The sequence below is a fragment of the Sphingomonas sp. ERG5 genome, assembly GCF_000803065.1.
GTDB lineage: Bacteria > Pseudomonadota > Alphaproteobacteria > Sphingomonadales > Sphingomonadaceae > Sphingomonas.
Map to the genome: position 1 here is coordinate 1 of NZ_JSXI01000014.1, position 46,431 is coordinate 46,431.

At 63.6% G+C, this 46,431-nt stretch carries 43 protein-coding genes and 1 tRNA gene; 22 read left to right on the plus strand and 22 right to left on the minus strand.

The window, feature by feature from the left end:
* Positions 1 to 296: 296 nt before the first annotated feature.
* Together OO12_RS03700 and OO12_RS03705 are read right to left on the minus strand one after the other, a co-directional pair.
* Positions 297 to 968, minus strand: a complete 672-nt coding sequence (locus OO12_RS03700) for an RBBP9/YdeN family alpha/beta hydrolase (RefSeq protein ID WP_034157305.1) — start codon at positions 966 to 968, stop codon at positions 297 to 299.
* A gap of 209 nt (positions 969 to 1,177) precedes the next feature.
* Positions 1,178 to 1,612: a PaaI family thioesterase gene (locus tag OO12_RS03705; protein WP_052215516.1), complete on the minus strand. Its 435-nt coding sequence runs from the start codon at positions 1,610 to 1,612 to the stop codon at positions 1,178 to 1,180.
* Between the two features lie 42 nt (positions 1,613 to 1,654).
* Here OO12_RS03705 and OO12_RS03710 point away from each other — a divergent pair, with 42 nt between their 5' ends.
* Positions 1,655 to 2,026 (plus strand): winged helix-turn-helix transcriptional regulator, encoded by a 372-nt coding sequence (locus tag OO12_RS03710; RefSeq protein WP_235364672.1) that lies wholly within the window; start codon positions 1,655 to 1,657, stop codon positions 2,024 to 2,026.
* A gap of 43 nt (positions 2,027 to 2,069) precedes the next feature.
* Here the strand turns inward: OO12_RS03710 and OO12_RS03715 are convergent, their stop codons facing one another.
* Complete coding sequence (locus OO12_RS03715) at positions 2,070 to 2,582, minus strand: hypothetical protein (RefSeq protein ID WP_034157306.1); 513 nt, start codon at positions 2,580 to 2,582, stop codon at positions 2,070 to 2,072.
* Positions 2,583 to 2,733: 151 nt separating this feature from the next.
* On the opposite strand from OO12_RS03715, the gene OO12_RS03720 reads away from it, so the two are divergent.
* The 6 genes from OO12_RS03720 to OO12_RS03745 all read left to right on the plus strand — a co-directional run bounded on the left by OO12_RS03720 (position 2,734) and on the right by OO12_RS03745 (position 7,876).
* Positions 2,734 to 3,468: a TlyA family RNA methyltransferase gene (locus OO12_RS03720; RefSeq protein ID WP_034157307.1), complete on the plus strand. Its 735-nt coding sequence runs from the start codon at positions 2,734 to 2,736 to the stop codon at positions 3,466 to 3,468.
* 154 nt (positions 3,469 to 3,622) lie between these two features.
* Positions 3,623 to 4,177 carry a TspO/MBR family protein gene (locus OO12_RS03725; protein ID WP_052215517.1) on the plus strand — a complete coding sequence of 185 codons (555 nt, stop codon included), beginning with the start codon at positions 3,623 to 3,625 and terminating at the stop codon, positions 4,175 to 4,177.
* A gap of 27 nt (positions 4,178 to 4,204) precedes the next feature.
* Positions 4,205 to 4,483: an accessory factor UbiK family protein gene (locus tag OO12_RS03730; protein ID WP_034157308.1), complete on the plus strand. Its 279-nt coding sequence runs from the start codon at positions 4,205 to 4,207 to the stop codon at positions 4,481 to 4,483.
* Between the two features lie 109 nt (positions 4,484 to 4,592).
* Entirely contained in the window at positions 4,593 to 5,093 is a 501-nt protein-coding gene (locus OO12_RS03735; protein ID WP_034157309.1) for a YbjN domain-containing protein, read from the plus strand.
* On the plus strand, positions 5,090 to 5,890 hold the full coding sequence (gene proC / locus OO12_RS03740) for a pyrroline-5-carboxylate reductase (RefSeq protein ID WP_034157310.1): 801 nt from the start codon (positions 5,090 to 5,092) through the stop codon (positions 5,888 to 5,890). The genes OO12_RS03735 and proC overlap by 4 nt, the downstream gene beginning before the upstream one ends.
* A 186-nt stretch (positions 5,891 to 6,076) precedes the next feature.
* The gene (locus OO12_RS03745) at positions 6,077 to 7,876 is read left to right on the plus strand and encodes a di-heme-cytochrome C peroxidase (RefSeq protein ID WP_052215523.1); all 1,800 of its coding nucleotides are present in this window, start codon (positions 6,077 to 6,079) and stop codon (positions 7,874 to 7,876) included.
* An 86-nt stretch (positions 7,877 to 7,962) separates the two neighbouring features.
* Here the strand turns inward: OO12_RS03745 and OO12_RS03750 are convergent, their stop codons facing one another.
* Complete coding sequence (locus tag OO12_RS03750) at positions 7,963 to 8,451, minus strand: MarR family transcriptional regulator (protein ID WP_034157341.1); 489 nt, start codon at positions 8,449 to 8,451, stop codon at positions 7,963 to 7,965.
* Positions 8,452 to 8,540: 89 nt separating this feature from the next.
* Here OO12_RS03750 and OO12_RS03755 point away from each other — a divergent pair, with 89 nt between their 5' ends.
* Positions 8,541 to 9,638, plus strand: coding sequence for a branched-chain amino acid aminotransferase (locus OO12_RS03755; RefSeq protein ID WP_034157311.1), 1,098 nt, complete (start codon positions 8,541 to 8,543; stop codon positions 9,636 to 9,638).
* Positions 9,639 to 9,706: 68 nt separating this feature from the next.
* A tRNA-Gln gene (locus tag OO12_RS03760) sits at positions 9,707 to 9,781 on the plus strand.
* A 41-nt stretch (positions 9,782 to 9,822) separates the two neighbouring features.
* Here the strand turns inward: OO12_RS03760 and OO12_RS03765 are convergent.
* The 6 genes from OO12_RS03765 to OO12_RS03790 form a co-directional block, all read right to left on the minus strand.
* Positions 9,823 to 11,328: an amidase gene (locus OO12_RS03765; RefSeq protein WP_200887375.1), complete on the minus strand. Its 1,506-nt coding sequence runs from the start codon at positions 11,326 to 11,328 to the stop codon at positions 9,823 to 9,825.
* Between the two features lie 331 nt (positions 11,329 to 11,659).
* A complete protein-coding gene (locus tag OO12_RS03770; RefSeq protein WP_034157312.1) occupies positions 11,660 to 13,210 on the minus strand; it encodes an AMP-binding protein in 1,551 nt (516 codons plus the stop codon).
* Positions 13,211 to 13,222: 12 nt separating this feature from the next.
* A complete protein-coding gene (locus OO12_RS03775) occupies positions 13,223 to 14,344 on the minus strand; it encodes a DUF5938 domain-containing protein (protein ID WP_034157313.1) in 1,122 nt (373 codons plus the stop codon).
* Positions 14,345 to 14,378: 34 nt separating this feature from the next.
* Positions 14,379 to 15,182, minus strand: a complete 804-nt coding sequence (locus tag OO12_RS03780; RefSeq protein ID WP_034157314.1) for an SDR family NAD(P)-dependent oxidoreductase — start codon at positions 15,180 to 15,182, stop codon at positions 14,379 to 14,381.
* A gap of 24 nt (positions 15,183 to 15,206) precedes the next feature.
* Positions 15,207 to 15,977, minus strand: a complete 771-nt coding sequence (locus OO12_RS03785; protein WP_034157315.1) for a glucose 1-dehydrogenase — start codon at positions 15,975 to 15,977, stop codon at positions 15,207 to 15,209.
* Positions 15,978 to 16,044: 67 nt separating this feature from the next.
* Entirely contained in the window at positions 16,045 to 18,669 is a 2,625-nt protein-coding gene (locus OO12_RS03790; RefSeq protein WP_235364673.1) for a TonB-dependent receptor, read from the minus strand.
* Between the two features lie 181 nt (positions 18,670 to 18,850).
* Between OO12_RS03790 and OO12_RS03795 the strand changes: the two genes are divergently transcribed.
* Positions 18,851 to 21,616, plus strand: coding sequence for a LuxR C-terminal-related transcriptional regulator (locus tag OO12_RS03795; protein ID WP_034157316.1), 2,766 nt, complete (start codon positions 18,851 to 18,853; stop codon positions 21,614 to 21,616).
* 312 nt (positions 21,617 to 21,928) lie between these two features.
* On the opposite strand, the gene OO12_RS03800 is transcribed toward OO12_RS03795, so the two are convergent.
* Positions 21,929 to 22,501, minus strand: coding sequence for a DUF1697 domain-containing protein (locus tag OO12_RS03800; RefSeq protein ID WP_034157317.1), 573 nt, complete (start codon positions 22,499 to 22,501; stop codon positions 21,929 to 21,931).
* Between the two features lie 224 nt (positions 22,502 to 22,725).
* Here OO12_RS03800 and OO12_RS03805 point away from each other — a divergent pair, with 224 nt between their 5' ends.
* Both OO12_RS03805 and OO12_RS03810 read left to right on the plus strand, forming a co-directional pair.
* Positions 22,726 to 24,819 carry a tetratricopeptide repeat protein gene (locus OO12_RS03805; protein ID WP_152616261.1) on the plus strand — a complete coding sequence of 698 codons (2,094 nt, stop codon included), beginning with the start codon at positions 22,726 to 22,728 and terminating at the stop codon, positions 24,817 to 24,819.
* A 3-nt stretch (positions 24,820 to 24,822) separates the two neighbouring features.
* Positions 24,823 to 25,542, plus strand: coding sequence for a DUF3142 domain-containing protein (locus OO12_RS03810; RefSeq protein WP_034157318.1), 720 nt, complete (start codon positions 24,823 to 24,825; stop codon positions 25,540 to 25,542).
* Positions 25,543 to 25,570: 28 nt separating this feature from the next.
* Here OO12_RS03810 and OO12_RS03815 read toward each other — a convergent pair whose 3' ends face one another.
* From OO12_RS03815 to acnA, 3 genes are read right to left on the minus strand one after another with little or no spacing between them, the layout of a single operon-like run.
* Positions 25,571 to 26,728, minus strand: coding sequence for an isovaleryl-CoA dehydrogenase (locus tag OO12_RS03815; protein WP_034157319.1), 1,158 nt, complete (start codon positions 26,726 to 26,728; stop codon positions 25,571 to 25,573).
* A complete protein-coding gene (locus OO12_RS03820) occupies positions 26,725 to 27,021 on the minus strand; it encodes a CBU_0592 family membrane protein (RefSeq protein WP_052215519.1) in 297 nt (98 codons plus the stop codon). The genes OO12_RS03815 and OO12_RS03820 overlap by 4 nt, the downstream gene beginning before the upstream one ends.
* Positions 27,018 to 29,690, minus strand: coding sequence for an aconitate hydratase AcnA (acnA, locus tag OO12_RS03825; protein ID WP_034157320.1), 2,673 nt, complete (start codon positions 29,688 to 29,690; stop codon positions 27,018 to 27,020). The genes OO12_RS03820 and acnA overlap by 4 nt, the downstream gene beginning before the upstream one ends.
* Before the next feature lie 269 nt (positions 29,691 to 29,959).
* Here acnA and OO12_RS03830 point away from each other — a divergent pair, with 269 nt between their 5' ends.
* The 4 genes from OO12_RS03830 to OO12_RS03845 all read left to right on the plus strand — a co-directional run bounded on the left by OO12_RS03830 (position 29,960) and on the right by OO12_RS03845 (position 32,108).
* Positions 29,960 to 30,502, plus strand: coding sequence for a superoxide dismutase family protein (locus OO12_RS03830; RefSeq protein WP_034157321.1), 543 nt, complete (start codon positions 29,960 to 29,962; stop codon positions 30,500 to 30,502).
* 79 nt (positions 30,503 to 30,581) lie between these two features.
* Positions 30,582 to 31,082: a DUF2975 domain-containing protein gene (locus OO12_RS03835; RefSeq protein ID WP_034157322.1), complete on the plus strand. Its 501-nt coding sequence runs from the start codon at positions 30,582 to 30,584 to the stop codon at positions 31,080 to 31,082.
* Positions 31,083 to 31,086: 4 nt separating this feature from the next.
* Positions 31,087 to 31,329 carry a helix-turn-helix domain-containing protein gene (locus OO12_RS03840; protein ID WP_034157323.1) on the plus strand — a complete coding sequence of 81 codons (243 nt, stop codon included), beginning with the start codon at positions 31,087 to 31,089 and terminating at the stop codon, positions 31,327 to 31,329.
* On the plus strand, positions 31,329 to 32,108 hold the full coding sequence (locus tag OO12_RS03845; protein WP_152616262.1) for a hypothetical protein: 780 nt from the start codon (positions 31,329 to 31,331) through the stop codon (positions 32,106 to 32,108). Before OO12_RS03840 ends, OO12_RS03845 begins: the two co-directional genes overlap by 1 nt.
* 40 nt (positions 32,109 to 32,148) lie before the next feature.
* Here the strand turns inward: OO12_RS03845 and thpR are convergent, their stop codons facing one another.
* Entirely contained in the window at positions 32,149 to 32,691 is a 543-nt protein-coding gene (gene thpR, locus OO12_RS03850) for an RNA 2',3'-cyclic phosphodiesterase (protein ID WP_034157325.1), read from the minus strand.
* Positions 32,692 to 32,810: 119 nt separating this feature from the next.
* On the opposite strand from thpR, the gene OO12_RS03855 reads away from it, so the two are divergent.
* The 4 genes from OO12_RS03855 (at position 32,811) to OO12_RS03870 (ending at position 35,660) form a co-directional block, all read left to right on the plus strand.
* Complete coding sequence (locus tag OO12_RS03855) at positions 32,811 to 33,545, plus strand: Bax inhibitor-1/YccA family protein (RefSeq protein WP_034157326.1); 735 nt, start codon at positions 32,811 to 32,813, stop codon at positions 33,543 to 33,545.
* Between the two features lie 171 nt (positions 33,546 to 33,716).
* Positions 33,717 to 34,523 (plus strand): transglutaminase-like domain-containing protein, encoded by an 807-nt coding sequence (locus tag OO12_RS03860; RefSeq protein ID WP_034157327.1) that lies wholly within the window; start codon positions 33,717 to 33,719, stop codon positions 34,521 to 34,523.
* Between the two features lie 37 nt (positions 34,524 to 34,560).
* Positions 34,561 to 34,884 carry a hypothetical protein gene (locus tag OO12_RS03865; protein WP_034157328.1) on the plus strand — a complete coding sequence of 108 codons (324 nt, stop codon included), beginning with the start codon at positions 34,561 to 34,563 and terminating at the stop codon, positions 34,882 to 34,884.
* A gap of 224 nt (positions 34,885 to 35,108) precedes the next feature.
* Positions 35,109 to 35,660, plus strand: a complete 552-nt coding sequence (locus tag OO12_RS03870; RefSeq protein WP_034157329.1) for a hypothetical protein — start codon at positions 35,109 to 35,111, stop codon at positions 35,658 to 35,660.
* A 43-nt stretch (positions 35,661 to 35,703) separates the two neighbouring features.
* Here OO12_RS03870 and OO12_RS03875 read toward each other — a convergent pair whose 3' ends face one another.
* The 4 genes from OO12_RS03875 to OO12_RS03890 all read right to left on the minus strand — a co-directional run bounded on the left by OO12_RS03875 (position 35,704) and on the right by OO12_RS03890 (position 38,199).
* Positions 35,704 to 35,910: a helix-turn-helix domain-containing protein gene (locus OO12_RS03875; protein WP_034157330.1), complete on the minus strand. Its 207-nt coding sequence runs from the start codon at positions 35,908 to 35,910 to the stop codon at positions 35,704 to 35,706.
* Positions 35,910 to 36,548: a DUF2975 domain-containing protein gene (locus tag OO12_RS03880; protein ID WP_034157331.1), complete on the minus strand. Its 639-nt coding sequence runs from the start codon at positions 36,546 to 36,548 to the stop codon at positions 35,910 to 35,912. The genes OO12_RS03875 and OO12_RS03880 overlap by 1 nt, the downstream gene beginning before the upstream one ends.
* 100 nt (positions 36,549 to 36,648) lie before the next feature.
* Positions 36,649 to 37,377 (minus strand): extensin-like domain-containing protein, encoded by a 729-nt coding sequence (locus tag OO12_RS03885; RefSeq protein WP_034157332.1) that lies wholly within the window; start codon positions 37,375 to 37,377, stop codon positions 36,649 to 36,651.
* Between the two features lie 60 nt (positions 37,378 to 37,437).
* Entirely contained in the window at positions 37,438 to 38,199 is a 762-nt protein-coding gene (locus tag OO12_RS03890) for an NUDIX hydrolase (protein WP_034157333.1), read from the minus strand.
* Between the two features lie 76 nt (positions 38,200 to 38,275).
* Between OO12_RS03890 and OO12_RS03895 the strand changes: the two genes are divergently transcribed.
* Together OO12_RS03895 and OO12_RS03900 are read left to right on the plus strand one after the other, a co-directional pair.
* Positions 38,276 to 39,601, plus strand: a complete 1,326-nt coding sequence (locus tag OO12_RS03895; RefSeq protein ID WP_034157334.1) for a M20/M25/M40 family metallo-hydrolase — start codon at positions 38,276 to 38,278, stop codon at positions 39,599 to 39,601.
* Positions 39,598 to 41,292, plus strand: coding sequence for an MFS transporter (locus OO12_RS03900; protein ID WP_034157335.1), 1,695 nt, complete (start codon positions 39,598 to 39,600; stop codon positions 41,290 to 41,292). Before OO12_RS03895 ends, OO12_RS03900 begins: the two co-directional genes overlap by 4 nt.
* 268 nt (positions 41,293 to 41,560) lie before the next feature.
* Here OO12_RS03900 and OO12_RS03905 read toward each other — a convergent pair whose 3' ends face one another.
* From OO12_RS03905 to OO12_RS03915, 3 genes are all read right to left on the minus strand, one after another.
* Positions 41,561 to 44,437 carry a M16 family metallopeptidase gene (locus tag OO12_RS03905; RefSeq protein ID WP_052215520.1) on the minus strand — a complete coding sequence of 959 codons (2,877 nt, stop codon included), beginning with the start codon at positions 44,435 to 44,437 and terminating at the stop codon, positions 41,561 to 41,563.
* Between the two features lie 80 nt (positions 44,438 to 44,517).
* Positions 44,518 to 44,856 (minus strand): hypothetical protein, encoded by a 339-nt coding sequence (locus OO12_RS03910; protein WP_160296732.1) that lies wholly within the window; start codon positions 44,854 to 44,856, stop codon positions 44,518 to 44,520.
* 22 nt (positions 44,857 to 44,878) lie between these two features.
* A partial coding sequence (locus tag OO12_RS03915; protein ID WP_034157347.1) for a DHA2 family efflux MFS transporter permease subunit occupies positions 44,879 to 46,431 on the minus strand: 1,553 nt, incomplete at its 5' end.

Here is a 46,431-nt window from a genome sequence, read left to right on the forward strand (position 1 = left end):
CGATGCCGGGCTCAAGATCCGCACCATGCGCCTGCCCGACATCTTCCAGGACCAGGACAAGCCCGATACCCAATATGCCGAAGCCGGCCTCGACGCCGACGCCATCGTCGATACCGTACTAAAGGCATTGCGCCATAACAGCAGCGCGGTCGTGGAGGGCGCGCGGGCTTAACGCCCTTTGGGAAATCGAACGCCCGCCACTCCGTTCGTGCTGAGCTTGTCGAAGCATCGTTCTTCTTTCCGACCGTGGAGAAGAATGGCCCTTTGACACGCTCAGAGCGAACGGCGGGAGGATTTCACCGGCCCAGATAATGTTCCTGCGCTGCATCGGTCGCGTTGATCGCCAGGATCGACCGCGCATCACCCGGCGCACGCGGCTTGCCCTTGCGGTCGCTGCCGGCGGCGATGACGCGTTCGAGCAATTCCTGCCCTTCGTTCCACCAGCCGATGCCGCTTGCTGCATTGAGATGGCCCTGCTCGCCGGCGTCGACGAAATGGCTGCCCCATGACACCGCCAGGCTGTGCGCGCGATCGATGTCGATCCAGGGATCGTCGCGGCTCGCCACGACGATTGATGGGAAGGGCAGGGGAGTGGTCGGCGTCGGGCCGAATGCCTTCAACTCGGCCTGCGCCTTGGAGCGGTCGGCATCGGCAGGCGCGACCAGCAACGCCCCGGCGACCGGCCAGCCATAGGGCTGGCGCGTCAGTTCCGCCCACCACGCAACTGCGAGGCAGCCCATGCTGTGCGCGGCGAGAATCACTGGGGCCTGGGCCTGGCGGATCGCCTGATCGAGCTTGGTCACCCAGGCGTTGCGGTGCGGTGTGTTCCACATGCCCAGTTCGACGCGCACCGTGTCGGGGCGCGAACTTTCCCATAAGGTCTGCCAGTGTGAGGGCCCCGAACCGCCCAGTCCCGGGACGGTCAATATGGTCGGTTGCGCAGGGTCGAACGGCGAAAAACTGCCCATCTTCTGTCTCCCGAAAACTGGTGAAACTGGCGAGAAGACGTGGCCAAGCTTTGCTCTAGGGGACGCCGCACGGCCACGCCTCCCTTCACGAAACTTATTCCTACTTAAATGATAGGCAATAGGTGTTGCGACGAAATGAGGACCCGCAGCGCCGGTCGGAAAATTACCGTTCGATCGGGCATGATCCGGGCCGTTTCATCGGCGCCCAATCAGCCCAGCGGGATGATCGTGGCCTGTGCGACGGCGGCAAGTACTGGCGGTGTGCCGTCCGACTCGGACCAGACATCGGCGCGCACGATCACTTGTCGCTTGCCCGCCTTGACCACGCTCCCCTTGGCGCGAAGGCGGCTGCCGGTGGCGGGCGAGAGGAAATTGATGCTGTATGATCCGGTCACGACATCGCCCGCGACCGAACTTGCCGCCCAGGCGCAGGCATTGTCCGCCATCAACCCGACGATCGCGCCATGCGCGAAGCCATGATGCTGAGTCATGTCCGGCCGCACGTCGAGCGTAAGTTCGGCTTCGCCCTGCCAGCAGGTGACGGGTTCGACCCCGAGAAAGTTGGTGAAGCCGGAGGCGGCCACCGCGACTCGCTTCATATAGGCGACGGCCTCGTCATTGTCGGCGAATGCGTGCGGGGGCATGGGTTACTCCAATAAGTCTGTAAAGCAGACTATATCCCTGCTATGCTGATCGGCGCAACCTTCATAGACATTGGCGACATGAAATCCTTTACCCCGTCCCGTTCTCCTTGCCCGATTGGGCGCGCGTCGCGGATCGTCGGCGACCGTTGGGCGCTGCTCATCCTGCGTGAGGCGTTTTTGGGGGCGGAGCGGTTCGAGCAATTTCTCGACCGGCTCGATATTTCGCGTGCCGCGCTGACCTCGCGGCTCGGCATCCTGGTCGCCGCCGGCATATTCGAGCGCGTGCCGCCGGAGGGCAAGCGCGCGGTCTATCGTTTGACTGAGGCAGGGCAGGCGCTGCGGCCGACCATCGAAGCATTGCGTGCGTGGGGCGACGCCTGGCTGTTCTCAGCGGAAGCTCAGGCGAGCCGCTGATCATGGCCGGGCCGGCCCATGATCAGCGGGGAACGGCGCCTTCTCAGCGCTTGCAGCCCCGTGCGCTTTGCAGGCCGCGCAGGAACCCGCGCCTCGCGACGCCGGCGCTGATCGCCGCCTGCAAGCGGCGTTCGGCTGGGCCTGCGCCGCTGACTTCGCGTACCAGGCCGCGGAACGGGATGAGCGAATTCACCACCGCGGCACCGCCCACCTTGGCGATGTTCTGCTTCTTGACCGTCTGCGGGCCGGTATAGTCGGGGCCGAGCACATCGGTGAGATCGTCGATCGAGGCTGCGATCTGCCGGCAGGTGCCGGCGCCGGCCATGCCATAGGGCGCGTTGCTCACTTCGACCAGCAGTGGCGGAATCTTGGTCTTTTCAATGCCGACGTCGCGCACCGGCTGCGAAGCGACTTCCTTCACGTCGGTCACCGTCGAGCTTTTGTCCTGCGGATCCTTGTCCTGGGCTTGAGCAGCGCCGAGGGGCGCGATCAGCAGCGCCAGCGTTGCGACAAAAGACCATGGGGTCGTTGCGCTGTTTCGGAGTGTTACTGCCATGGTGATACCTTTTGTTGCGGGCCGATGCGGCAAGCGTAACGATAACCGCTCCACACCCCGTCCGGTTCCGCCCGGCCTTCCCATTGTACCGATCGCGCCGTGCGTCGTCATCGCCGAACCGCTAAGAACGGCACGAATCGAGAAAGCAGGCATGCCCAAGACCCGTGTTGACCAATTGCTCGTGGATCGCGGCCTGGTCGAAAGCCGCACCCGCGCCCAGGCACTGATCATGGCCGGGCTGGTGTTCGCCGGTGAGCGCAAGATCGACAAGCCGGGGCAGGCGATTGCCGAGGACGTCGTGCTCGACGTGCGCGGGCGCGATCATCCCTGGGTATCGCGCGGTGGCATCAAGCTGGCGCACGGCCTCGATCATTTTGGCTGGGATGTGACCGGTACCGTGGCGATCGATGTCGGATCATCGACCGGCGGCTTTACCGATGTGCTGCTCCAGCGCGGCGCGGCGCGGGTCTATGCGGTCGATAGCGGCACCAACCAGCTTGCCTGGAAGCTGCGCCAGGACGACCGTGTTATCGTGCATGAACAGACCAGCGCGCGCATTCTGACGCCGGCGCATATTCCCGAACCGGTCGACCTGATCGTGTGCGATGCCAGCTTTATCGGCCTGGCCAAGGTGCTCGACGTGCCGCTCGGCTTTGCCGCGCGTGGCGCGCGATTGATGGCGCTGATCAAGCCGCAATTCGAGGCCGGCAGAGAAGAAGTCGGGAAAGGCGGCGTTGTGCGCGATGCTGCGATTCACCGTCGCGTCTGCGAAGAGGTGGCGGACTGGCTCGCGTCGCGCGGCTGGATTGTCGCTGGGGTCGTCGAAAGTCCCATTACCGGTCCCGAAGGCAATATCGAATTCCTGATCGCCGCTGTTCTTCAATAGGCCAAAGTCGCGGGCGTCCTGATTTCGTTCGCATCTGCGGAATTTAAGGCTCCGCTTCCGCTTGCGTTCTTATATACCTTGAACAAAGTGTCGCGGGACCGACGCACGCTTATCAACGTGCGCTGGTCGCGGCAGGACGGGAAGGGCGGCTGAGTTGAGGGAAATCGCATCGAAACAGCAACTGCGTCTGGCGTTTCTGCGCTGGGCGATGGTCACCGTGCCGTTCGTCCTGCTGCTGGGCTTCGCCTCTGCGCGACTGGCCCCCGTCGGCGCGGCGAATCGCTGGTATGCGGCGTTGGTCAAACCTGCCCAGACCCCGCCCGACTGGGCGTTTCCGGTCGCCTGGACGATCATCTATATCTTCATGGGCGTGGCGCTGGCGATGATCATCCATGCGCGCGGATCCAGGCTGCGCGGCACGGCGATCATCCTGTTCGCGCTGCAACTGGTGGTCAATCTGATCTGGAGCCCCTTATTCTTCGGCGCGCATCAGGTGTTCGCGGCGCTGATCGTGATCGCCCTGATGTTCGTCCTCGCGCTGGCCACGACGCTGCTGTTCGGGCGGATTCGCGCCGCTGCGGCATGGTTGTTCGTGCCTTATCTGGCGTGGCTGGTGTTCGCGGGGCTCTTGACCTTCGAGATCGATCGGTTGAACCCCAATGCGGAAACACTTGTGCCGTCGTCGAGCAGCACCCAAATCAGCCTTTGACGATTTTGATCCAGGAATAAGACACCCATGCAATCCGACAACAAGCTCTTCGATGATTTCGTGAAGTTCGTGAATGGCGCCGCCGGCACGCTGGCCGGGGTCGGCCGCGAAGCCGAAGCAGGCGCACGCTCGCGCGCCAAGGAATGGATCGGCGGGCTCGATTTCGTGTCGCGTGACGAATTCGAGGCAGTGAAGGCGATGGCCGCGGCCGCACGGGACGATGCCGATGCGTTGCGCGCACGGCTTGATGCACTTGAGGGCAAGAGCGCGGAGAAGCCCGCACGGAAGCCCAAGGCTGGAGCCTGATCATCTTTTCCACAGTTTTTTCGAAAGCCTTGCCGACCTCCGGCTTGCATGAGATCATCCACCCCGGCACCGCTGTGTTTATGAGCGATGCCGCCAGGGGTTTCGAGTGATGCTCGACGAAGCCGATTACGAACGCGACGATGCCGCGCCGATCGATATGCTGGAAAGCTATTTCTCGGCGCATGGCTGGGAGCATGAGCGCCTCGAGGATGAGGTGATCGCCAAGGTCAAGGGCAGCTGGACGCAATATGAGCTTCGTGCGCTGTGGCGCGACGAGGATAGCGTGCTGCAATTCCTTGCCTTTCCCGACATTCGCGTCACCGATGAACGTCGCGGGGCGATCTACGAAGCGATCGGGCTGATCAACGAACAGCTTTGGGTCGGGCATTTCGAGCTTTGGTCGTCGAGCGGCATCCTGCTTTACCGGCACGCCGCGATGATCGAGGGCGATGGCGGCACCTTGTCGCTTGGCGCAGCGGAGTTGCTGGTCGAATCCGCGATCGATGAGTGCGAGCGCTTCTATCCGGTGTTCCAGTTCGTCATGTGGGGCGGCAAGAGCCCGAAGGAAGCGATGGCCGCGGCAATGACCGAGACGCAGGGCGAGGCGTGAGTTCCCCGCGATTGTGGCTGGTCGGCTGCGGCAATATGGGCGGCGCGATGCTGCGGCAATGGGTCGCGAGCGGTGTCGTGGCGCCCGGCGGGATCGACATCGTCAATCGGAGCGACCGGGAATTTCCCGCGGGCGTGCGCCAGGCGCGCGACCTGCCGGACGGGGCGTTGCCGGACATGGTGATGCTGGCGATGAAGCCGCAGCAGATCGACGATATTGCTGCGCGCTATGGCGATCGCCTGGCCGGCGTGCCGGTCCTGATCTCGATCCTGGCAGGGGTCGAGGAGGCGGCGCTGGCGAAGCGCTTCCGCGCCGGCGCGATCGTCCGCGCCATGCCCAACCTGCCCGTCGGGATCGGTAAGGGCGTGGTCGGGCTTTATTCGGAGAGCGCCGATGCGGGCGTCCGCGACCAGGTCGCCGCGCTGATGGCGCCGCTTGGGCTGGTCGCATGGATCGACGACGACACGCGCTTCAATGTTCTGACCGCGCTTGCCGGCAGTGGCCCGGCCTTTCTCTATCGCTTCATCGATGCGCTGGCCGGGGCGGGGACCGCGCTCGGCTTGCCCGCCGACCAGGCCGAACGGCTGGCCGTCGCGACCGTGCAAGGCTCGGCGCTGCTCGCGGCTGCGGCCGATGTCTCGCCGGCTGTCCTTGCCGATCGCGTGGCCAGCCCTGGCGGTTCGACGCGTGAAGGGTTGAACATCCTCGATCACGACGATGTTTTGAAGACCCTGCTCGTCGAAACGATCCGCGCGTCGGTCAGGCGCAACGCCGAAATGGCCGCCGCCGCGCGCTGAGCTCCAAACCGCACTTGGTTCCGGAATGGAGCCAATAGCGATTGCCTTGGAGGGGCCACTATGGTCCCACTCCATCGTAGGGGAGCGGATCATCTTATCGATCCAATGGCTGTCATCGGCGGATTGTCCGCCGATTGCCGAATGGCGTCCCTGCGTATCGCGTAGCCCCGATTCAGGAGATCGATGATGCGCAGCACTCACTATTTAGGAAAGGTCACGCTCGCGGCATCGATAGCCACCAGCCTCGTCTTGTCGGGCACGGTTTTGGCAAGTAGCGCGGTTGGCCAGGACACGCCGGCCGCTGCCGTCGCGCCGGCAATTGTCTTCCTCGATCAGGGCAGCGCCTGGACCGATGCGGCGCGAAGCGATTTCTACAGCCGGGATCAGGGCTCGCAAATGATCCCCTTCGCCTGGCTGGCGGCACTAAGCGCGGCTGATGGGCAACCTTTTCTTGGCGATCAGCTTGCGCGCTACGGCTATTTGCCCAACCCCGGTGCCGATTTGCCGGTCGGCTTCACCAAGGCGGGCCCCGCCGGACAAGAAATGGCCGGCATGACCTGTGCCGCGTGCCACACGCGCCAGATCAGCGTCGGTCCGCAGCAATATCGCGTCGATGGCGGCCCGGCACTGGTCGATTTCCAGGCCCTGTTGTCCGACATGCTCGATGCGGTCGACCGGGTGTGCGCAACCGATGCGACATTCGCTGCGTTCGCCGCAACGGTCCTGGGGGCGAATGCGCCGAAGAAGAAGGTGACGCAGTTCCGTCAGGACGTGGATCTCTGGTACCTGCGCGAAAACGCGCTGCGTACCGGGGCGTATCCGACACCCTTATGGGGTGTCGGGCGGCTCGATGCGGTGAGCATGATCTTCGACCGGCTGGCCGGGCTCGATCTCGGCAAATCGCCCAGCTATCTGATCCAGAGCAATATCAAGCTGGCCGATGCGCCGGTGCGCTATCCCTTTCTGTGGAACGCACCGAAACAGGATTACACGCAATGGCCGGGCTTCGCCGCCAATGGCAGCGACATTTATGGCCTGGCGCGCAACACCGGTGAAGTGGTTGGCGTGTTCGGCAAATTCCGCCCGCGCAAATCGATCTTCCATCTCTTCGGGATCGATTTCCTCAACAATGGCACGCCCAATGAAACCTCGGTCCAGTTCGATGGGCTGCTCAAACTGGAAAATCTGGTCAAGCTGATCGGCGCGCCGAAATGGCCCTTTGCGATCGATTCGACGCTTGCCGCACGGGGCCAGGCGATCTTCAACCTGCCCGATAGCCAGGGCGGCTGCGCCTCCTGTCACGGCGTCACGCCGGGCATCAAGCGGCTCCCGGGGCAAAGCACTTGGGCCACGCCGCTGCTCGATGTCGGCACCGACACAAGGCAATATGATATCCTGGCGCGGGAATCGGATCCCGGCGTCCTGAAGGGCGCGCATATTCCGTTTCTGACCAAACCGATCAAAAATCCGGCGACGACCTTCAGCCTGCTCGGCGTGGCGGTCGGCGGCGCGATCCTGCAAAGTGGATCATGGGTGCCGGCGATCTGGCACGACCTTGGCGCGAAGCCCAATCCGAACATGAGTATGGCGATCCAGGCGCCGATGCCGTCGGATGATGTGAAGAAGGCGCTCGACGATTCGTTCAACGAAGCGGCCGCAGCGCCGGCCGATGGCAAGCATCGCTACGAGTCGCGCGTGCTGTTCGGCATCTGGGCGACCGCGCCTTATCTCCATAACGGATCGGTCGCGAGCCTGGCCGATCTGCTCAGGCCGGCCAGCCAGCGTGCCGCCTCGTTCAAGGTCGGCGCAGCCTATGACACTCAGGCCGTGGGGCTCGCCGCCGTGCAGCCCGGCCTTAACAGCGATCGGGTGACGACGGGGTGTGAGGATCTCAATTCCGGAAACAGCCGCTGCGGGCATGAATTCGGCACGACCTTGTCCGACGCCGACAAGCTGGCCTTGCTGGAATATCTCAAGATGCTTTGATCGGGCATTCGGCCCGTTGCGAACCATTCGGCGCGCTTGACAGGCTCGCCACAGAACACTGTGCAAGTCGACAGAAAGCCTGTGCCTCAGTCGCGCAAACCCTCGACTCGCGGCCGCTCCTCGGCCGGAATCAGCCCCTCGAGCACGGCCCAGAAGCCGCCGACCGCCGCCTGTCCAGCACTGGCATAAGCCGCCGACAGGCGTTCGCGCAGCGCTTCGAACAACTCATTCTCGAGTGTCGCACCATCAGCGGTCAGCCGTAACAGGCGTTGCCGCCGGTCGCGTTCGCCGGGCCGGGTTTCGATCAATCCCCGATCAGTCAACTCGTTGAGAACGCGGCCCAATGATTGCTTGGTGATCGCCAGCAGGCCGAGCAACTGGCTGACCGTCATGTCGGGCTGGCGCGCGACGAAATAGAGCGCGCGGTGATGTGCACGGCCCAGACCCTGCGCCGCCAGGCCGCGATCGATCGAGCGCGTCAGGTGGCTGTTGCCGAAATAAAGCAGTTCCACGCCGCGCCGGATTTCGGGTTCGCGGAGGAACAGTGGCGAAGCGGATTGGGTTGGGGCAGCCATGTTGACCCGTTTTGCCATCCGTCTTACCCGTTCGCAACCAGTTTGCCGCTCCAATCCGGTGCGGCGGCCCCGATCCTCAGAGGAAAGTCATGACCGCGAATACCGGCCTGTCGTTCGAAATCGAAACCAATGCGTCGCCCGTCGACGCCAATGAGCGCGCCGCGCGCTTGGTCGATCCGGGTTTCGGCCGCGTCTTCTCCGATCATATGGCCACTGTACGCTATACCGAGGGGCAGGGGTGGCACAGCGCCCGCATTCATGCCCGCGCGCCGCTGCAGATGGATCCAGCCTCGTCGGTGCTGCATTATGCGCAGGAGATTTTCGAGGGCATGAAGGCCTATCGCCTGGCCGATGGCGGCACGGCGCTGTTCCGGCCCGAGGCAAATGCTCGTCGCTTCCAGGAGTCGGCGCGGCGCATGGCGATGCCCGAATTGCCCGAAGAGATTTTCCTCGAGTCGGTCCGCAAGCTGGTCGAGATCGATCGCGACTGGATTCCGGAAAGCGATGGCGGTTCGCTCTATCTGCGTCCCTTCATGATCGCGAGCGAAGTGTTCCTCGGCGTGAAGCCGAGCTCCGAATATCTCTACATGGTCATCGCGTCGTCGGTCGGTGCCTATTTCAAGGGCGGCGCGCCGAGCGTCTCGCTGTGGGTGTCGCAGGACTATACGCGCGCGGCGCCGGGCGGCACCGGCGCGGCGAAGTGCGGCGGCAACTATGCCTCTAGTCTGCTTGCCCAGTCCGAGGCGATTCGCCAAGGTTGCGATCAGGTCGTGTTTCTCGATGCGGTCGAACGCCGCTGGATCGAGGAGCTGGGCGGCATGAACATCTTCTTCGTGTTCGACGATGGATCGATGGTCACCCCGCCGCTTACCGGCACGATCCTGCCCGGTATCACGCGCGATTCGATCCTGAAACTGGCGCGCGAGCAGGGCATTACGGTGCGCGAGGAACCCTATTCGCTCGACCAGTGGCGCGCCGATGCGGCGAGCGGTCGGCTGACCGAATCCTTTGCCTGCGGCACCGCTGCGGTGGTGACGCCGATCGGCAAGGTCGCAACGCCGGAAGGCAGCTTCACCATCGGTGGCGGCGGCGCAGGGCAACTCACTACCCTGATGCGCAGCCGGCTGGTCGAAATTCAGCGCGGCCAGGCGCCCGATCCGCATGGTTGGGTCACGCGCCTCGATTAAGAGTGCGCGGCCCGGTGCTTTGCCTCTTTTCATCAGGCATTCCCGGCCTTAAGGCCGCGCATTCTCGTTGGGGCGTCGCCAAGCGGTAAGGCAGCGGCTTTTGATGCCGCCATTCGCAGGTTCGAATCCTGCCGCCCCAGCCAGAACTCTTCCACGCGGCGCCCGGCGCCGCGCTGCCAGCCCGTCAGGCAAAGATTGGCGGCCGGCGACTGGCCCAGGGGCGCGCCCGTTCCAGCTCGAATGCCAGCTCGAACAAAACACGCTCCTGACCGCGACGTGCGGCGAATTGCATGCCCACGGGTAAGCCGTCCCGCGTCCAATGCAGCGGAACGCTCATCGCGGGTGCCCCCACCACATTGTGAACCGCAGTGTAGTCGGCATATTTGCTGCAGCGATCGAATGCGACCTCGATCGGAAGCTCTCCATTTATCTCCCCGATCGCGATGGGAGGGGTCAGCAGCACGGGGGACAGGATAACATCATATTTGTCGAACCAGGCATCATAGGCTGCGGTCACGGCCTCAAATTGTTTGAGCGTCGCCGCAATCTCTTCGGGGGAGAGTTTCGCCGCCATTGCCGCCATTGCCAAAGTGAGGGGCTCGAACTGTGAGGCGTCGGGGGCGCGGCCCGTCATTGCCTGGAATAACTTCATCACCTCAAGCGCGGCCATACTCCACAGCGCACCAAAACCGCGGGAGAATGCGGCGCCATCGAAGGGCCATGCGGTGGAGTCGACCTTGTGGCCCAGAGTTTCGAGCAACGCAGCGGTCGTCGCTACGCCGGCTTTGACTTCGCCGTCCGGTGCATGGCCGGACAAGCTGTTCAACACCATCCCGACACGGAGCCGTCGCTTGGACGGCGCGCTGACCACCCCGACCGGCTCGAGCGGAGCGCCGGCGCCGGTCCGTTCGGTCAATGCAAATAATGTCGCCGAGTCGCGAACGCTTCGGCACACGGCGTGTTCGACCGTCACGTCCAGCTTTCCTGCCTTGGGTTGATCCCCGACCATGCGACCCCGTGACGGTTTGAGACCGAACAGACCGCATGCCGAAGCAGGAATGCGGATCGACCCGCCGCCATCGGCGGCGTCCGCCATGGGAACGACACCGGCCGCGACCGCTGCCGCAGCGCCGCCCGAGGATCCCCCCGTCGAGCGTCCAGGATTCCACGGATTACGCGTCGGTCCAAAAGCGAGTGGCTCGACCGTCGGCAGGAAGCCGAATTCGCCCAGGGCCGATTTGCCGATCGAGATCAGCCCGGCTGATTCCAGCGTGTTCATCATAGCGCCCTGGCTGGTGGCCGGCGGCAGAGGCTTGGTGGCGCGCGAGCCATAGCGGGTGGTAGCGCCGATCGTGTCGTACATGTCCTTTATGAGATAGGGCACACCGGCAAAAGCGCCGGTCAACGGCATATTTTTGGCCCTGTCGCGCGCACGCTCGAACGTCGGCGTGACGAGGAAGTTGAGCTTGCTCTGAATCGCCTCGGCGCGGGCGATCGCCTGATCGATCACTTCCAACGCGGTAACATCCTTGCGGCGGATCATCGCCGCAATCTCGGTCGCATCAGGTTTGGCGGCCTTGCCTGACTTGCTGGCAGAAACTGCCCTGGCTGCAACCGGTGAGCCCAGCGCGATGGCGCCAAGGCCAATGCCGCGCTCGAGGAGTTTGCGGCGATCAATATCTCCAGACACATTCTGCTCCATTGTCTTGCGATGAAGTTTCAGTGCGCCCAGCTTATGTAAAAAATATACTTATGGCTATATAATAGTGATGGATACCGCAAATGATATGGGCGGCAGCTTTGCATTGACTGCCCCGAGGCAATTTTGCTCCGACAGTAAGAAAGAGCACGCCGGTAGCCGTCCGGCAAGCGATGGCAGGCCCGGCCCTGTTTGACGGTGAATCATCGCTGGTGACAGAGCTGCGGGGACGAGTGAGGGAGATTTGGGATACCGTAATGTTGCATGTCTCTTCGCCGCCGCTAGCGCGATGGTTTTGTGCCGACATCCAGCCGGCCGCCTCTCATCCGCCGGAAGAATTCTCCGCTTCCAGTACCTGGGCGCGGATTTCGCGCTTGAGCACCTTGCCCACTTTCGAGCGCGGCAGGTCGGGCCAGATCTCGATCGATTTGGGTGTCTTCACGCTGCCGATGCTGGCCTTCACGCTTGCCAGTATCTCGCTGCCATCGGCGCTCTGGCCCTGGCGGAGTTGCACGACCGCACAGACGCGCTCGCCCCATTTAGGGTCGGGCAAGCCGAACACCGCGCAATCCTGTACCGCCGGATGGCGCAACAGCGCCTGTTCGACCTCGGCCGAATAAACATTGAACCCGCCGGTGATGATCATGTCCTTGGCGCGGTCGACGATGAACAGGAAATTGTCGGCGTCGAGATAGCCGATATCGCCGGTGCGATGCCATCCGTGGCGGCTCGCCGCCCGGGTGGCTTTCGGGTCCCTGTAATAGCCATCCATCACCAGCCGGCTGCGCACGACGATCTCGCCGCGCTCGCCGCGGGGCAGCAGCGTGCCATCGGCATCCATCATCTCGATCTGTACCAGCGGTCCGGGACGTCCGGCAGAAGACAGGCGGTGACGCGCAATGCTGCCGTCGGCGTTGAAATGATCGCGCGGGTGCATCATCGAGATCATCATCGGTGCTTCGGTTTGGCCGAACAATTGCGCCATCACCGGGCCGATCTTGTCGATCGCTTCCTCGAGCCGTGCCGCTGAGATCGGCGCCGCGCCGTACCAGAAGCATTGCATCGTGCTGAGGTCGGTCGCGGGCAGCGCGGGATGATCGATCAGCATGTAGATCAGGGTCGGCGGGAGGAATGTATGGGTCGCGCGGTGCCGTCCGGCGAGTTCCAGAAAGGTGCCGATATCGGGATAGGGCATGATCACCACCTCGCCGCCAAGGACAAGGATCGGGAAAGCAAGCACGCCCGCCGCATGGGTGAGCGGCGCCATGGCGAGATAGATCGGCCGTCCCTCGAACGGATAACCCATCAAGGTGAGCGCGGTCATCGTCTCCAGATTCTGATTGGAGAGCATCACGCCTTTCGGGCTGCCGGTAGTGCCGCCGGTGCCCGGGATCATCGCCAGGTCGCTGACCGGTATGGCGGTGACCGGCGCATCGTCGACGCCTTCGAGCCATTGCGCCAGCGACGGCGCGAAGGGCTGCAGGGCATCGAGGCAGACCAGAAGGCGCAGCTTGGGCAGCGACGGGCGTAACTCGTCGACCAGATCGGCGAACTTACTGTGGAAGATCAGCGCGACGCAGTCGAAATTGTCGAGCACGAAGGCATTCTCGGCCGCTTCGTTGCGCGGGTTGATCGGGCACCACACACAGGCCGCTCGCGAGATCGCGAAGACCGCGGCGAAGGCGACCGGATCATTGCCCGACAGGATCGCGACATGGTCGCCCGGCTTGATCCCCGAACGATCGAGGCCGCGCGCGATACGGTGGGTCAGCGCTTGTACCTCGCCATAGGAGAGGCTGGTTTCACCCATCGTCAGGCACGGCGCCGCACTGCCGAGCGACGCGCCCTTGTCCAGGAAATCGACTAATCGCACGCGTCGCTCCGATCAGTCGTGAACGGTCAGGATCGGCTTCATCACCAGTCCGAAGCTGCGCAGCACGCCAAGCAGTTCGCGATGGCCGAATGCCTGACAGGCCGAGGCGAAGCCGGCGCGGCGTGGCGGTTGCTGGAGCAGCGAATAGGCTGCCCAGGCCTGCAGCAAACCGGTCTGCTTATAGTTGCAATTGCCATGAATCACGACATGCGCGCGGCCAAGCGGGCCGGAGGCATGGACTGAATCGATCGTGGTGTTGAGCCGCGGGTTTTCGCGCGGCGGCATATCGGCCTGGACTGAATCCGCCATCTTGGCGAGCGCCACTTCCTGTTCGGCGAAGGGCAAAGGCAGGATGTCGGTTTCGACCATCTTGGTCATCGCCACCACGCCCTCCATCACTTCGCGCGCGAACACGCCGCCGGCGACCTTCACATTGGCGACGCGGGGGTCGTTCTTGAACCAGATCGGGTGCGAGGTGCCGCCCCAGGGCAGAGCGAGCGTATTGAGATGCTGGCCTGGCACATTGACTTCGAAGGTCGAGGTGATCGGCCATTGAACATAGTGATTCTGCTCGAGATAAAACCATTTCGCCTTGAGGATGGTGAAGATCGTCTGAGTCGAGGCATAGGTTGGGAAACCCTTCCACAACACTAGCACATCAAGCGTATCGAGCCCGGGTGTTTCGAGTGCGATGTTCGCCGCGATCTCGCCGGTGGTGTACATCTGCGCGATGCAAGGGGAGAGCAGCAGGCCCTTGGCGGCGAACTTCGCCCCCCACTTCTCCTGCGCTTCGATCATCCAGTCCTGTTCGCCGGTGGTGTCCATATAATGGCACCCGGCGGCGAGGCAGGCCTCGACCACTTCGGGGCCGTATTTGATGAACGGGCCGACCATGTTGCACACGACGCTGGCGCCCTTGAACAGCTTGGTGAGGGCGGCAACCGAATGCTCGACCTCGACCACTTCATAGTCTGCGCTCTCGATTCCCGGGACCTTGTCGAGCACTTCCTGGACTCGTTTCCGGTCGCGGCCCGCGGCGATGAAGGGGACGTTCAATTCACGCAGATATTCGCACACCAGGCGGCCGGTATAGCCCGACGCGCCATAGACGATGACTGGTTTGCTGCTGCTCATAAGTCCCCTGCTCCTGATCCGGTTGACGAGTGTTTCAGCTGCCCATGCCGCCATCGACCGACAGGCCGGTGCCGGTGATGAAGCGCGCGGCGTCGCTGCATAGAAAGACGACGACGTCGGCCATGTCGGCGACCTCGCCGAGCCGGCCGAGCGGGGTCAGGCCGATCACGTCGCCGACCGCTGCCTCAGGGCTTGGCCACAGGCCGATCTCGGCCATGTCGACGGCAAGCTTGCTGCCCATTGCGGTGGGCACCAGGCCGGGAAAGACGCAATTGACGCGCACGCCGTAACCGAGCTTGCCGGATTCGACCGCGGCGATGCGGGTGATGCGGTCAACCGCCGATTTGGTCGCCGAATAGCCGCCAATGCCGGGGAAGGGGATGGTCGCCGCGACCGAGGCGATGTTGACGATCGCGCCGCCCTGGCCCGCCGCGCCGCCGGGTTTCATCGCGCGAAAGCCATGTTTGATGCCAAGCGCGGTGCCGACGATATTGACGTCACACATCCGCCGCAGATCGTCCGCCGACTGGTCGATCAGCAGCGAGGAGATTTCGATTCCGGCATTGTTGATCAGAATGTCGAGTCCGCCGATCCCGGCAACGACCTCCGGGATCACGGCCTCCCAGCCAGCGTCGGAACAGACGTCGAGCTTCACGAAACAGGCGGTGGCACCCGATGCGCCCAGTGCGGCGGCGGTGGCGCGTCCGGCAGCTTCGTCGATATCGAGGATCGCGACCGCCGCACCCGCTGCGGCCAGCGCTTGGGCGGTGCCGGCACCGATGCCGGTCGCGCCACCGGTGACCAGGGCCTTGCGCCCGGCCAGGTCGAACTTGCTCATCGCAGTACCTCCTTCGAATTGAAATCAGACCGCAATATAGCCTCCATCGACGACCAGTTCGCTGCCGACCATGTAGGAAGCGTCGTCGCTGGCGAGGAACAGCAAGGGGCGGGCGATCTCGGTCGGCGTGGCGAGGCGGCCGAGCGGGATGGCGGCGGCCACTCCCTCGGCAAACGCCGCCGCGTCGTCGCCCAGCGCGGTGATCGCGTCGCTGACCAGCTTGGTGTCGGCATAGCCCGGGTGGAGCGAGTTGATCCGGATCGGATAGCGCCTGCGCGCGCAGTCCACCGCGGCCGCCTTGGTGAACATCGAAACGCCGCCCTTGGTCGCATTATAGGCGGGAAACATCGGCTCGGCGACATTGGCGGCGATCGACGCGACATTGACGATCACACCGCCGCGCTGCTTCATCGCGGCGATGCCTGCGCGGGTGCCGTAGAACACGCTTTCGAGATTGATCGCCATCAGCCGCCGCCAATCCGCGCCGCTGGTCTCCTCGATCGATTTGAGGAAGCCCGCACCGGCATTGTTGACCAGCACATCGACTCCGCCATGCTGCGCAACAATGCCGGCGATGATCTCCGCCCAGCGATTCTCGTCAGTCACGTCCTGGTGCAGGCCGGCAACGCGCAGGCCCTGTTCTGTCATTGCCCGCACCGCCGTCGACAGTTCGTCCCGGTCGATATCGGTGGCGACGACGATTCCACCCTCGCGCGCGAACTCCTCGGCGGCGGCTCGGCCGATGCCGCGCGCCGCGCCGGTGATGAGAATGATCCTGTCAGTGAAGCGCTGCATGGGATGGGCCTTGGGTTATCCGCGGGCGGCTTTTCGGGGAGAAGGCGTGCCGCCCGCGAATGCGCGATCAGAACTTCATCGTCGCTTCGACGCCATAGGTTCGCGGCATACCGCGATTGAGGTAGTCGAGGCCGAACACGTCGATGTTGAGACCGTAAGTGTAGTAATATTTGTTGGTCAGGTTCTTGCCCCACACGCTGACCGAGAATTTCTTGTCGAGCTCATAAGTGAGGCGGCCGTTGAACAGCCAGTAACCCGGGTTGCCGCAGGTGATCCCGACCCCCGCCGGGCGGATATTGCCGGGCGCGCCGGCACGATCGCAGGGGCTTTGGCCATAGTCGCCGAATGGGTCGAAATAATATTTACCCATATAGCTGGTGTCGCCGCGCAATGTGACCTTGTGCTTGCCGGTATCGATCGCTGTCCATTCGAACCCGGCAGTGAACGTCGTGCTCGGCGCGTTGGGGAAGGGGTTGCCGTTGACGTTGCGCGTCGGGCTGCTCGGGTCGGCCGGGTTGAGCACATTGCCGGTATATTTGCTGTTGAGCAGCCCAAGCGCCGCGTCGAAGCGGAGATTGTCGAGCGCCTGCACGGTCAGTTCGGCCTCGCCGCCATAAAGCCGGCCATTGGCGCTGCGCGTGAAAGTGGTGGCGCCGACCACCTGGGTCACCTGGTGATTGGCATAGTCGTAGTAGAAGCCGGCGAGATTCAACTGCACGCGACGGTCGAAGAAGCGCATTTTCAGGCCGCCTTCATAGGCGTTCACCTTCTCCGGCTTGATGTAATAGACCTGATTGGTGCCCTGATAGGCGAGACCGTTGAAGCTGCCGCTGCGATAGCCGCGGCTATACTGGATATAGCCCATGATATCGTCGGCGAATTCATAGCTGATATTGGCCCTGCCGGTCAGGCGGTTGGCCTTTTCGCGCTGCTCGAGTGGCTTCAGATTGGGATTATAGGTCTGGCTATAGGGGATCAGATTGGCCACCGGCGTGGTACCGGCAAGATCGTACAGGATCGTGCTGCCGTTGAGGTAATTCACCTGATCCCAAGTGTAGCGCAGCCCGAGTGCGACGGTCAGCCGGTCGGTGGCCTTCCACGTGACGTCGCCATAGATCGCCTTGGAGGGACGTTCGACATCGTAGCGCTGCCGTCCCAGGATCGGGCCGAACGGTGGCGCGCCGGCGGTGCGGCACGCTGCGGAATAGGCGCCGCCGAAACCGCCGCCGCCTGAATTGTTGAGCGCGATATCGGTCTGCAGCGCGACCAGCGAGCGCGCATCGAGGAAGCCATTGGGGTTGATCTCGATCCGGTCGCAGAAGCCGGCATCGCCGGGACGAAGCGCCGGGTTGGCGAGGAAGCCGGGGATGTAGCGGATCGCGTCGGGCGTGCCGATCGCGGCATTGTTGGTGCTGCCGGGAACGCCGAGGCTGAGCAGGAGCGGGCGCAACACCCCGAAGAAGTCGGGCTCATTGGTCGTCTTGACCGTGTCCTTGCCGTAATAGAGTCCGGCGACGACATCGAATTTGCCGGCCGAATAATTGAAGCGCAGATCCTGGTTGAAATTCTCGCTCTCCGAATAATAGCGGATCGAGCACAGGTCGTTGGGCGACCCGTCGCAATCGGTCGGGGCGTTGCGGTATTTGCCCTTGTCGTAGCCGGTGATCGAGGTGACGGTAAGGTTGTCGGTCAGCTCATAACTGATGTTGAGCGCGACGCCCTTGGAGTTGGTGTAGAGCGTGCCGCCGGTATTGGCGGCGACCTCATCCCGGCCGAGCGCGCGGCCGCCATTCTGCGCCGGATCGAAGCGCGAATAACCAAGCGCATCGCGTCCGCCATCGAGCTGGCCGATGCCATAAGCATTGGCGCCAAGCGGCTTGTCGGTTGCGACATAGAGCTTCAGATTGACGTCGAGCCGGTCGCTTGGCTTCCAGCGCAGCGAGATGCGCCCACCGACCGAATCCGTCGTGCCGACATGGCGGTTCTGCGCTGGGTTATATTGCCAGCCGTCACCCTTCGCCCAGGTGCCGGCGATGCGGATGCCGAGTTTGTCGGGGACCAGGGTCGCTTCGACCGCGGCCTGGGCGGTCTTGGTGTCGTAATTGCCGTAACCGACCGTCGCATAGCCATTATAGCCCGACAATTCCGGCTTGCGGGTGAAGAAGCTGATCGCGCCGCCGGTTGTGTTGCGGCCATAGAGCGTTCCCTGCGGTCCGCGCAGCACTTCGACCCGGTCGATATCATAGAGTTGCTGGCCATGGCTGGCGCGGAAGCTTTGATAGACTTCGTCGACATAGACACCGACCGGCGAGGCGGTCGAGGCGGAGAATTCATTCGCGACAGAGATGCCGCGCAACGCGAAATTGGGTTGGGTACGGCCATAAGGCGTCGTTACCTGCAGGCTGGGGATCGCACCCATCAGATCCGACGTCTCGGTAATGCCGCGTGCCTGCAATGCCTCGGCGTTGATCGCCGAAATGGCGGCGGGCACGTCCTGCAGATTCTGCGCGCGCTTCTGCGCGGTCACGACGATGTCGCCAAGGCCGCCGCTATCCTGTTCGGCAACGGCGTCGACAGGAGTGGCGGCAGGAGCAGTGGGTGCCGGTGCGCTATCCTGCGCCAGGGCCGATGCCGACCATGTCATCGTCATGGCGGCCAACGCGCAACTGCCCAGCAGGTGGAGCTTCGTCATCATCACTCTCCCCAAGGTCGCGCCTCGTTGGGCGCCTGTCTTGAACAGACGCTAGGCGGGAGGGGGCACCGACCACAATCGATGCGATGGGGGGGACGGCGGGGGGGCGTAACCCCCGGACCCGAACAACACTTGCCAGACGGAGCCGGGCTGGGCAGGTTATGGTGGGAGTAGGAGAGTGATGGCAAGTTCGCGGCCGCGACTGTTGATCGACACGCGAGATGATGGTGATCTTCTCGCCGCTTCCTCTGACGCGATCCTGTTCACCAGAAGCAAGCTGGCGCCGCCGCTGCGGCCGGCGCATCCCGTGGCGCTTGACCGGCACCGCCAGCGACTGGCATCATTGTTCGATCACAGCCTGTGCGTGGTTCATGCGCCGAGCGGTTATGGCAAATCGACCTTGTGTGGCGACTGGTATCACGCGCTGGCGGCGCAGGGCTGCCGGGCCGGGTGGGTCTCGTTCGACTATGATGACGACGAATCCGCGCGGGCGATTTCCTACATCATGGAAGCGGTTCGACCGGCCCTGGCATCGCATTCACTAGGCGAAGGCTGGATCCACAATGCGCTGGTCCCCCCCGTGTCGATCGCCACGCGCCTGATCAACGCGATCCATGACAGCGCCGAGCCGTTCGCGCTGTTCCTCGACGATGTCGACCGGCTGACCGATCCCCGCATCCTGCAATTCCTCAACTATCTGCTGCTGCATTGCCCGGCCAATCTGCACATCGTGCTGATCTACCAGACTCAGCCGGCATTGCCGCTGGCGCACCTCAATCACCGCGGCATGGTGCTCCGGGTCGGGGTGGAGGATCTGCGGCTGCGCGACGACGAGGCGTGCGACTTGCTCGCCGGGTCGGGGGCAGGGCTCGACGAGACGGAAATCCATATCCTCAACAAAGCGATGAGCGGCTGGGTGACCGGATTGCGCATCGGTTCGGCGGCGCTGCGCAACAATCACGATGCCTTGTTCGACATTGGCCTGACCCGACACAGCGCGCACTGGCTGAGCGATTATCTCGACGAGAATATCCTGCGCTATCTCACGCCGGCCTATCGCCGCTTCCTGACTCATTGCGCGATCGTCGAGACGGTCAGCGCCGATTTGTGTCAGGCCCTGACCGGCATGACAGAGGCCGCGGAAATGCTGCGTTGGCTGGCGGAGCAGGATCTGTTCGTCCAGCCGCTCGACGATGACGGGGCATGGTTCCGTATCCATCCGGTGTTTCGCGAATTCCTGCTCGCGCAGCTGACGCGAACCGACCCGGCGGCGCTGCCGGAGCTGCACGAACGGGCGAGCCGCTGGTTTGCCGGGCAGGGCCGGCTGGCCGAGGCGATCGGGCATGCGTTCGAGGGCGGCGATGCCGAGGGCGCGGCGGCACTGATTGCCGAGGCCGCGATGCCGATGCTGGAACGGTCCGACGTCCTGTCGCTGCTCGGCTGGATCGCGCGGCTACCGAGTGCGGTGATCGAGGATCGCATTCCGTTGCGGCTGGCCGAGGCCTGGGCGCTGACGCTTTGCCTGCGGCCACAGGCGCGCCCGTTGCTCGATGATCTGCGCGAGCGTGTCGCCGGGCTGCCGGACGATGCGGAGCGCGCGGCGTTCCAGCAGGAACTGGCCGGGATCGAGACGATCTTCCTCGCCGTGTTCGAGGATCGGCTCGATGCCGCGATCTGCCAGGGCCGCTCCTTTCTCGACGCGTCGCGTGATGAGGGAAGTTTCGTCGAACGCGCGGTGCGCAACGCCGCAGCCTATTGCGAACTCCACCGTGGCGATCACCGGCTGGTGCACGATATGGTGCGGCCGGCGCAGCTCTATGCGCAGCGTGCGGAGCAGATCTTCCCGACCGCCTATCGTCATGCGATCATCGGCTCCTGCTTTCGCGCACAGGGCCAGCTCGAGGAAGCCGAGCGGACTTTCCGTATCGGCTATGATCTGTCCGACCGGCTGGCCGGGCCGCAATCCGCTTCATCGGCATTGCTCGCGCCGTTTCTGGCGCGCAGCCTGTATGAGCGTGACGACCTGCCCGCTGCCGCCGCCGTGCTCGACGGACGGATGCCGATCATCGACGAGGCCTGTTTCCACGAAGCGGTGATCCATGCCTATCTGGTGTCGGTGCGGATCGCGGCGCAGCAAGGATTGCGCGCTGAGGCCGCGTCGCTGATCGAGCATACTGAACTGCTGGGATATGAACGCGGCTGGCGCCGCTTGCAGGCAAGCAGCATCGTCGAACGTGCGCGGCTCGGCCTGCCCCAGACGATGGATCCCGATGCGCTCTTGCCGCTGGCGATGGAAGAAGCGGCGATCGCGCAGCCGCTGTCGCTCGACGCGCGGGTCTTCGCGATCCTTGCCGAGGCGCGCGTCTATGCCGCGATCGAAGCCAGCGACCGTCCGCGCCTCAACCAGATTGCCGAAAGGCTCGCCGCACTCGCCGACCGGACCAACGACACCGAACTCAAACTAAAGGCCGCCCTGTTCATGGTGCTGCCGCAACTCAGCGGGCGCTGCGACCGGATGGTCGATCTCGACACGGTCCATCTGCTCAATCACGCCGCACAAAGCGGCTTCCGTCGCACGATCCAGGATGTACTTGAAGTCACCGGGGTCGGGGCGATGGCGCAACTGACCAATGGCGGCTATGCGCCCAATTCGTTCCTGTCGCTGGTCGATCAGGTTGGCCAGTCGCGCATGTCCGCCAAGGCGACGGCCAATGACACGGCGCTGACCGGCCTCACCGTTTTCTCCATTTTGACGTCGCGCGAAATCGATGTGCTGACCGCGGTCGGCAATGGCGATTCGAACAAGGAGATTGCGCGGCGGCTCCACCTCACCCCTGAAACGGTTAAATGGCACCTCAAGAATGTGATGCGCAAATTGGGCGCGGAGGACCGGGCGGAAGCGGTACGCAATGCCTCGACACTGGGCCTGTCGCTCGCGCCGGCCTAGGGCGCTTTTCGATCATCGCCATCGGCCTTTCGCCCCTGTTACCCCCTGTTATCTCCTGTTTTTGGCATGGTATTTTTCACCCCTGTTATTGTTGGATCCGGTTGCCAGATTATTTGCTTGTTTTCAGTGGCTTGGTGGGATCAGCCCCTGTTATGAAAACAGGGCGGAACAGGGGCAATAACAGGGCCATTTCGATCGAAACAGGGGCGATATTGCTCAGTGCTTCCCGGCCATGTGAAAGAGCGCGGTCAAGAGCGCCGGCCTGGCGTCTCGTCCGACCCTCACCGTGCGGCATCCCGCAATGTTGTTGAATCACTGGTGGGCGGACCGGTCTCGCTTCGCCATCTCGTCGAGAGCCGCGCCGATCCTGGTTGCGGTGCTCCAGTTGCGGTTGGTGCCGACCGCGCCGAGCGATTTCAGGCCGAACCCGCCGATCAGTTTTGAGTCCGCGATTTCGCCGTCACCGAACCAGCAATAGAAATCGCCGCTTGCGATGCGCTCGATACGCTCAGTGCCGCGTGCACGCCGGTGGAGCTGTTCCAGTCCATGATCGGGCAGCGGGTCGCGCATCGCCCAGAGGATCACGCGTGACGGCGTTTCGAGCGCTTCTGCCGCGAAGGGATTGGCGGCGAGCATCGTGCGCCATTCCTCTGCTGTCTTGACGACGATCTCGGTCGCGCGATCATATTCCTCGGCACAGGCGGCTTCGAGCTCGCGGGTCAGCCGGCCCACGCTCTTGCGCGATCGGAACAGGAGATTGCCGGTGGCGATCACCGTCCGGGCATCGGCGCCACCGACCGCGTTCGCGATGCGCAGCAACGCCTCGCGCGTCAGCCGGCGGTCGCCGATCACCATGCTGCGGAACAGGGCGATTTTGATTGGCATCCGATCGCTCAACCGCCGACAGGATCACAAGGTCGCGGAGCACGGGCGCGTTCGGGCAATATCATTAAGGGGACGTAGCGCGAACCGAGGATAAGTCGCGAGTTCATTGAGCTCAAATTCCAAAGTCCGATCTGATGTCGCTGTGGTTGCGCATCCTGAAGGGCTGCGGCTCGACCTTTAGGTCGAGATCGATACAAGAGACAATCGGTTGCGAAGAGGTCGCCATGTCCCGGATTTACGTGTCGCTTGTCCTGCTGTTCGCCGCGCTTGGCTGGTCAGTGCCGGCAATGGCGAGCGGCGATTTCGGATGTTCGACGTCCTGGAAGCTGCAACATCGCGACATGACCGGCTGCGATAGCATGGCGATCCTGTCGCCCGGCAACGATACGCGGGTGAATCTGGTGCTTTTGATCGGTCGAGGCACCCCGAAACAAGCTGTGACTCCGTTGAAATCGGGGCCGGAATCGGGCCCCTTGTTCGATTGGTCGACATTTTCGGGCCATGCTTATTCGGGTCCGGAAACGACCGCCAATCTCAATTATGCCAATGGTGAGGGGTCGCGCTGCCTGAGCAATCATTTCGGCACGGACGATTTCGTGGCGGCGGTCGAGGCGGAGCGCAAGGTGCCGGAGCGCGACCGGGTCGAGCTGGTCCGCGCCCGGCGCACGTTGCAACCGAACTGTACGGCGGCGGTTGGAACGGCGCCGTTTGCCAAGGGCATCCAATCGCCACACGGAAAATTATTCGAGCGCTATTTGACGGGCGCGGCTGCTTTTTATGCGGGGGACTATGATGCCGCCGCCATGGTGTTCCGGAGTCTGGCTGGGGCGGACCAGTCATGGGTTGCGGAAACAGCGCGCTACATGCTGGCGCGCGTCGAAGTGAACCGTGCCCAGATCGATGCCTTTGACGAATATGGCTCCCCCAAGGCGGGGTTTTCGGCTGAGGCCGGGATCATCGATGCGGCCGAGACGAATTTGCGCGACTATCTCCGCGCGTATCCGCAGGGGCGCTACAGTATCTCGGCGCGAGGCTTGTTGCGGCGGGTCTATTGGCTGGGGCGGCGAACCGAAAAGCTGGTGGCCGAATATGTCGCACTATTCAAACTGGCCCCGGAAAAACGCGGCATCGATGCCGCCGATCTCGCGCAGGAAGTGGACAACAAGCTGCTGCCGCTTCTCACGACAGCCAATACGACGGACCCGACCCTGCTTGCGGTGATGGATCTCGCGCGGATGCGTGGACCCGATAGCGATAAGGCCAATGACTGCTGCATGACGCCGATCCCGCTTGGCGAGCTGCAGGCGCAGCGTGCGCATTTTTCCGGCAATCCGGCGCTGTTCGAACATCTGCTCGCCGCCCATGCGCTGTTCGTCGACAACCGTCCTGCCGATGTCTTGCGGCTTATTCCGGACGCGGCGCGGCAGCGCGTGTTCGACTATCTCCAGTTCAGCCGGCAAATGCTGCGCGGCATGGCGCTGGAGCAAAGCCGGGATCGCAACGCGCGCGGTTTCTGGATCGAGATGCTTCCGGGCGCGACATTGCCGTTCGAACGCCCCGCGCTCGAACTCGCGCTGGCGCTGCATGACGAACGTTCCGCCGGCCTCGAGCGAATCTTCGCCAAGGAATCGCCGGTTGGGGCACCGGATATCCGTGAGATATTGCTCAAGAATGTCGCGGGGCCGCAATTGCTCCGACGCCAGGCCAGGGATGGCAATATTCCGCGCCACGAACGTGGCGTGGCGCTTGCCACATTATTGTACAAGGAGATGGGGCATGGATTGTATCAGGACTTTCTCGACGATCTGAAAGCCGTGCCGGCTAATGCGCCGGTGGGGAGCAGCCTGTATGATTTTGCCGCGACGGATGATCCGCCGCTGGGAGTTTTCCTGCAGCCTGGCAACATGGGGGATTATGGCTGCGTATCTTTCCGGCAGACCATGATGTCACTGGCGAAGGCGCCGCGCGATGTGACGGCGCGTCTGTGCCTGGCCGAATTCGTGCGGGTGAACGGTTTCGATCAGTCCGCGTTCGACAGCCAGCCACCGGCTGATCAACTCGGCGGCACACCATCGCTGTTTCCGGGCCAGCCCTATTCACGGCTGGAAGTCTATAAATCGATTATCGCCGACCCGCAGGCACCGGCGCGCGGCAAAGCATATGCGCTGTATCGCGCGATCAATTGCTACGCGCCGGGCGGCAGCAATCAATGCGGCGGGACCGACGTGCCCCGCGCCCAGCGCAAGGCTTGGTTCGCCCGGCTGAAAAAGGAGTATCCGACGTCGGATTGGGCGCAGAACTTACGATATTATTGGTAATCGATGATCCGCGGAGCGATCACCCTGCTTCTGCTTGCGGCGGCAAGCGTGTCGCTATCACCGGTTCCGGCGGAGACGGTCGATGCGCGCCGTTACGACGCGTTCTGGCTCTGGGCCGGGGTAAAGCCGCAACCGGTGCTGAAGCAGGCGAAGCGGATCTATTTGCTGCAAGGGCAGGTCGAGTCCGGCAATCCCGTTCGGCTGGTTCAGCAGCGTCCGGCTGTGCCCCATATCAAGGGCCGGGAAATATGGATGGTCGTCCGGGTCGAAACGCTGGCCTGGCCGCCACAGATCTATCAGCAGGTGAGGGCGCAACTTGTCCGATGGCGCGCCGCCGGCAATCGGGTGGTGGGAATCCAGATCGATTTCGATGCCCGCACGCGCCACCTCGAAAATTATGCGGTGTTCCTGGCCGACCTGCGGCGCCGCCTGCCTGCCGATTGTCAGCTCGGCATCACCGGATTGCTCGACTGGAGCGCCAATGGTGACCCCAAGGGGCTCGACGCACTGGCCGGCACGGTCGATGAGATCGTATTGCAAATCTATCAGGGCCGCCGCGTCATCCCTGGTTATGCGACATATCTCTCCCGGCTCGATCGCATGAAGACGCCGTTCCGGATCGGCCTGCTGCAAGGCGGCGCGTGGCATCCGCCCACCACGCTGGAATCAAATCCGAACTTCAGGGGCTATGTCGTCTTCCTGCAAAACGGCGCGGTTGAATGAGCCGCGCCGGTTGCCCGAGTTTCGACGATCAGGCGCCGATCAGCTCGCGCCCGATCAGGAAGCGGCGGATTTCGTTAGTGCCGGCGCCGATGTCATAGAGTTTGGCGTCGCGCAGGAAGCGTTCGACTGGCCATTCCTTGGTATAGCCGGCGCCGCCCAGCGCCTGGATCGCCTCGAGCGAAGTCTTCACCGCGTTTTCGGAGGCGAGCAGGATCGCGCCCGCCGCGTCGAAGCGCGTCGTCTTGCCCGCGTCGCAGGCGCGCGCGACGGCATAGACATAGGCGCGGGCGGAATTGAGCGCGACATACATGTCGGCGATCTTGGCCTGCATCAGCTGGAACTGGCCGATCGGCGTGCCGAACTGTTTCCGCTCGCGGACATAGGGCAGCACGACGTCGAGGCATGCCTGCATGATGCCGATCGGTCCCCCGGAGAGCACAGTGCGCTCATAATCGAGCCCTGACATCAGCACGCCGACACCGCCATTGACCGGGCCCATGACATTCTCGGCCGGAACTTCGCAATCCTCGAACACCAGCTCGGCGGTGTCGGAGCCGCGCATGCCCATCTTGTCGAGTTTCTTCGACACCGAAAAGCCGGGCATACCCTTTTCGATCAGGAAGGCGGTGATGCCGCGCGGGCCGGCCTCGCCATCGGTTTTGGCATAGACCACGAGCGTGTCGGCTTCGGTCGAATTGGTGATCCAGAATTTGGTGCCGTTGAGCAGATAACGGTCATTGCCCTGCAGGGTCGCCTTGAGCTTCATCGAGACGACGTCGGAGCCCGATCCGGCTTCGGACATGGCAAGGCTGCCGACATGTTCGCCCGAGATCAGCTTGGGCAGATATTTCGCCTTTTGCTCCGGGTTGCCCCAGCGGCGGATCTGGTTGACGCACAAATTGGAGTGCGCGCCATAGCTGAGTCCGATCGAGGCGGAGGCCCGGCTGACTTCCTCCATTGCGACGACATGTTCGAGATAGCCAAGGCCAAGTCCGCCCCATTCTTCCTCGACGGTAATGCCGTGCAGACCGAGTTCGCCCATTTCCGGCCAAAGCGAGCGGTCGAACTTATTCTCTTCATCGATCGCGGCGGCGCGCGGTGCGATCCGGTCGGTCGCGAACCGTTCAGTCGTGTCGCGGATCATGTCGGCATTTTCGCCCAGGTTGAAATCCAGGGTCATGCTCATTGTCGCTCTCCAGAACTCGGTTGGGCAGAAGTCGGTTGAGGTTTCGTCCTACGCGCCGATCCGGCGATGCGCCACAGAGTCACTATGCCGATCAGCAGCCATAATATGTTCAACACGGTGGAGGGCAGCGCGCCGTGCCAGCCGCTGTTGACGATGAAACAGGCCGCACCGACCAGATTCATCCATTGGAACGCGGCGGACTGGCCGGTGAGCCGGCCCGCCGAGACCATCAGATAGGCGACGAGAATGAGGACGGCGCCGGTCCACCCCACAATCTCGATCGCGATTATCAAGCGGCGAGGTTCCTGAGGACGTACTGCAGGATGCCGCCGTGCAGGAAATATTCCAGCTCGTTGACGGTATCGATGCGGCAGCGGGTCAGGAAGCTTTCGACCGTGCCGTCGGCGCGGGTCAGGGTGACCTCGACATCCTGGCGTGGGCGGATTTCAGCGACCTTCATGATGGTGAAGCTTTCCGAACCGTCGAGCTTCAGCGTCTGGCGCGTCACGCCTTCGGCGAACTGCAGCGGCAGCACGCCCATGCCGACCAGGTTGGAGCGGTGGATGCGCTCGAAGCTTTCGGTGATGACCGCGCGGACGCCAAGCAGGTTGGTGCCCTTGGCCGCCCAGTCGCGCGACGATCCGGTGCCATATTCCTTGCCGGCGATAACCACGAGCGGCACGCCGTCGGCCTTGAAGCGCATCGCCGCGTCATAGATCGGCATGACTTCGCCCTTGTAGGACGACATGCCGCCTTCGATCCCGGGGACCATTTCGTTCTTGATGCGGATATTGGCGAAGGTGCCGCGCATCATCACTTCATGGTTGCCGCGACGCGCGCCATAGCTGTTGAAGTCGGCCTTGCTGACCTGATGTTCCTGCAAATAGGTGCCGGCGGGCGAGTCCGCCTTGATGCTGCCGGCGGGCGAAATATGGTCAGTGGTGATCGAATCGCCGAGGATGGCGAGCGGCCGCGCCTCGATGATGTCCTGCACCGGGGCCGGGGTCATCGTCATGCCGTCGAAATAGGGCGGGTTGGCGACATAGGTCGACCCGGCGCGCCACTGATAGGTGTCGGAGCCAGTCACGTCGATCGCCTGCCACTTCGCATCGCCAGTGAAGACATGGGCGTAGCGCGACTGGAACATGCTGCGGTCGATATTGGCATCCATCACCGCGCGAACTTCGGCGTTCGAGGGCCAGATGTCCTTGAGATAGACGTCGGTGCCGTCGGTCGCCTGGCCGATCGGAGTGGTGGTGAAGTCCTCGGTCACCGTGCCCTTCAGCGCATAGGCGACGACCAGCGGCGGGGACGCCAGGAAATTGGCGCGCACGTCTGGCGAGACGCGGCCTTCGAAGTTGCGATTGCCCGACAGGACCGAGGCGGCAACGATGTCATTCTCGTTGATCGCGGCCGAGATCGGCGCGGCGAGCGGGCCGGAATTGCCGATACAGGTGGTGCAGCCATAGCCGACCAGGTTGAAGCCGACCGCGTTGAGATCAGTGGTAAGGCCGGCCTTGTCGAGATAGTCGGTGACGACCTGCGACCCCGGTGCGAGCGAAGTCTTCACCCAGGGCTTGGGCTTCAGGCCAAAGGCATTGGCCTTGCGCGCGACCAGGCCGGCGGCGACCAGCACCGATGGGTTGGAGGTGTTGGTGCAGCTGGTGATCGCGGCGATGACCACGTCGCCGTCGCCGATATCGTGATCGCGGCCTTCGACCGGCACGCGCTTGGCCGAACCGTGGTTGTAGACTTTGGCGAGGTCGGCGTTGAAGGTGTCGTCGACCTCAGTGAGGATGACCTTGTCCTGCGGGCGCTTCGGGCCGGCGAGCGACGGTACGACATTGGCCATGTCGAGTTCGAGCGTGTCGGTGAAGAGCGGGTCGGGCATGTCGGCGAGGCGCCACATGCCCTGGGCGCGGGCATAAGCCTCGGTCAGGGCAATCTGTTCGTCGGTGCGACCGGTCAGGCGCATATAGTCGAGCGTCGCGTCGTCGACCGGGAAGAAGCCGCACGTCGCGCCATATTCGGGCGCCATATTGGCGATCGTCGCACGGTCGGCGAGGCTGAGCGCGTCGAGGCCCGGGCCGAAGAATTCGACGAAGCGACCGACCACGCCCTTGGCGCGGAGCATTTGCGTGACGGTCAGCACCAGATCGGTGGCGGTGATGCCTTCGGCCAGTTCGCCGATCAGCTTGAAGCCGACCACTTCGGGGATGAGCATCGATACCGGCTGGCCGAGCATCGCGGCTTCGGCCTCGATCCCGCCAACGCCCCAGCCGAGTACGCCGAGGCCATTGACCATCGTCGTGTGGCTGTCGGTGCCGACACAGGTATCGGGATAAGCGATGTTGCTGCCGTCGGGCGCGACCGAGGACCAGATCGCCTGGGCGATATTCTCGAGATTGACCTGGTGGCAGATGCCGGTGCCGGGGGGCACGACCTTGAAATTATCGAGCGCTTTCGACCCCCATTTGAGGAATTCATAGCGCTCGTTGTTACGCTGATATTCCAGCTCGACATTGTCTTCGAACGCCTTGGGCGTGCCGAATTCGTCGACCATCACCGAGTGATCGATGACGAGATGGACGGGCACCAGTGGATTGATCTTCGCCGCGTCGCCGCCGAGCTTGGTGATCGCGTCGCGCATCGCCGCCAGGTCGACCACGCAGGGCACACCGGTGAAATCCTGCATCAGCACGCGCGCCGGGCGGTACTGGATTTCCCGGTCGGAGCGGCGCTCCTGCTGCCAGTCGATGATTGCCTGGATATCGTCGGTGGTGACGGTCTTGCCGTCCTCGAATCGCAGCATGTTCTCGAGCAGCACCTTCATCGAGAAGGGAAGCCGCGAGATGTCGCCATATTTCGCCGCCGCGGTGGCGAGCGAGTAATAGTCGTAGGACGTGCCGTTCACGTCGAGCGTGGTGCGGGCGGAGAGTGTGTCCTGGCCGATGGCGGTCATGTGGCGGAGTATCCTTCCATTAAGTGCGCGTACCGGAGCGCGGCGGGGAGGCGGGAAACCCGCGCGGGCGCGCTTGCGGCATGTGCGGATGCCTAGAGTCGGGCGGGCTTTAGCAAGGGGGTGCGGGTTGGGGAAGGGCGCGGCGCATGATGATGATCCGGCGAATGCGCTGGAGAGAATATGACACGCGAAGGAACCCTTGCCCGGACGACGGGTTCGCCCGATAGGATGGCGGTAAATGCCGCTGGGGCAGAAACGGAGACACGGACATGCGGATGGTTCTGATCGGGACGACGGCCCTGGCGATGCTGGCCCTGGGCGCGTGCAAGGAAAAGGACAAGGCGCTGGAAACCGGTACTCCGGTCGCTGGCGGCGCGCATGCGGTTGCGACGCTCCGGACCGCGGCAGGCGTCGATGTCGGCCGGGTCACGGCGAGCGAAGTCGCAGGCGGACTGCGCTTCACCATCGACGCAAAGGGCATGCCGCCGGGCACGCATGGCGCCCATGTCCATACCACTGGCCTGTGCGAGGGGCCCGATTTCGCCAGCGCTGGCGGGCACTGGAATCCGACCGGCATGAAGCATGGGTCGATGAACCCGCAAGGACCACATGAAGGCGATTTGCCCAATCTGATCATCGGGACCGATGGGCGCGGGACGCTGGGCATCACCATACCCGGCGCGACCATGGCCGGACTGCTCGATACGGACGGGTCGGCGATGATGGTCCATGCCGCCGCTGACGACCTGATGACCGATCCGTCGGGCAACAGCGGCGCGCGGATCGCTTGTGGCGTGTTCGGCGCTTCATAAGCGACGCGGCCTGGCATAAAAGTGTTGCCGTTATTCGATAAGGAGCATATCGTTTTTCGATAAAGAATCGAGGAACGATATGGTCAGGTTCGTCCGCAGGCTGATTCCGTTGCTGCTTCTGCTCAACTGGCTATGCGCGGGTGGCTTCGCGCTTCTGTTGCTGGTCAGCCTGGTGGAGCCGATGATGGCTGCGCATATCGCGCGGCGCTTCGGGCCGGATATCCTGTCGCTGGTGCTTTGGTCGATGCGGGCGATCCTGCTGCTCGGGATCGGCGTGGCCTGTGTCGCGCATGTCATTTTCCGCCGCCTCGCCGCGATCGTGGCAACGGTGGCGGCGGGAGATCCCTTCGTCGCGGCCAATGCCCGGCGATTGCGGCATATCGCCTGGGCCTTGCTCGCGATCCAGTTTCTCGACCTGGTCTATGGCCTGATCGTCGTGCCGCTGAGCGCTGCGACGCATGAATATTTCGGCTGGAATTTCTCGCTGACCGGCTGGCTTGCCGTGCTGCTGCTCTTCGTGCTGTCGCATGTATTCGCGCAAGGCGCAGCGATGCGCGACGACCTGCAGGGCACGGTCTGACGTTATGCCGATCCGTATCGATCTTGATGACTTGCTGCATGCGCGGCGAATGACGCTGACGGAGCTTGCCGAACGCGTCGATATCACGCTCGCCAACCTGTCAATCCTGAAGACCGGCAAGGCAAAGGCGATCCGTTTTTCCACGCTTGAGGCGTTGTGCCGCGAACTTGGCTGCTTGCCGGGCGACCTGATCGGATACGACCCGGGCGGCCCCGACCTGTCCGAGCAAGAAGAGGGAGCCGAATGATGCTGCGTGCGATCCGCTATACCTATGGCCTGACCTGGCGTTTTCTGAAGGCTGCACCGGTGATCGCGCTGGCCATCATTGCCGTCGAGGGGGTGCAGCATGTCGCCGAGTGGATGACGGGGATGTTTGCATCCCCCGAAGCCGCGAAAGCCGTGCAGTTCCATCCGGCGCGGATGGCGATCGGTGCGGTCAAGACGATCCTGCTTCTATTCGTCATCTACTGGATCGCCCGCTTTGCCTTTAGCGGAGAGAGCGTTCCCCGTACCTTCGCGGCGGATCGCGACGCGCTGCACCGTTTTTCGCTGGTCGTCCTGCTCACGCTGGTGGTGGGAGTGGCGATGCAGGCGCTGCAAGGCGTGCCGATGGATGGGATGGGCCGGGCCGCCATTTTGACGATCATATTGGGTTCGATGTTCGGATGGTTGCTGCTGCAGGTCGCGCTGACGCCATGGATCGTCGGGGCCGCCATCGGTGACCCCAAGGCGACGCCGATTTTCGCATTGCGTCAGTCGATCGGGCATCTCCTCTGGGGATTTGCTTTCACGCTGGTGATCATGTTGCCGCCGATGGTCGTTCACTATGTTCTGGGCGGGCTGGCGATGGTCAGGCCGGGGCGGCTCGGCGTGATATTGCTGGTGGTGGATTCCGTATTCGTGGCGTTCCTGGGCGTGCTGATTGCCGCGTCGTCGGTCGCGATTGCCTATCGCGTCGCCCGGCGCCAGGGATATTCGATCGATGGCCTGGATGGCGAGGCGCGGCCGATCGCCGCATTGGATTAGGGTCTGGACCCCAGATCGATACGCGCCAGCACCAGGATCGTCAGAACAAGGGCCAGCGCGCAATTGCCTCATAGCGCGCGCCGCCCGGGCCAAGATGGCTTTCGAACAGCATCAGATGCTCAAGCCGGAACGGCTCGCTCGCCAGCGCGCTGTGCTCCTCGAGCCAATGTCCGATCTCGGGTGCGGCGCCGGCCGCAACGGGCAGGCGCGCGAGGGTAACGTGCGGCAGATAGGCGCGTTCCTCGGCGGCGAGGCCGAAGCGGATCAGCGCGTGGTCGACCTTCTGGTGCAGGGCCGCGAGCGGTTCGGCCGGCGTCACGCCGGCCCATAGCGTATGGGTGCGGCCCTTGCGGTCGAACTGGCCGACGCCGGTCAGTCGGACGTCGATGGCGGGAGCATGGATGCGGCTGAGCGCATCGGCAACGTCCTCGGCCGTGCGGCGATCCACTTCGCCGATATAGCGCAGGGTCAGGTGAAGCTGTTCGTCATCCTGCCAGCGCGCCTCCGGGACGCCGTCCATGAGATCGGCCATGGCGTCGCGGATCGGGAGAGGCGGGCGGAGAGCGACGAACAATCGATGCATTGAGTGGCTTTAGCGCCTGTCACAGGGCGAACGCCAACCGCTTTTGCTTGAAAAACGGGGCCGGAGCGGCGATATTCAGTGTATCCGGCATCATGCCGGGCATCAGGAGTTTATTCGACATGGCTAATTGGTCTGACCCCCAGCCGAACGCCGCGCCCTTCGCGACGGCGGGTGCGCGTACGGAAGCGTACGACGCGGGTCTCCGCGCCTATATGCTGTCCGTCTATAATTACATGGGCTCGGGCATCCTGCTCACCGGCGTCGTCGCGATGCTGTTCGCATCGGCCGGTTATGCCGAGGCGGTATTCCTCAACCCCGGCATCCTGAAATACGTCATCATGTTCGCGCCGCTGGCGTTCGTGTTCGGCATGAGCTTCGGCCAGGGCCGGATGTCGTTCGCCACATTGCAGGCGATGTTCTGGGGCTTCGCGATCGCGATGGGCCTGTCGCTCTCGACCATCTTCCTGCGCTACACCGAGACCTCGATCGCTCAGGCCTTCTTCGCCACGGCCGCCGGTTTCGCGGGCCTGTCGCTGTACGGCTACACCACCAAGCGCGATCTGTCGGCGTTCGGAACCTTCCTGATCATGGGCCTGGTCGGGCTGATCGTCGCGATGATCCTGAACTTCTTCTTCCAGTCGACGGTGATGGCGCTGATCATCAGCATCGTTGGCGTGCTGATCTTCGCTGGCCTCACCGCCTATGACACGCAGAAGACGAAGAGCATGTACGCTTATGTGGCGGGCACCGCCGACGAAGGTCGTGTGGTGATCATGTCGGCGCTGAACCTGTACCTCGACTTCATCAACATGTTCCTGTTCCTGCTGCGCATCTTCGGCTCCAGCCGGAACTGAGGCACGTCCGGAATGAGAGAATCGGGCCCGGCGGGGAAACCTGCCGGGCCTTTTCTTTTGCGTCGCGGACGCAACATTGAGCGATGTCATTTTCCTTGAGTGTCCAGCCCGTATGAGGGCGTGATCTACGCCATCGCTGCCGTCCCGACCGTGACGGCCCCAGGAACATCAATGCGCCTCTTGATCGACGTCATGCTGGATTATTTCGTCGATGACAGCGCGGAAGTGCTGCTGCAGATCGAGGCGGCGGCGATGGCCGACCAGCGGCTCGAGCAGCAGGATTTGCGCGTCTATTGCGACAACCCGCTGCGCGCAATGACGGGCGAGGAGGGGATCGGGCAGCGCACCTGGGCGCGGGCCTCTGGCTCGTTCCAGGCCGAATATCGCGCGATCGTGGTGATAGACCGGACCGAGGTCGATCTGTCGACCCTGCCCCCGACTGCGATGGCTGACCTGCCGGCGGAGGCGGTCCCCTATCTGTTGCCCAGCCGTTATTGCGAATCCGACCATTTCGAGGGCTTTGTGCACAGTGAGTTCGCTGGGTTGGAGGGTGGGGCGCTCGCCGCGGCGCTCGGTGCCTGGGTGCGAGAGCATCTGACATATGCGTCGGGATCGAGCAGCGGCGTGACCACCGCGATGATGACCTTCGCCGACCGGCGCGGGGTGTGCCGCGATTATGCGCATCTGCTGGTCTCGCTGGCGCGCGCCGGCGGCATTCCGGCGCGTTGTGTGTCGGCTTATGCTCCCGGCGTCGACCCACCCGATTTCCATGCTGTCGCCGAAGTGTGGCTTGCGGGTGGCTGGCATCTGATCGATGCGACCGGCATGGCGGAATGTGGCGAAATCGCGCGCGTGGCGGTGGGGCGCGACGCGACCGATATCGCCTTTATGACCGTCTTCGGCACCGCGACGATGTATAGACAGGTCGTGAAAGTCACTCGGCTGGACGATGCGGTACGGAACGGGGACGCTGACTGATCGTTCTACTCCCGGAACAGCCGAGAGAGGATTGGCCATGACCGAGGACAGCAAGACGATCGACCCGAAGGCGCTCGACAGCCTGTCGATCGCGGCGCCCGACCCGGAGGCGGAGTCGGAGCCGCACGAAAATGATCAGATCCATCACCCGCGCCAGAATGCCGGGCAGGACGAATCGATCATGAAGCGGCTGGAAAAGGATCCGGAGAATGAGGATGCGCGACTCGATGCCGCGCTGGACGAGTCGATGGACGCATCCGACCCGCCGGCCTCGACGCAGCCAGTGCATAATGTGACGCCGCCGGCCTCGTCAGGCTTTGATGCGAAGGCCGAAGAGAAAATCCAGGCTGACCGGAAATGACCCGGCGCTCCCTGCACAAGCGGGAGCAGCACGGGAAAAATGTTGCGTAACTGTCGCACCTGGCGAGCTTTTTGATCGCTGCATGTCGTTCGTCGCAACCTTTGTTGCGTCGCAACAAGAACTATGATTCCATGCTTAACGCCGGACGACACGGTGTTAAGCATGGCGTTAACCATCTTGGCGCATGATCCGCTCCGGTCCAACAATGCGGGCGGGGTGACGACATGGCTTCGAGGATGAAACCAGCCAATGGCGCAATGACTTTGGCTGAAATGAAGGAATTTGCCGGGTTCAGTGCGGCGACGCAGCGTTATGTGCGGCGCTCGCTCGACATCGGTCTCGATCGTGACGATGCGATGGTGCGCTGGTCGCGCGACGTGGTCGAGGCGGCGAGCATCCGGGCGCAGGCGCGGCTTTACGAGCGGCTCCCCGATATTCGCGCGATGGTGCCCGACGATAGCGGTCTCGACGCGGTCGAACCCTTCCTCGCGCCGTTGATGACCGTCACGGCATTCGATCTGGGGCAGGGGCGGCTGACGACCTTTTCGGCCTATCGCTTCCTGTATGAGCGGCTGATCAGCGCTGATGTGCGGCCGTGGCTCCCGGCGGCATTCTGTTCCGCGGCGGCGCTGCCGCATCTCCATCCCGATTTGCGGCGTAAATTGCTGCAGTCGATCAGCGAGGCGGCGGCAACGGCGTCGGGCTGGTCGAACCGGGCGCCGGCCTTCTTCCCCAATTGGGTCGAGAAGGTCGATATGGCGGCGCTGCCCCACTGATCCGCGTAACGCCCGCCCCGATCGGGACGGGCGTTGGACGGCATCAATCCGCGCGGAACTCCATGATGTCGCCGGGCTGACAATCGAGCTCGGTGCAGATCCCTTCCAGTGTGGCGAAGCGCACGCCCTTCACCTTGCCGGTCTTGAGCAGCGACAAATTGGTGATCGAAATGCCGACGCGTTCCGCCAGGACATTGAGCGGCATCTTGCGGCGGGCCATCATGACATCGAGCGTGACGATGATCGGCATTACACGATGCTTTCCGAATCTTCGCTGAGTCCCCGCCCGATCGCAAAGGCCCGGGCCAGCGCCAGCGCGACAAGCCCGGCGGCGACCTTCATATAATCGAGAGCATATTCAAGCCGGAAGACGTTCACGGGCAAATGATTGCCGGAACGCGACAAGCTTGATCCGAGCGATATCGCCGGGTTGGCCGGTATTGCGGTCGCCAGGATCAGCGGCTCGACGACCAGCGCGTTCAGCAAGTCGAATCCTGCCCAGGCGATCGCCAACAGCCCGATCCAGCGCAAACTGCGGATGGTCGAGGGATCGAACGGCATGCCGGCGGCGATGCGGCGCAGGACGTGCTTCAGATTGATGATCGCGTAGTTCGCGCCCCATGCGAACAGCATAACGAAAAGCATCTGCGCAAATTCCGGGTACCAGTCGTGCGAGGCAAGCTCGACCCGGCCATGATCGATCACGATCGACCCGACATTGCCGGCGAGCGGCAGGTTCGCGCCCGCGCCGCCGGCCACCGGCCAGTTGGCGGTGAACGGTCCCCCCTGCGCGGCATGGGCGACGAATGCGATGATCGTGATGGTCGCGGCGATCCCGATCAGGATCTGCGTCGCTTGCAGAAGCCAGACGAGTACACGGATGGACATGACGGCATTCCCATTCTGTTGAATGCCGCTCAGATAGGCGCACCGAAAGTGTTTTGCAACAATAAATTATCGTAAAACGATAAATATAATATGTTCTACGCTACCGACACGTGCGCCAACTCATCGCGCCGCGCTCCGCCTGGTCGAGGTGCAGATGGTCGCGGTGCGCTGCGTTGTACTCCGGCGACAACGTGGTCGAGAACAGCCCGCACGCGCCGTTGCGCACGCTGCGCAGGAACGTGCCCTTGTCGCCGGTGTCCGCCCAATCGCCGAGGATGGTGACCTTCGTCCCGTCCTCCAGCGTGAAGCCGGCGATATCGATCGCGTCCGCCGTGGCATGCTCGCTCAGCGGCCCAGTTGGACGGTTATAGATATTGCGGCAATTATAGCTCCCGAGATGGTTGATGCTGGCCACGCGCTGCCCGAAATAGCGCCGCGCGGCGGGCTGAACGACATTCCATTCCCATACCGACAGGGCGGCGGCCACCGGACAGGATGTTCCAGTCGTCGCCGGTGCATAGGCGGTGCGCCGCGCGCCACCGGGGGCGAAGCGGACGCCATCGGCATAGCCGCAGCGTCCGGCATGCACGACGGGCATCAATGTGTAGTTCACCCCCGCTTTGTCGAGCAGGGCGCGGCATCTGGGGAAATCCCGCGTCAGCCCGGCGAGCTTGCGCCCGGTGAACAGGCCGGTCGGCTGGCCCAGGTCAAGCGGGGTCCAGGGCAGGTCCTGCGGTCGCCCACGCACCGCCGCGAACAAGGCGAGGATCGCAGTCAGCGCGATCGCGGCGATAACCGCCACCGCCGCAATGCGACGCACGCCGGTCATCAGCCGCGCCCGATCTCAGCCGCGTCTAAATTAGCCACGCCCAACTTAGCCACGCCCAACTTAGCCACGCATAGCGCTCGTGATGGTTTCCGAGGCTACCGGATAGCCGATGTCGGACGGGATGCAGAGATACTCCTGCCCGTCGCGTTCCTCGATCCAGGGCGTGACGGTCTTGATCGGATGCCGGATCGCATCGTCGACCGCATCGGCAAAGCTGCGATACTGTGCGAGCCGTTCGAGATTGCGGCGCGTCGGGAAGATGATGCGCACATGCCCCGCATCGGCATCGTCGAGCACTTGCTGCGCGGTAGCCCAGAGCAGGCGGACATTCTCGGTCGCGTCGACTTGCGGCAGCGGCGCGTCGGCGGGCAGGCGCGCGAGATAGAAACGCGTGTCGAAAATCCGCATATGCGCATGTCGCGGCAGCCAGCGCGCATAGGGAATGAGCGATGACGGATCGAGCGACAGGTCGGCATCGGCCAGCGCTTCGCCGAACGAGGTGCCGCCATGCAGCGCGGCGCGCAACGCCGCCAGCGTGTCGGGTGTCGGCATCGGGGTGAGCCCGATTGGCATCGCCACTTCCTCGACCGTCTCGCGGATCGCAGCGATACGGGCGGCCATATCCTCCGAATCGCCGCCGAGGATCGTCGCGAGTGTATGGTCGCCGGGGTCGATCCGACCACCCGGAAAGACCAGGGCGCCCCCGGCGAACACCATTGCCTTGGCACGCTCGACCATCAGCAATTCGGGCGGTCCGTCGGGCATGTCACGGAACAGCACCAGCGTGGCGGCGGGGATCGCGTTGGGAAATTCTTCGGTCATGGGCAGGGTGTAGTATCGAGCGAGCGAGGGCGATAGTTCCCTTGGCAGGCGCGCGAAACCCGCTAGTCTTTCCGGCATGAATCATATCGCACTTCGCGCGCTGATCGGCGTTGCCCCGATCGCTCTCAGTTTCGCCCTTGTTCCCACCGTCGCCAATGCCAGGCTCAGCCCGGTCGAGACGCGCATGACGAAGACGGTTGATGCCGAATATGAACGCTCGGTCGCCTTGCTGCAAAAGCTGGTTGACCAGAATAGCGGCACGATGAACTTCGCCGGGGTCGACCTGGTCGGCAAGATGATGCGCGCGGAACTCGAACCGTTGGGCTTCACGGTCGAATGGAAGCCGCAGGCGGCGGCGAACCGCGCCGGACATCTGATCGCCACCAAGAAAGGCCGGGCGGGTGCGAAGAAGCTGCTGCTGATCGGCCATCTCGACACCGTGTTCGAAAAGGATTCGCCGTTCCAGAAATTCACCCGCAAGGGAGAGGAAGCCGAGGGGCCGGGCGCGGGCGACGACAAGGGCGGGATGGTCGTGATGCTTGCCGCATTGCGCGCGATGCAGGCGGCGGGGACGCTCAAGGACGCCGATATCGAAATCATGTTGTCGGGCGACGAGGAGGATGCCGGCGATCCGATCGAGGTGGCGCGAGCCGACCTGATCGCAGCGGGCAGGCGCGCCGATGTCGCGCTCGATTTCGAAGGGCTGGCGACCGAGGGCGGCAAGGATATGGGGTCGATCGCGCGGCGGTCATCCAACAGCTGGACGATCACGACCACCGGCAAGACCGGCCATTCCTCGCTCATTTTCTCCAGCGAATATGGCGATGGCGCGGTCAATGAGTTGACGCGCATCCTGGCCGCGTTCCGCAAGGAATTGCCCGAGCCCAATCTGACGTTCAACACCGGTATCATCGCCGGCGGGTCGAGCGCCGCGCTCGATGCCGATGCGGTGCGCGCGACGGCGGCGGGCAAGGGCAACATCATTCCCCAGACGGCGGTGGCGCGGGGCGATTTCCGCACCTTGTCGCCCGAGCAGACCGATCGGGTGCGCGCCAAGATGCAGGCGATCGTCGCCGCGCATGCGCCGGGCACCGATGCGAAAATCAGCTTCGATCCCGGCAGCTATCCGGCCATGGCGCCGACGCCGGGCAACAAGGCGCTGCTCGATGCGCTGAATGTGGTGAACAGGGATATGGGGCTCGAACCGATGGCTGCGCTCGACCCGTTGAAGCGCGGCGCCGGCGACATTTCGTTCGTGGCGAGCGATGTCGACGGACTGGTCGGGCTCGGCACCACCAGCCGGGGCGATCATGCGCCGGGCGAGACGGTCAATCTCGACAGCATCCGCCGCCAGGCCAAGCGCGCCGCGATCCTGATGACGCGGCTCTCGTCAGCGAAATGACCGCTGACGCCAGCGCCGACTTGCCGCAGCACCATAAGGCGACCCAGAGCGAGAAGCTGGTCATTGCCGCATCGTCGCTGGGCACGGTGTTCGAATGGTACGACTTTTACCTCTACGGCTTGCTCGCGACGATCATCACCAAGCAATTCTTCTCCGGCGTGAACGAGACGACCGGGTTCATCTTCGCGCTGGCGGCGTTCGCGGCGGGTTTCGCGGTGCGGCCGTTCGGGGCGTTGCTGTTCGGGCGGATCGGCGATCTGGTCGGGCGCAAGAACACCTTCCTGGTCACCATGGGCATCATGGGCCTGTCGACCTTCCTGGTCGGCTGGTTGCCCAGTTATGACACGATCGGCGTCGCCGCGCCGATCATCCTCGTGCTGCTGCGCTTGCTGCAGGGCCTGGCGCTGGGCGGCGAATATGGCGGTGCGGCGACCTATGTCGCGGAACATGCGCCGAACCATCGGCGTGGACTGTACACCAGCTTCATCCAGACGACCGCGACGCTTGGCCTGTTCGCGGCGTTGCTGGTGGTGATCGGGATCCGCACCGCGGTCGGTGAGGTCGCATTCGCCGACTGGGGCTGGCGCTGGCCGTTCATCATCTCGATCGTGCTGCTCGGCGTATCGTTGTGGATCCGGCTGCAACTCGAAGAAAGCCCGGTGTTCCTGAAGATGAAGGCCGAGGGCAAGGGATCGAAGGCGCCGCTGACCGATGCCTTTGCGAAATGGGGCAATTTGCGCATCGTCATCATCGCGCTGGTCGGCGCGGTCGCCGGGCAGGCGGTGGTCTGGTATACCGGCCAGTTCTATGCGTTGTTTTTCCTGGAAAAAATGCTCAAGGTCGATGGTGCGACCGCCAATATCCTGATCGCCATCGCGCTCGCGCTGGGCACGCCGTTCTTCCTGATCTTCGGCTGGCTGTCGGACAAGATCGGGCGCAAGCCGATTATCCTCGCCGGTTGCGCGCTTGCCGCGCTGACCTATTTTCCGCTGTTCCACGCGCTGACCAATGCCGCCAATCCGGCGCTGGCGGCGGCACAGGCCAGCGCGCCCGTGACGTTGACCTCCTATAACGACGCGTGCTCGTTTCAGTTCGACCCGATCGGCCGGAACCGCTTCGATGCGTCGAGCTGCGACGTCGCCAAATCCTATCTCGCCAAGGCCGGCATTCCCTATGCCGCCGCCAGGGGCTCGGATGCTGGTTTGCCCGGCGCACCGACGCTTAACCGCCAGACAGTGATCGCAATCGGCGGCGCGACCCTGTCAATGCCGGATCCGGCGGGCTTGGCGCCCGAAGCGCGCAAGGCCGCGATCGCCGCGTTCCAGGGTGAGCTGAAGGCCCGGCTGAATGCCGCCGGCTATCCGGCCAAGGCCGATCCCGCCCGGATCGACAAGCCGCTGGTCGTCGCGATCCTGTTCGTCCTCGTGCTGCTGGTGACCGCCGTTTACGGCCCGATCGCGGCGTTGCTGGTCGAACTGTTCCCGACCAATATCCGCTACACATCGATGTCGCTGCCCTATCATATCGGCAATGGCTGGTTCGGCGGTTTCCTGCCGACCACGGCGTTCGCGATGGTCGCGGCCACCGGGGATATCTATTACGGTTTGTGGTATCCGATCGTGGTCGCTGCCCTGACCGTGATCCTGGGGCTGTTCCTGTTGCCCGAAACCTTCAGGCGCAGCATCGACTGACGATTGATATGCGGCAATCCGGTGTCCCAGATTGCGGCTGGGCTTACGCATCGGGCACCACCAGGCCGAATTTCGACTTGCGCCAGGATTTCACCGAAGGCGGATCGGGCGTGGCCGACTGGAAGCGAGTCCTGCCCGCGGCGTATCGCGCCGGCGTAGGCACTGCTTCGTCGAACAGGAGCCGCCGTACGAATTCCCGCCGTTTGAGGCATTACGCAAGAGTTTCGGCTATCTGGTGCGCTGGTCGCCTGACGGACGCGATCTGACGTCATTTTGCTCCAGCGGCGGTCGCCAGCAAGACATTGGCCGCAATCGGTTTGCCCAGCCCCAGCGCATCCAACCGCGCCATTTGCGTTTTCGCGTCGCCAACCACGACATAAGTCATGTGACCGGGCTGGATATATTTCGCGGCGATCGCGCGCACGCTGTCGCGTGTCATCTCGTCGAGCATCTTGCCTTCGCGCGCCGGATAATCGTCGGGCAGGCCATAATCGCCGATCACCGCGAGCATATCGAGCTTGTCCGACAGCGCCTCGAACTGGATCGCGCGGCTCTTGATCAGGTAATTCCGCGTCACGGTCAGGTCGGCGGCGGTGAAAGTCGCGGGATAGTCGGCGACGATCTTGTTGATCAGCGCGGCAGCCTCCAGCGTGACATTGGCGCGCACTGGGCTGTAGATCTGGAACATGCCGCCTTGCCCGTACCCGGCAAAGGCCGAGCGCACACCATAGGTATAGCCGTTGCCCTCGCGTACTTCCTGCGTCAGCCGTGAGGCGAAGCCGCCGCCGCCCAGAATGAAATTCGCCGCCATGGCGGGGAAATAATCCGGATCGGCGCGGCGCAGCGACGGCGCACCGAACAACAGGGCCGACTGTTTCGCATCGGGGATATCGTAGAAATACAATGCGGGCCGGGTCGGCGGTGCCGGCACCGGATAAGCCGGTACCGGTGTCGGTCTGGCCGTCCAGCCGGTGGCAAGCGGTGCAAGCGCGGCCGAGACAATTGCCTGATCGACCGCGCCCGCAACCCGGAAGCGGGCATTCGCCGGGGCCAGTTTCGCCGCATAGTCCTGCAGGTCGCGCATCGTCAGTGCGGTCACCGATGCTTCGGTGCCGAGAATGTCGCGCGACAGGATATGGTCGGGACCATAGGTCACCTTGTCCATCACGCGATGGGCCAGCGCGCGTGGCTCCGCGCTGTTGTCGGCGATTTCCGCGACCACGGCATCCTTGACCAGCGCGAGCTCCGCCTGGTCCCAGCGCGGCTCGAGCAGCATTTCGCGGATCAGCGCCATGGTCGGCGCGAAATTACGCGCCAGCGTCGTGCCCGACACGATGATCCGCTCGGCCTTCGCATTGGCGGCGACCTTCGCGCCGAGTGTCTTGAGCGCGTTTTCCAATTCGGCGGGCGTACGCTTGGCGGTCCCGCGCGTCATCAGTTGCGCGAACAGGTTCGCCGCACCTGGCCGGGCAGGATCGTCGCGCAATTGTCCGCCATCGAGCGACAGGGCGAATTGCGCGACCGGTAATTCGGTATCGACCACACCGCTGGCCGCCAGTCCGTTGGCTAGTATGGCGTGCCAGATTGCCGGCGCCCTGACCTTGGGTTCGGGGCCGAACGGCGGTTCGATCGTGCGATCGATCTTTGACGGCGTGCGGGCATAGGCCGGTTCGCCGCCGGCGGTCTGGTCGACTGCCTGTTCGGCGCCTTGCACGATCTTTTCCTCGGCGATCAACTGCGGCGTCGCCTTGGCCAAGGCAAGCCTGGCTTGTCCCTTGGGCACGATGCTCAGCGCGATATGCGGCTGCGCGGAGATGTAGCGGCGATAGACGCGCAGCACATCGTCCGCAGTCACCGCGCGCAACTGCGCGATCCTGCGGTCGACAAAGTCGATTTGCCCGCTCGCCGCTTCGGCGCGTGCGATCGCCTCGGCTTTGCCCTCGACGGTTTGCAGCGCGGCATAGAACGCTGCTTCCTGCGCCGTCTTGACCCTGGCCAGTGCGGCCGGATCGATACCGTCCTTGTCGAACCGTTTGAAACCGGCATCAATGCCCGCCTGGACACGATCCAGGGCAACACCGTCGAATGCGCGCACGTCGATCTGGCCGGTGCTGGCGATCTCGCCTTCATCCTGTCCACCGGAAACCTCGTCGGTCAGCTTCAACTCGTCGACCAATGTCCGGGTCATCGGTGAATCGCGGCCATCGACCAGCAAGTCGAACAACACCCCGATCGCTGCCGCATCCGTATTGGTCACCGCGACAGTCGGCCAGGTGAGCGTCAGGCGTGGCAGCTTGGCGAAGCTGTCCTCATACATCAGCGACTTGGTCGCCTTCAGCATGGCGGGACGTGGTGCGGCGCGGGGGACATCGGCACCGCGCGGAATTTCGCCGAAATATTTCTCGATCCAGTTACGCGCCTGCGCCGGCTCGAAATCGCCGGCGATCACCAGCGTCGCGTTGTTCGGCACGTACCAGCGATGGTAAAAGCCCTGCACATCCTTCAGCGTCGCCGCGTTGAGATCGGCCATCGAACCGATCACCTCCCAGCTATAGGGGTGATCGGCCGGATACAGCGCCGCGAGGATGATTTCCGCGGCATGACCGTATGGGCGGTTGTCGGTGGTCTGCCGTTTCTCGTTCTTGACGACTTCCTTTTCCTTGGCGAGCACCGGATCGGTCACCGTCTTGATGAAATAACCGAGCTTGTCCGCTTCGGCCCAGATCATCTTCTCCAGCGCGTCATTGGGTACTTCCTGGAGGTAGATCGTCACGTCGGTACTGGTGTTGCCATTGGCACCCGATCCGCCGACGCGTGCGCTCAGCTTGTCGAGCCCGCCGCGACCGAGATTCTCCGAATTGAGGAAGAACAGATGCTCGAACATATGCGCAAAGCCGGTGCGCCCCGCGGTCTCGCGCGCTGAGCCCACATGCGCGGCAAGGGCGACCGAAGCGACCGGGTCCGAGCGATCGATATGGAAGATGACGCGGAGGCCATTGGGCAGCGTGAAGGTCGTGACCGGCAGGAGCGGGACGGCATCTGCCGCGGGTGTCGATGCCGGTTGTTCGCCCGCGACCGCGCCGCTCCCCGTGCACAGGGCGATGGCGCCCGCCGATGCGATCGTCAGAAATCCGCTTCTCGTCATGCCGGCCTCCGTTGCCGCAACCTATCGCGACTGCGATGTTTTGACAGTGGGAAAGCGATCGCATGATTGTCGCGATTCACTCAGGGATGAGCCGGGTCCGCAGCATAGACCAATTCATACACATGGGACTTCGCACCCTTTCTGCTGACCCAGATACCCTCGGGCGGGAAATCGGGCTGGTCCATCGGCGGAATATCCCAGGCGCGTCCGCTCAGGGATCCGTCGCTGGTCCAGCTGGACCAGCCGAAACGGGGATCGTGAATAATCTCCACCATCTTGTCGCTGCGTTCATAGACTGCGGCGGTCCCGAGGCCGGCGCGTCGGGCGAATGAATAGACAAGGCCATCCGCTTGTCGCCGCAACTGGAAGCTGTCCTGCATCGGCCGTGCCTCTTCATTCTCCGAGGGACATCCTGCCACCGGTTCGCGGCGATTTCGACCGCTATCCCTGTTTCGCCGGGCGGCAAAACGGCACCAGCACCAGCGCCGCGATGAACAGCCAGGCCATGATGCGGAACACGTCATTGAACGCGAGTGTCAGCGCCTCCCCGCCGACGACATGGCCAAGCGTCGCTTTCGCCATCAGCAACGCACGGTCGGGGTCGGGCGTGGTCTGGCTGAAGCGGGCGGCAAGCCGGGCGATCATCGTCGCGGCGCCGTCGCCGATCGAGCCGAGCGTCTCGGACATGCGCAGCATATGCAGCCGTGCACCGTCCTGCAGCCAGGTGTTGACCAGCGCGATGCCGATCGCGCCCCCTAGGTTGCGCATCAGGTTGAACAGGCCCGAGGCGTAGCGAAGTTCAGGTCCGGCAAACCCGGTCAGCGCCAGGTTCACGCTCGGCACGATGCACAGCATGATCGCGAAACTGCGCACGGCTTGCGGCCAGAACAAGGCGGCAAAGCCCCATTCGGGCGTCATATAGGAGAAGAGCCACAAGCCGAGCGCGAACAGGCTGAGCCCGAAGGTGATGACGATGCGCGGGTCGACGCGTTGCGACAGGCCTGCGGCGATCGGCACACCGAGCATCTGCACCACGCCGGCAATGAACACCGTCGTGCCGATCTCCGACGCGTTATAGCCGCGCACCTGGCCGAGGAAGAGCGGCACGAGATAGGTCGCCGAGTACAGGCCGAAGCCGATCACCAGGTTGAACACACAGGCGAAGATGAAGGTCGGGCGGCGGAAGGGCGACAGGTTGACGATCGGGCTGGGGGAGCGGAGCGATCGTTCGAGAAACAACAGGAAGGCGACGAAGGAAAACCACGCACCGGTGGCGATTGCGCTGTCCTCGAACCAGTCATTGCGTGGCCCTTCCTCCAGCACATATTCGAGCCCGCCAAGAAACACCGCCATCGCCGCGAGATGGACCCAGTCGATCCGCTTGAGCATTGACGGATTGGCGCGATCGACCCGGATAAAGGCGATCGCGAGCAGGCACACCAATGTGCCTGGCACGATGTTAATATAGAACACCCAGCGCCAGCCGAACGCATCGGTGATCCACCCACCCAGCGTCGGCCCGAGCGTCGGGGCAAGCACCGAGACCATGCCGAGGATCGCCGGGATCATCGCGCGCTGCTTGCCCTCGAACATCGCAAAGCCGGTCGCGAACACCGTCGGCACCATCGCCCCGCCGACGAACCCCTGCAGTGCGCGGAACGCGATCATCGATTCGATGCTCCACGCCAGGCCGCAGAGCGCGCTCGCCAGCGTGAACAGCCCGGCCGACAATGCGAACAGCCAGCGCGTCGACATCGACTGGGCCAGAAAGGCGGCGAATGGGATCATCACCAGCTCGGCCATCAGATAGGCGGTCTGCACCCAGCTGATCTCGTCGGCGCTGGCCGACAGTCCAGCGCGCACTTCGTTCAGCGACGAGGCGACGATCTGGATATCGATCAGCGCCATGAACTGCCCGAATGCCATCACGCCGAAGATCAGGAACTTGATCCGGTCGGGCAGGGCCATCGGGTTGATGGCGGGCGGGGCAGGGG

Coding starts and splice junctions, on each gene's coding strand:
- OO12_RS03870 (WP_034157329.1), top strand. CDS start 35,109: ATGGCTTCGAGGATGAAACCAGCCAATGGCGCAATGACTTTGGCTGAA.
- OO12_RS03900 (WP_034157335.1), top strand. CDS start 39,598: ATGACCGCTGACGCCAGCGCCGACTTGCCGCAGCACCATAAGGCGACC.
- OO12_RS03835 (WP_034157322.1), top strand. CDS start 30,582: ATGGTCAGGTTCGTCCGCAGGCTGATTCCGTTGCTGCTTCTGCTCAAC.
- OO12_RS03705 (WP_052215516.1), bottom strand. CDS start 1,612: ATGCCCCCGCACGCATTCGCCGACAATGACGAGGCCGTCGCCTATATG.
- OO12_RS03730 (WP_034157308.1), top strand. CDS start 4,205: ATGCAATCCGACAACAAGCTCTTCGATGATTTCGTGAAGTTCGTGAAT.
- OO12_RS03775 (WP_034157313.1), bottom strand. CDS start 14,344: ATGAGCAGCAGCAAACCAGTCATCGTCTATGGCGCGTCGGGCTATACC.
- OO12_RS03875 (WP_034157330.1), bottom strand. CDS start 35,910: ATGCCGATCATCGTCACGCTCGATGTCATGATGGCCCGCCGCAAGATG.
- OO12_RS03735 (WP_034157309.1), top strand. CDS start 4,593: ATGCTCGACGAAGCCGATTACGAACGCGACGATGCCGCGCCGATCGAT.
- OO12_RS03750 (WP_034157341.1), bottom strand. CDS start 8,451: ATGGCTGCCCCAACCCAATCCGCTTCGCCACTGTTCCTCCGCGAACCC.
- OO12_RS03860 (WP_034157327.1), top strand. CDS start 33,717: ATGCGCCTCTTGATCGACGTCATGCTGGATTATTTCGTCGATGACAGC.
- OO12_RS03780 (WP_034157314.1), bottom strand. CDS start 15,182: ATGAGCAAGTTCGACCTGGCCGGGCGCAAGGCCCTGGTCACCGGTGGC.
- OO12_RS03700 (WP_034157305.1), bottom strand. CDS start 968: ATGGGCAGTTTTTCGCCGTTCGACCCTGCGCAACCGACCATATTGACC.
- OO12_RS03845 (WP_152616262.1), top strand. CDS start 31,329: ATGCTGCGTGCGATCCGCTATACCTATGGCCTGACCTGGCGTTTTCTG.
- OO12_RS03885 (WP_034157332.1), bottom strand. CDS start 37,377: ATGACCGGCGTGCGTCGCATTGCGGCGGTGGCGGTTATCGCCGCGATC.
- OO12_RS03790 (WP_235364673.1), bottom strand. CDS start 18,669: ATGACGAAGCTCCACCTGCTGGGCAGTTGCGCGTTGGCCGCCATGACG.
- OO12_RS03755 (WP_034157311.1), top strand. CDS start 8,541: ATGACCGCGAATACCGGCCTGTCGTTCGAAATCGAAACCAATGCGTCG.
- OO12_RS03795 (WP_034157316.1), top strand. CDS start 18,851: ATGGCAAGTTCGCGGCCGCGACTGTTGATCGACACGCGAGATGATGGT.
- OO12_RS03895 (WP_034157334.1), top strand. CDS start 38,276: ATGAATCATATCGCACTTCGCGCGCTGATCGGCGTTGCCCCGATCGCT.
- OO12_RS03880 (WP_034157331.1), bottom strand. CDS start 36,548: ATGTCCATCCGTGTACTCGTCTGGCTTCTGCAAGCGACGCAGATCCTG.
- acnA (WP_034157320.1), bottom strand. CDS start 29,690: ATGACCGCCATCGGCCAGGACACACTCTCCGCCCGCACCACGCTCGAC.
- OO12_RS03865 (WP_034157328.1), top strand. CDS start 34,561: ATGACCGAGGACAGCAAGACGATCGACCCGAAGGCGCTCGACAGCCTG.
- OO12_RS03890 (WP_034157333.1), bottom strand. CDS start 38,199: ATGACCGAAGAATTTCCCAACGCGATCCCCGCCGCCACGCTGGTGCTG.
- OO12_RS03830 (WP_034157321.1), top strand. CDS start 29,960: ATGCGGATGGTTCTGATCGGGACGACGGCCCTGGCGATGCTGGCCCTG.
- OO12_RS03720 (WP_034157307.1), top strand. CDS start 2,734: ATGCCCAAGACCCGTGTTGACCAATTGCTCGTGGATCGCGGCCTGGTC.
- OO12_RS03715 (WP_034157306.1), bottom strand. CDS start 2,582: ATGGCAGTAACACTCCGAAACAGCGCAACGACCCCATGGTCTTTTGTC.
- OO12_RS03815 (WP_034157319.1), bottom strand. CDS start 26,728: ATGAGCATGACCCTGGATTTCAACCTGGGCGAAAATGCCGACATGATC.
- OO12_RS03800 (WP_034157317.1), bottom strand. CDS start 22,501: ATGCCAATCAAAATCGCCCTGTTCCGCAGCATGGTGATCGGCGACCGC.
- OO12_RS03810 (WP_034157318.1), top strand. CDS start 24,823: ATGATCCGCGGAGCGATCACCCTGCTTCTGCTTGCGGCGGCAAGCGTG.
- thpR (WP_034157325.1), bottom strand. CDS start 32,691: ATGCATCGATTGTTCGTCGCTCTCCGCCCGCCTCTCCCGATCCGCGAC.
- OO12_RS03745 (WP_052215523.1), top strand. CDS start 6,077: ATGCGCAGCACTCACTATTTAGGAAAGGTCACGCTCGCGGCATCGATA.
- OO12_RS03855 (WP_034157326.1), top strand. CDS start 32,811: ATGGCTAATTGGTCTGACCCCCAGCCGAACGCCGCGCCCTTCGCGACG.
- OO12_RS03785 (WP_034157315.1), bottom strand. CDS start 15,977: ATGCAGCGCTTCACTGACAGGATCATTCTCATCACCGGCGCGGCGCGC.
- OO12_RS03840 (WP_034157323.1), top strand. CDS start 31,087: ATGCCGATCCGTATCGATCTTGATGACTTGCTGCATGCGCGGCGAATG.
- OO12_RS03710 (WP_235364672.1), top strand. CDS start 1,655: ATGCTGATCGGCGCAACCTTCATAGACATTGGCGACATGAAATCCTTT.
- OO12_RS03805 (WP_152616261.1), top strand. CDS start 22,726: ATGTCCCGGATTTACGTGTCGCTTGTCCTGCTGTTCGCCGCGCTTGGC.
- OO12_RS03905 (WP_052215520.1), bottom strand. CDS start 44,437: ATGACGAGAAGCGGATTTCTGACGATCGCATCGGCGGGCGCCATCGCC.